Consider the following 57671-nt stretch of genomic DNA (forward strand, 5'->3'; position numbering starts at 1 on the left):
ATCACAGCCTCCATATGAAAAAGAATGGTTTACTTTGTCATATCCTTTACCGGGTATATACACTAATGTATCCCTAGCTATAGATGTAAGCTTTAAAGCTTTATTTTTATTGTCTATAGTTAGAATAATCATAGTGTCAGCTCTAGAAGTTTTGCATCCTATACCATCTTTTCCTATTAATAATATATTATAAATTTCTTTTTCTGTGTAAGAATCTATATCTTTAGCAAAAACACTATTATTTAATATCATGGGAAAAATTATTATAAGTATTATGCTTATTAGAGTCTTTTTTTTCATTTTGTCATCCCCTTTACTTTTTTCAATATTTTCCCCAGTAATTTTAAAATTAAACTCCATAATTATGTATATTATTTTTAGTTTTGAACATAAAAAAACTACCTATTAAAGGTAGTCTTTTTATTAGAATTCGTCGTCGTTAAGCCCTTCTTCGTCCATTAATGTATTGTAAACATCAACAACTATTTCATATTCTTTATCATCTTCTAAAGGAACTAACATCTCTCCTTCTTCATCTTGGTCTATTCTAAATACTAAAGCCTCATCACTATCTTCGTCATCAACAGGCATTAATATCGCATATTCCTTATCATTAGCTTCTAAAGTTAATATTACTTCAAATTCACTCTCTACTCCATTTTCATCGATTAAACTTATTATATTATCTTGCATCTAGATCACCTCAATTTCTTTCTTCTTTTTTATATTATATATTATACTAAGATAATTTCAAATATATTATTAAAATATTATTAGAAATTTCTTTGTAAGTCTAAATAACCTTGTAATATTATTACTGCTGCCAGCATATCTATTACTTTTTTTCTATTTTCTCTTCTAACATTACCTTCAATTAAAGACCTTTCAGCAGCCACTGTCGATAATCTTTCATCCCAAAATTCTATTGATAAATCTGTTTCTTGCTTTAATAGTTCACAGAATTTTTGAACTTTTTCTCCTTGTGGTCCTACAGTACCATTCATATTCTTAGGTAGTCCTGATACTACTTTATTTACTTGTTTTTCTGAAATTATCTTTTTAATTTCTTCTATGTCTTTTTTCTTGCCAACTCTTTTAATAGTTGTTACACCTTGAGCAGTTATTCCCATTAAATCACTTACTGCAACTCCTATAGTTTTATCTCCTATATCAAGGCCCATTATTCTTCCATCAAGCATGTTTCTTCTCCTTTTATGTAGCCATCATCATCCTTCTTAATTTTTACATAAATATAATTAATAGGGACTTCTATTATTTTATTTTATCTTATTTTATTTTTCTCATACCTTATTTTATATTATATTTAAAAAATTAGCCAGAATTAAATTCTGACTAATTTCAATTGATATTCTATTTATCATTAAAAATTATCATGTTAATACTAATAATTAATATTGGTATTAATATATATATGGATGCTGTAGCTGCTGCTACTATTCCAGAATCATTAACTAATAATGCTATTAAGCATCCTACCATAGATGCAATAAACCCTTTAAATATCATAGGATATTTATTAGATATATTTTTCATATGTCTTGACGGTCTAAATATAAATATACCTATAACAGCTATTCCCGTTAATAAAATATTAACCCAAACAGTGGATCTTGCTAGTTTTAAATTCATTGAAATTTTTCTAGAGAAGGTTAATATTATGGCACTTGGCCCTTCTCGAAGTATTTCCATTACAAAGGCTCCTAAATGAGATTCTGTTCCCATTAGTAAATCTAATCCAGCAAATCCTAACACTAATAAAAATGCTGCCAATCCTACCATTATTATTTTCTTTAAATCTAGCTTAACACCATATATCAACATCATAAATATTAAGAATGCAACACATTCAGATATAGCTGCTCCAACATTAGCTCCCATAAATGGTGATGCAGTTGTTATTAATATTACAACAAACAATGCTCCGACTAACCATTTATGTATTCTTTTGTTATCCAATAAAACTGCTAGTCCAAATATAGCGCTTCCTATAATAACACCTTGGTATTCATTCCCTACTCCATAGTATCTAGCACCTACTATAGCATCATAACTCATCACACTATATTTCATGAAAAATGTTCCAATTATTGAGTCAAATACTACCAGTCCTATTGTTAGTAAAGCATAATATGACATTTGTTTTATATCACTATGTTTAAATAATAATCGTCCAGATAAATATATTAAAATAGTCATCGCTATCACACTTATTATTATACCCATCTGAGTTTTAGCATTAAATATTGGTGCAGATAGTAAAGCAAGAGGCATTATTATACCTAATTTAATAAATTCTTTTAAGACTATAAATACTTTATCTTTATAAGGTAATTTATCTTTAAAGAGTAGAGCTAGCATTGCCATTACTCCTGATACAGATACAATTCCTACAAAAATATTAACTAAAGTAGATCTTATATTATTAATTGAAACTATTTTTTCATATTGATTCGATAAATACTTTATATTATCATCTTTTTCAATATAATCAAATGTTCTACCTATCATAATATCATTTGATAGTCCAAATTCGTTTAGTATGTCCACACCTAAATCTAAATTTGCTATTATACCATCTCTTCTTGTGGTAGCACTCGACAACAGACCCTTTTTATAATCACTAAACTTAATTACTGGAGATAAACGTCTTTTATTATTATAATCTAGGTCACTTTGAGATTCACTTACAATATATACTACATCATTTTTACCTATCATATTGAAGACTTCACTTAAGTAAGTATTTACATTAGTATATATATTTTTTTTAATTTTGTTATAAGTTTTTTCATTTAAATTAGATTTATATTTATCTAATCTATATGTATCACCTAGTTCTATAAATAACGCATCATTATCTTTATAATATGATTTAGTTTCTTTGATTAATTTTTCATAGTCTGTTCTTATTCCATAAGGCATCGATAAATCTTTTGTGTTTATATTATCTACATTTCCTGAATAAACTCTACCAGAGGTGTCCATACATATTAACCCAGCATTTCTTATTTTTACTAAATTATTATTTTCTACTATATCGCTATTTCCTAACAGCGCCATTTTCTTATTATGGTCTGATAATGTTTGGCCTAGCACTCCTAATGTAGAACCATAACTACCTTGTTCAACATTAATATTAATCGATGCATTAATGTCCAAATTATTTATTTCCTTAGGATTTTCTCCTGTAGCAGACTTATATATTAATCCACTCTCTTCAGTTAAGTTCACAAAAGAAATAGGACCATTACTAATAACATTAGCTCTGCTTCCTGCACCTATACTGGCATATGACCTTGCATCGTCATTTCCTTGATCTCCTCTAGTATTCATTAAACCAATATATCCACTCTTATTTAACTTTTCATTTAAAACAGGTATTCTTTGTAAATCATTTATATTAGATCTATTCATACTTATATAAATGACTTTACCTTCTTCAGTTGCTGCAAAGGAATATTCAGGAATAAATCCAATACATATCATGATTAATAATAGTAATGATATTACTTTTTTCTTCATTATAATTGACCTACTTTCTATTTTGATAGATAACACTTAAGAATTTCTTCTAGCAATTCCTCTCTTTCGCATTTTCTTATTACTGTTCTAGCGTCCTTTTCCCCTTCTAACATTACCTTAAATTAAAGATCTTTCAGCAACCACTGTTGATAATCTTTCATACCAAAATTCTATAGATAAATTTGTTTCTTGTTTTAATAGTTCACAGAATTTTCGAACTTTTTTCCTTTTATGTGGCATCATCATCCTTCTTAATTTTTACATAAATATAATTAATAGGGACTTCTATTATTTTAAAAAATTAGCCAGAATTAAATTCTGGCTAATTTAAATTACTATTCTATTTCATCATTAAAAATTATCATGTTAATACTAATAACTAATATTGGTATTAATATATATATAGATGCTGTAGCTGCTGCAACTATACCTGAATCATTAACTAATAATGTTATTAAACATCCTACCATCGATGCAATAAATCCTTTAAATATCATAGGGTATTTATTAGATATATTTTTCATATGTTTAGAAGGTCTAAATATAAATATACCAATTACAGCTATTCCTACTAGTAATATATTTACCCATACAGATGATTTAGCAAGTTTTAAGTTCATAGATATTTTTCTACCAAATGTATTAAATATAGCTTGCGGTCCTTCTTGTAATATTTGTTGAGTAAATACTCCTAAGTGAGACTCCATTCCTAACATTAAATCTAAACCTGCAAATATTAAAACCAATACAACTGCTGATAAACCTAATATTATGATTTTTTTGAAGTCTAACTTAACATCAAATATTAACATAATAAATAATAAATATGCTATACATTCAGATATGGCACCTCCAACATTTGCACCCATTGAAGGGAATGCACTTGTTATAAGTATTACAAGTGATAAAACAATGGTGAACCACTTTGGCATTTTTTTGTAATTAAGAAGTACTGATAATGCAAATACTGCACTTGCTATTGTTACACCTTCATACTCATTACCAACTCCATAGTATCTAGCTCCAACTATTGCATCATAACTCATTATACAGTTTTTCATAAGAGGTGTTCCTATAACTGAGTCAAGAACGATTAAAGCTATGGTAAGAAATGCATAATATCCCATTTGTTTAATATCATTGTCTTTAAACAGTAATCGTCCTGATAAATAAAGTAAAATTGTCATTATAACAACACCGCTTACTAAGCCTAACTGACTCTTAAAGTTAAATATAGGTGATAGTAATAAGGTTAAAGGCATTATCAATCCTAATTTAATTAACTCTTTTAATATTACAAATATTTTTTCTTTGTGAGGTAGTTTATCTTTACATAGTAAAGCTAGCATTGCTATTACCCATGATGCAGATACAATTCCTACAAAAGTATTTACAACGGTAGATCTTATATCATTTATTGAAACTATTTTTTCATATTGTGAAGATAAGTAATTTATATTATCATCTTTTTCAATATTATTTAATGTTCTTCCTATCATAGCTTCATTTTTTAGGCCAAATTCATTTAAAATATCAACACCTAAATCTAAGTTAGCTATTATTCCATCTCTTCTTGTTGTTGCACTTTCTAATAATCCTTTTTTATTATCAGAAAATTTAATTACAGGAGCTAAACGTCTTTTATTATTATAGTCTAGAGTACTTGGAAACTCACTTACAATATATACAACATCATTTTCGTCTATCATATTAAATACTTCTTTTAAGTATGTATTTATATAAGAGTAAATTTGCTTTCTTGTTTTGTTATATGTATTTTCATTTAAGTTTAATTTGTACTCATCTAGCCTATACGTGTCGCCAAGCTCTACAAATAAAGCATCGCTGCTTTCATAATATGTTTTTGTATCAGCAGTTAATTTGTCGTAGTCTGTTCTTAGTCCATATGGCATATTTAAATCTTTTACAGTAATATCATCCACATTTCCAGAATCTACACGACCTAAAGTGTCCATACATATTAATCCTGCATTTCTTATTTTTATTAATTGATTATTTTCTACAATATCACTGTTACCTAATAATGCTACTTTTTTGTTATTATCAGATAATGTTTGACCAAGTAGTCCTAATGTAGAACCATAACTTCCACTTTCAATATTGTTATTAATAGATTTATTAACAAATAGGTTATTTATACCTTTTGGATCTTCTCCTGTAGAGGCTTTATATATTTTTCCATTCTCATCAGTTAAATTTTCAAAAGATATAACTTCATTATCAACTACATTAGCCCTACATCCAGCACCTATACTAGCATATGACCTTGCATCGTCATTTCCTTGATCGCCTCTTGTATTCATTAAACCAATATATCCACTCTTGCTTAACTTTTCTTTTAAAACAGGTATTCTTTGTAAATCATTTACATTAGCTCTATTCATACTTATATAAATGACTTTACCTTTTTCTGCCGCAAAGGAATAATTCGGAATAAATCCAATACATATCATGATTAATAATAATGATATTATTTTTTTCCTCATTATAATTGACCCACTTTCTATTTTGATAGATAACACTTAAGAATTTCTTCTAGCAATTCATCTCTTTCGTATTTTCTTATTACTGTTCTAGCATCTTTGTAGCTTGTTATATAACTAGAGTCACCAGATAGGATGTATCCTATCATTTGATTGATAGGATCATATCCTTTTTCTTGCAGAGCTTGATAAACATAATTTATTGTTTCTCCTACACTCATACTTTTATTTTCTGTAACTCCTTCGAATTTCACTGTATAATCGAAATTATTATCCAAAATAATTCCCCCTTTCAGTTATTTAATTTGGCTTTTTATAACCTCACTTGCATAACTTAAAGCTTCGTCTACTTTTGATATATCAGTTGCTCCAGCTTGTGCCATGTTTGGTCTACCGCCACCTTTACCATTAGCTATTTTTGCAACTTCTCTTACAATATTTCCTGAGTGTATACCTTTTTCTATTACATCATTTGTTGCAGTAACAACAAAGTTTACTTTATTATCTACTACATTTGAAAGAACTACTACACCACTTCCAACTTTGTCTCTTAGAGAGTCTGCTGTTTCTTTTAAAGAGTTCATGTCTATTCCTTCAAATTTAGCACACAGTAGACTTACTCCAGATACATCAACTTTTGAATCTAATAAAGCATCAACTGATTGTAAATTTAATTTAGTTTTTGCATCTTGTAATTCCTTAGTTAGAGATTTGTTTTCTTCTACTAAAGTATGAGCTCTTTGAACTAAATTATCTTCTTTTGTTTTTAAAGCTACACATATGTCATTTATTACTGTATCTCTATTTGTTAGGTATTCATAAACAGCTTTACCAGTTATAGCTTCTATTCTTCTAACACCAGCTGCTACTCCTCCTTCAGATAATATTTTGAATAATCCAACTTGAGAAGTATTATTAAGGTGAGTTCCTCCACAAAGCTCTACTGAGTAGTCTCCCATAGATACAACTCTTACCTCATTACCATACTTTTCGCCAAAGAGTGCCATAGCTCCTTTTTCTTTTGCGTCTTTTATGTTCATAATTTCACTATTTATGTCTAATGCGTCTAAAATAGCAGTATTTACTTTTTCTTCTACTAATTTTAACTCTTCTTTTGATATTGGTTCAAAATGAGTTACGTCAAATCTTAGTCTTTCTGGAGTTACTAATGATCCAGCTTGGTTAACATGATCACCTAAAACTTCTTTTAATGCTTCATGTAATAAATGAGTTGCAGTATGGTTTCTTGCAGAAGCCATTCTTATTTCTTTGTCAACTTTTGATTCTAATTTATCATTTACACTTATTTTGCCTTTTTTAACAAATCCTATGTGTTTTATAGTGTTATTTGCACCTTTTTTAGTGTCAACAACTTCAAATATAGTTTCTTCATTTTCTAATGTACCTATATCTCCAGCTTGTCCTCCACCTTCTGCATAGAAAGCAGTTTCATTTAGTACTACTACAGCTTTTTCACCTTCACATATAGTATTTACTACTTCATCACCTTTAACTATAGCAGTAACATTACCACAAACATTTAAGTTTTTGTATCCATCAAATGTTGAAGCTATACTTTCATCTAATGTCGATAGCGGATCTTCTTTCCAACCTTCGTCTTCCATAGCACCTCTATCAGCTCTAGCTCTTTGTCTTTGTGCTTCCATTTCTTCTTGGAATCCATCTTCATCTATTTCGTAACCTTGTTCTTCAAGAATTTCCTGAGTTAAGTCCATAGGGAATCCATAAGTATCATATAATTTAAATGATTTTTGTCCACTTAAAACTTTTTCATTGTTTTCTTTTAACTCAGCTATATAAGAATTTAATATTTCAACACCTTGGTCTAAAGTTTCGTTGAATTTTTCTTCTTCTATCTTAATTACTTTTTTAACGTAGCTTTCTTTTTCTACTAATTCTGGATATGCCTCTCCACTTACTTTTTTAACTCTATCAAATAGTGTATATAGGAAGTCTTCTTTAATTCCTAATAATTTGCCGTGACGAGCAGCTCTTCTAAGTAGTCTTCTAAGAACATATCCTCTTCCTTCATTTGATGGTAATACTCCATCAGCTATTAAGAAACTCATAGCTCTCATATGGTCAGTTATTATTCTTATAGATACATCATTTTTAGCATCTTCTCCATATTTAACATTTGTTGATTCTTCTATTTCTTCAATAATATATTTTATAGTATCTATTTCAAATATATTATCTACGTCTTGCATTATACAAGCCATTCTTTCAAGTCCCATACCAGTATCTATGTTTTTGTTAGCTAGTTCTGGATAAGTTCCATCTTCTTGTCTATCAAATTGAGTGAAAACTAAGTTCCAGAATTCTAAGTATCTATCGCAATCACAACCTGGCTTACAATCTGGATTATCACATCCAAATTTTTCACCTCTATCAAAGTATATTTCTGAACAAGGTCCACATGGTCCTAGACCTATTTCCCAGAAGTTATCGTCTTTTCCAAGTCTAACCATTCTTTCTTCTGGCACACCTATTTCTTTAACCCAGTAATCGTAAGCTTCATCATCATCTAGGTATACAGTTACCCATAATTTATCTTCTGGTATATGTAAATGTTGTGTTATAAATTCCCATGCCCATGTTATAGCTTCTGTTTTAAAGTAATCTCCAAATGAGAAGTTACCCATCATTTCAAAGAAAGTACCATGTCTAGCTGTTTTACCAACATTTTCTATGTCACCTGTTCTTATACATTTTTGACAAGTAGACATTCTTTTACTCGGTGGTACTTCCACTCCTGAAAAATAATTTTTAAGTGGTGCCATACCTGAGTTTATAAGTAATAAACTTTTATCATTGTTTGGTATTAAAGATGCACTTTTACCTACATAATGTCCTTTTGATTCAAAGAACTCTAAAAATTTTTTTCTAATCTCATTAGCTCCTAAGTTTTGCATTAGTTTTACCTCCTATAATTTATATCTTTTACTTTACAAATAAAATTTCCTATTTTTTTCTATTGTTTAAGTAATAATACATACTTACCCGAAATTAGCAAGTATATTTTAAAATTTACTTTACTTAAAATAAATTAAAAAACCTCGCACCTATATAAAACTATATAGGGGCGAGGTATATTCGCGGTACCACCCTAATTATCATAATAAATATGATATCTTCGGAAAACCTTAGCTATAACGTAACTACCGTCAATCTATACTTAATTTCCAGATTGATACTCCAAGACTGCTTCAAATATTCTATTCTAGGAGTTCTCACCACTTCTCCTTCTCTGTGAAGACTTCAAATACTTTACTACTTCTTTTCACTGTATTTAAATTATTTGTAAAATTATATTTTCTTATAGTAATTCTACTAAATTTTCAATTTATAATCAAGTATATTATAAACTTTTATCTATAATTCCTCCGCCAACTACTTTGTCTCCTTGATATATTACAACAGATTGACCTTTAGTAATAGCTCTCTGAGGTTCGTCAAATACTATTCTTATGGAATCTTTTCCGTTATTGTATACTGTAGCTGGTGATAGCTTTGCAGAGTATCTTATTTTTGCTTCTACTCTAATAGGTTCAGTAATCTGGTCTACAGTAATTAAATTAACATCTTTTGCTATTAATTCATTGCTGAATAAATCGTCATTTGACCCTAATATGACAGTGTTAGTTTCTGGGTCTATATCAAGAACAAACATAGGTTTACCAAAAGCAATACCTAGTCCTTTTCTTTGTCCTATTGTGTAATATATTATTCCTTTATGTTTTCCTAAAATATTACCTTTAGTATCTACAAAGTTTCCTTCTTTGATACGCTTATTTGAATGTCTTTTTACATAGTTTGCATAATCATTATCTTTAACAAAACAAATTTCTTGACTATCTGGTTTATTATGGACATCCATCCCCATTTCTTTTGCTATTTCTCTTACTTTATCTTTTTCATAGTATCCTATTGGAAGTAAAGTATGCTCTAATTGGTCTTGTGTCATATTGTATAGTGCGTAAGTTTGATCTTTCTTATCAGTTACTGACTTTACAAGTAAGTATCTACCTGTTTCTTCGTCTTTTTCAATCTTAGCATAATGACCAGTTGCAACATAATCACAACCTAGTGCCATAGCTCTTCTATATAAGTCATCGAATTTTATATGTTTATTACATGCTATACAAGGGTTTGGTGTTCTTCCTTGTAAATATTCATCAATAAAATAATCTATTACTTTTTCTTTAAATACATCTTTAAAATTTAATACGTAAAATGGTATACCAATTTTGTCTGCAACAGCCCTTGCATCTTCTACTGCTGCCAATGAACAACATCCACCATCATTTTCTATTAAATCGTATTCTTCATCGTCTTGCCATAATTTCATAGTAACGCCGATTACTTCGTATCCTTGTTTTTTAAGTAAGTATGCAGCAACAGAACTGTCTACCCCGCCACTCATACCTATCATTACTCTTTTGCTCATTTTCTAAATCACCTCATTCTCTATATTATATATACTTTAAAAGAATTTTAAAAGTATATTTTTAAATTCTCCAAATTTCTTGCTTCGTTGACAAAAAAAATCTTTGAGATAAGTTACCCCAAAGATTTTTTTATTTTATATTAGTCTTCTTCTATATCATGGTGATGATCATGATCATCGTCTATAACCACATCATCTAATTTTAAATTATTTGTAAAATTATATTTTCTTATAGTAATTCTACTAAATTTTCAATTTATAATCAAGTATATTATAAACTTTTATCTATAATTCCTCCGCCAACTACTTTGTCTCCTTGATATATTACAACAGATTGACCTTTAGTAATAGCTCTCTGAGGTTCGTCAAATACTATTCTTATGGAATCTTTTCCGTTATTGTATACTGTAGCTGGTGATAGCTTTGCAGAGTATCTTATTTTTGCTTCTACTCTAATAGGTTCAGTAATCTGGTCTACAGTAATTAAATTAACATCTTTTGCTATTAATTCATTGCTGAATAAATCGTCATTTGACCCTAATATGACAGTGTTAGTTTCTGGGTCTATATCAAGAACAAACATAGGTTTACCAAAAGCAATACCTAGTCCTTTTCTTTGTCCTATTGTGTAATATATTATTCCTTTATGTTTTCCTAAAATATTACCTTTAGTATCTACAAAGTTTCCTTCTTTGATACGCTTATTTGAATGTCTTTTTACATAGTTTGCATAATCATTATCTTTAACAAAACAAATTTCTTGACTATCTGGTTTATTATGGACATCCATCCCCATTTCTTTTGCTATTTCTCTTACTTTATCTTTTTCATAGTATCCTATTGGAAGTAAAGTATGCTCTAATTGGTCTTGTGTCATATTGTATAGTGCGTAAGTTTGATCTTTCTTATCAGTTACTGACTTTACAAGTAAGTATCTACCTGTTTCTTCGTCTTTTTCAATCTTAGCATAATGACCAGTTGCAACATAATCACAACCTAGTGCCATAGCTCTTCTATATAAGTCATCGAATTTTATATGTTTATTACATGCTATACAAGGGTTTGGTGTTCTTCCTTGTAAATATTCATCAATAAAATAATCTATTACTTTTTCTTTAAATACATCTTTAAAATTTAATACGTAAAATGGTATACCAATTTTGTCTGCAACAGCCCTTGCATCTTCTACTGCTGCCAATGAACAACATCCACCATCATTTTCTATTAAATCGTATTCTTCATCGTCTTGCCATAATTTCATAGTAACGCCGATTACTTCGTATCCTTGTTTTTTAAGTAAGTATGCAGCAACAGAACTGTCTACCCCGCCACTCATACCTATCATTACTCTTTTGCTCATTTTCTAAATCACCTCATTCTCTATATTATATATACTTTAAAAGAATTTTAAAAGTATATTTTTAAATTCTCCAAATTTCTTGCTTCGTTGACAAAAAAAATCTTTGAGATAAGTTACCCCAAAGATTTTTTTATTTTATATTAGTCTTCTTCTATATCATGGTGATGATCATGATCATCGTCTATAACCACATCATCTAATTCTGCTATGTGTATATTATTTTTTTCTGCGTAATCTATTAATGCTGCTTTTATAGCTTGTTCTGCTAAAACTGAACAGTGCATTTTAACTGGTGGTAAACCATCTAGGGCTTCAGCTACAGCCTTATTAGTAATTGCTAAAGCTTCATGTATACTTTTACCTTTTACCATTTCTGTAGCCATTGATGAAGAAGCTATAGCTGAACCACATCCAAATGTTTGGAATTTACAGTCTTTTATTATTTCATCTTCTATATCAAGAAATATTTTCATTATATCTCCACATTTAGCATTTCCAACTTCACCTATTCCACTTGCATCTTCTATTTGTCCAACATTTCTTGGGTTTAAGAAATGATCCATTACTTTATCACTATATTGCATAATCTTTTCCTCCTAATATTTTCTAATCTGTCTATTTTAATTTATTATTTATTTTGTTCTTTTAAATAAGTTTGATATAAAGGTGATAATCCTCTAAGTCTTTCAATTATTTTTGGTAGATTTTCTAATATATAATCTATATCATCTTCAGTAGTAAAATCTCCAACAGTAAGTCTTAAAGATCCATGTGCCCATTCATGAGTTAATCCTATTGCCATTAGTACGTGAGATGGATCTAGAGAACCAGATGTACAAGCAGAACCACTTGAACCAGCTATTCCCACTTGATCTAATAATAATAATATTCCTTCACCTTCTATGAATTCAAATGAGAAGTTTGTATTACCTGGTAATCTATCAGTTCTATGACCATTTAGTATTGTATGAGGTATTTTCTCTAATACGCCTTCTATAAGTTTCTCTCTAAGTCTTGTTAATTCTGATATATGATGTTCCATATTTTCTTTAGCTATCTCTGCTGCTTTTCCATATCCTACTATTGAAGGTATATTTTCTGTACCAGCTCTTTTTCTCTTTTCTTGAGCTCCACCATGTATAAGATTGTGTATTCTTACACCTTTTTTCATATATAAAGAACCGATTCCTTTTGGTCCATATATTTTATGAGAAGACATGCTCATTAAATCAACATCTATATCTTTAACATCTACTGGTATATTACCAGCTGCTTGAACTGCATCTGTGTGCATTAAAGCGCCATGTTCATGAGCTATTTTAGCTATTTCTTTTATAGGTTGTATAGTCCCTATTTCATTGTTTGCATACATTATACTTACAAGTATAGTAGTATCTTTTATTTCTCTTTTCAATTGTTCTAAATCTACTTTTCCGTTCTCATCAACATCTAGATAAGTAACTTCAAATCCATGTACTTTTTGTAAGTATTCACAAGTATGAAGTATAGCATGATGTTCTATTTTACTTGTTATAATGTGATTTCCTTTATTTTTTCTAGCAAAAGCCGTTCCTTCTATTGCCCAGTTATCACTTTCACTTCCACCATTTGTGAAGTATATTTCACTTGGGTCTGCATTAACAAGTGAAGCTACTTGTTTTCTAGATTTATCTAAAGCCGTTTTTGCTTCTCTTCCAAATAAGTGGAAACTTGAAGCATTTCCAAAGTAATCAGTTAAGTATGGCATCATTTCATCTAATACTTCTTTTTTTACTGGAGTAGTAGCTGAATAATCCATGTATAATCTTCTTTTTTCCATCGTAAATTCATCTCCTATTTTTTATTATTCATTAACTCTGTTATATCAAATTCTTTTATATTATTCTTCTTATTGTAGTCATCAACCATATCTTGTAGTGTAATGGAATTTAGTACGTCTTCAATTCCCTTTTTTAACTTTTCCCATACTAATTTAGTAGAGCAATCATTTGAGTTTTCACATACTCCTTCATCTATAATACATTGAGAAAGTGCCACAGGCCCCTCAAGTATAGCAAGTACATCACCTACAGTAACCTCATCAGGTGCTTTATTAAGAAGGTATCCGCCTTGCGCTCCTCTTACACTAGTTATTAATTTTGACTTCTTCAATGTAGAAAATATCTGTTCTAAATACTGCTCTGGTATTTTTTGTTTACTGGCAATCATGTTTAAAGGCATAGGCCCTTCATTAACATGCAAAGATAATTCAAATATTGCCTTCAGTCCATATTTACCTTTAGTTGATAATTTCATTTTTTATCACCTTCTGTGTTCAATACAATTCATAGTAAACTTGTATGAATTACTTTGATATTATTGTATTATTTCCTACTATTTTTGTCAAGATTATTTCTGACTATTTTTATCAGAATTAATTACTTAACATTTAGTGATAATTAATTTATACCCACAAATAAAAAAAGATAACTTGAAAAACCAAATTATCTTCTTACAATTTTTTCTATTTTCGATATATACTCCAGTATCCAATTTGTTCAAACCCCAACATTTTATAAATCGCACCTGCTGCTTCATTATCACAAAATAAACAAGGGATTCTATTTTCTTCTAGCAATTCATTACAAATCTTTATTAGGCATTTGGTAGCATAGCTTCTATTTCTATATTTAGGATGAGTTCCTACCCCTATAATCATAGCGTTATGTCTGTTTTCTGAAGTTGTTTTAGCCATAGAAACTACTTTTCCTTCTCTTTCTATACAGTAACCTCTTCCAGTTTTCAAACTAGACTTAATATTATCTACTGTTGTATCTTCAAATTCATCTATTTCTTCATATAATTTTACTATTTTATTCAAATTGCCAAACCTTATCTTTCTAAGTTTAATATTATCTTCTATGTACGGAGGTAGTAGGTTTTTATTAATTAATTTAAAAATATTAACTTTTCTATATCTTCTTAAGTAAATCTTCGCCTCTAGTTTTTCCAATGATTGTGATTTTCCACAGACTTCTTCACAATTACTATCGTTTATAAATTCTGCAAAATCATCTACATCAAACTTATCATAAGCATAAAATATAATAAATTCAAAACATTTTAGTAAAATTCCTTCAATTTCTCCTTTTTCATTTATTCCACCGTAAATGCTAAAAAAATAACTATCATATCCATATCTTTCAATATCACTTAATAAAAATATATTCTCTTCTTTTTCTTTATGCAAATATTCAATAACTTTCTTATGATAAGTACTATTTAGTCTTTGAATCATTAACATTCCCCCTGATATATAACCATCATTTATTAAAATTACTAAAAACTCCTCAATATTAATCATAAGTTTATTTAATCTCACTTGCAATTAAAAATTGTACTTACTAATATATATAGTTAAATAATTAATTTTTTATGATTTTTATTGGTAATCTTTTATAAGAATTTTAAATTATATAAAACAAATAATAATCTTAAAATATATAACAAGGATGTGTAAAAATGACCGATAAAAAAAGACCTAGTACTAAAAAAATGAAAGATTATGAAAATGAAAAATTAGAAATAGCCAGTGAATTAGGAACAATTAATATGAATGATGTTCAAGTAAATGTTAAAATAGCTGCCCAAGATGAAGCAAAATATAGCAGTAAAACTACTACAAAGCAACACAACTTAAATAATCAAATGAAGACTACACCTCACGAAAAAGTATAGTTAAATATTGCTGACAAAATAAAAAAACAAATATACCATTGGTATATTTGTTTTTTTATTTTGATTTATTTTTAATTAATTTCCAATAATTTTCGAAAGAACTTTCATTTTTATTTTTACCATGCACATAATATTTTTTATCCTTTATTGCATTTGGTAAATACTGCTGCTCTACGTAGTGATTTTCAAAATTATGAGGATATTTATATTCAACACCTCTACCTAATTTTTTTGCGCCAGCATAATGAGCATCTTTTAAATGATCTGGAATTTCTCCTGTTTCAATATTATCCAAATCATACAAAGCCATATCTATGGCGTTGATTGCCGAATTAGACTTAGGACATTGTGCCAAATATATAGTTGCTTGTGCAAGAGGTATGCGTGCTTCTGGAAAACCTAATTGAAGAGCCGCTGAAACACAAGCCTCAGTTGTAGTTATCGCCTGAGGCACTGCCAAACCAATATCTTCACTTGCAACACATAATAATCTTCTTGTTATAGATTGAAGGTCTCCTGCTTTTATTAACCTTGCCAAATAATGAATTGCTCCGTCAGCATCGGAACCTCTTAATGACTTATGAAAAGCTGACAATATGGAATATCCATCATCCCCACCTTTGTCATAGTTTAACATTTTTACAGAAGAGCAATTTATAACATCATCTAACGTTACTTTCACTGAATTATTGAGAATGTCTATTCCCACATTAAAAACTAATTCCAGTTTATTTAAAGCACTTCTCATATCACCATTACAAGTATCTGAAATATACTCTAAAGCCTTGTCTTCTATTTTAATACTCTCATACGAGTATAAACTTTTCATTTTATTTACAGCCCTATTTAGACCTTCTAATATATCATTTTTTACAATAGGCTTAAATTCAAATATTGTACTTCTACTTAAAATAGCTTTATATACTACAAAATATGGATTATCTGCAGTACTAGCTATTAATGTTACTGATCCATCTTCTATTACTTCTAATAAAGATTGTTGCTGTTTACGATTTAATGCTTGTATCTCATCAAGCATTAAAAGTATGCCATTATAAGAAAATAAATCTTGCTTATTTGCATCAATTACTTCTTTTATTTCTTTTACTCCACAATTTACAGCATTTAGCTTTACATATTTTTTATTTGTACAATTTGCTATAATATTTGCAAGTGTTGTTTTACCCGTACCTGGAGGGCCATATAATATCATATTTGGAATAGTATTATTATCTAATAATTTATTTACAATTTTCCCTTTACCAATTATATGAGATTGTCCCACCATATCTTCTAAGCTTTTAGGACGTAATTTATCTGCCAAAGGTTGCACATCTTTCACTCCTTTATATGTAAAAAAGGTATCTTATAAAGATACCTTTTTTATTAATAATTACTTCTTACTTTTTTAAGTTCTGGTATTAACTTATCATTAAGAATTTTTATATGAGTCCCCTTCATCCCTAGAGATCTAGACTCAATTACCCCTGCACTTTCAAATTTTCTAAGAGCATTTACAATTACTGATCTTGTTATTCCTACTCTATCTGCTATTCTACTTGCAACAAGTAAACCTTCATTTCCTTCTAACTCTTTGAAGATATGCTCTACTGCTTCTAATTCTGAATAAGACAATGTTCCTATAGCCATTTGAACTACTGCAGTTTTTCTCATTTCTTCTTCCATTTCTTCACTTAGGCCCCTTAGAATTTCCATACCTATTACTGTAGCACTATACTCAGATATGACTAAGTCATCATCTGTAAATATATCATTATATCTTGATACTACTAGTGTACCAAGTCTTTGTCCACTTCCTAGTATAGGAACAATTGTATGATATTTTTCTAATCTTCCTTGTTCATCTGGAAATACTTCTAATACTTTCTCTCCCGTTAGGTTTTCATGTGTTTCATCAATTTTTAAAACTCTATCTGCATAAGCTTTAGGGAAAACTTGTAACTTAGTTTCTTCATCTTCTATAACAGAACTATCTTGAATATCTGTTAAATAAAGTCCTATTACTTTTCCTTTTGCACTTATCACATATATATTAGCATCTAGTACTTCCCCTAATGTTTCTGCTAATAAATCAAATGATACACTACTACCTCCGCTTGTTTGAAGAGTTTTATTGATTCTTCTTGTCTTTTTTAATACTTCACTTGCCATTTAATCATCTCCTTAACGAAGTTTAAGGTTTCAAGAATTTAATATTCTCTAGCTTCCTAGTCGTTTACTTATTTTACCTATTTCATTCTAACACAAAAATGTACACTAAACAATAAATTGTTTGTATTTTTGCCAATATTCTGTCATCTCAGTAATTTTATTCTAAAATTCTTCCTTCAGCCTTACATTCTTTATTAGAACATACCTCTTTTGTCTCACTTTTTGTTTGTTTTTCTATCATGTAAGAACCACATTCTTTGCAAACTTCTCCTGTAGGTTTGTACCAACTTATGAAATCACACTCTGGATAATTTGAGCATCCATAAAAAGCCTTACCTTTTTTAGATTTTCTAAGAATAATCTCTCCTTCTTTACACTTAGGACATTTTACTCCTACCTTATTAACCAATGGCTTTGTGTTTTTACAATCCGGATAATTTTTACATGCCATAAATTTGCCAAATCTACCGTATTTAATAACCATGTTTGAACCACATAGTTCACATATTTCATCAGTTTCTTCATCCATATTAATTTTTTCTATTTTTTCGTTAGCTTCTTCTATAGCTTCCTTTAAAGGCTCATAGAACTCACCAACAACACTCTTCCACTTGATATCGCCTTCTTCTATTTCATCTAATTTACTTTCCATCTGAACAGTAAAGTCAACATCAATAAATTTTTGGAAGTTTATATTTAAAATGTCCGTTACTATCATGCCTAATTCCGTTGGATGTAAACTAGTCCCTTGTTTTTCAACATAACCTCTATTTAGGATAGTCGTTATTGTAGGAGCATAAGTACTAGGTCTACCTATACCAAGTTCTTCTAAAGTTTTAACTAAACTAGCCTCAGTAAATCTTGCTGGTGGCTGAGTAAAGTGTTGAGAAGGCATAAATTGATTAACTTCTAACTCATCGCTTTCTTTTATTGGAGGTAAAATTTTATCTTCTCTTTCTGTAAAATTATAAATCTTAGTGTATCCATCAAATTTCATTACTGAACCCGTCGCTCTAAATAATGCATTGCCTATTTTGCAATCTACATTTAGTACATCGAATACAGAGTCTTCCATCTGACTAGCTACAAATCTTCTCCAAATCAAATTGTAAAGCTTAAATTGATCTTTACTTAATGAACTTTTTACACTATTTGGTGTTCTAAGCACTGAGGTTGGTCTAATAGCTTCATGGGCATCTTGTACTTTTTTCTTTTCTTTATTATTTTCTTTTTTATCAGTATTTACTTTATAGTAGTTTTCTCCTAATTCTTCTAAGATATATGACTTTGACTTTTCCTTAGCCTCTTCGGATATTCTCTTTGAATCTGTTCTTATGTATGATATAAGACCTACTGTTCCTTCTCCTTCAATATCCACACCTTCATATAATTCTTGCGCTATTATCATTGTCTTTTTAGTTGTAAAAGATAATTTATTAGCTCCATCTTGTTGAAGCGCACTAGTTGTAAATGGTTTTGGAGCAGACTTTCTTCTTGTTTTTGATTCAATTTTTTCTACTATTAATTTTCCATTTTTTATATCATCTAAAATTTTATTTACTTCTTCTTCATTATTTAAATCTATTTTTTCATTATTAAATGATACAAATTTAAATAATACAATTTCTCCATCTTGAGTTTTTCCTTCAATTTCTAAATTCCAATATTCTTTAGGTACAAATTCATTAATTTCTCTTTCTTTTTCACATATTAATTTTGTTGTTACTGATTGTACCCTACCTGCACTAAGGCCTTTTCTTACTTTTGCCCAAAGAATAGGACTTATTTGATATCCTAAAAGTCTATCTAATACCCTTCTTGCTTGTTGAGCATCTACAAGTTTTAAATCTATGTTCCTAGGACTTTTTATAGCTTTTTTAATAGCATCTTTTGTTATCTCATTAAATTCTATTCTACATTCATCATTTTCGTCAATGCCAAGTATATATGATAAATGCCAAGAGATTGCCTCTCCTTCTCTATCGGGGTCAGTTGCCAGATATACTTTCTTAGATTTTTTAGCTTCTTTTTTTAATTCTTTTATTAAATCACCTTTACCTCTGATATTAATATATCTTGGTTCAAAATCGTTATCTATATCAACACCTAAAGTACTTTTAGGTAAATCTCTAACATGACCAACTGAAGCCTTTACTGTATAATGGCTTTTTCCTAAGAATTTTTCTATGGTTTTAGCTTTTGCAGGCGATTCCACAATTACCAATGTTTTCGCCATTTTTACACCCCCACCCTTAAATTATTTTAGTTTATGCTAAACATTTTATTATTCATTTCAACAACTAAGTCTCTTAGTAATAATTCATTTATTATAGTATTCACATTTTTTATATCAATACCAGTATTATCACAAATTTCATTAATTTGCAACATACCTTGCCTTTTTATAACCTCAATTATTTTTAATGCTTCATTACTTAAATCCTTAATATCATATTCTATACTATTTTTATTATTATTAAAACCACTATTATTATATTCATTTAAAATATCATCAATATTTTCTGTTAGTTTTGCACCTTCTTTAATTATTTTATGACAACCTTTGCTCAAATCTGAATCTATATCACCAGGAACTGCAAATATATTTTTACCCTGGTCTAATCCTAAATCAGCAGTAATTAAAGCACCACTTTTTTCTCCTGCTTCAACAACAATAATACCATCACTTATTCCACTAATAATTCTATTTCTACATGGAAAGTTCCCTCGAGTTGTAATATGACCTACATTATACTCAGATAAAATTAATCCTCCATCTTCTAAAATTTCATTAGCGAGCACTTCATTAGTAGATGGCCTAATATTATCTAGAGATGATGCTAAGACTGCTATAGTCTTACCTTTTCCCTTTATACACCCTCTATGACAACAAGAATCTATTCCTAATGCAAGTCCACTTATTATATTAATATTACGCTCAGATAATTCATAGCTCATACGATGTGCACAATTTATTCCATAGGGAGTAGGTTTTCTAGAACCAACCATCGCTATATTCAAGTTATTATTTATTATGGACAAATCTCCTTTATAAAATAATAATAAAGGAGGACTATAAATATTTCTAAGTTTTTCTGGATATTCTTCATCTTCTATACAAATATATTCAATAGAGTTTTCATATAGCTTTTCCTTAATTTCATCTAAATTGAAACGACTAATATATTTTACTAGATTTTCTTTAATATTTAAACTTATATTTTTCAAATTATATATATCTTTTTCACTAAGACTTATAATTTCCTCTACGCTTCCAACTTCTTCAATTAATTTACCAAGGGTTATAGTACTTAATCCTTTTATAGATTCTATGCATAAATAAATATCTCTTTTATTCATAATTCACTCCAATCTAGACTTAAAAATATGTATAATAAGCCTTTCTAAATGAGTAAGATTCTAATATATGACTTGAGTTTATATCTTCTTTACCTTCTAAATCCGCTATTGTTCTGGCAACCTTTATTAATTTTGTATAACTTCTATTACTTAAATCATGCTTATTATAAATTTCATCTAAAATATTTTTTGTATTATTATCTAATTTACAATACTTGTCTATCATAGATGTAGACATTTCATTATTTGTACTTATTAATTCATCTTTAAATCTTTGTCTTTGTATTTCTCTTGCTTTTTCAACCCTAACTCTTATTTGTGAAGATGTTTCTTCATGAGATTGTTCATTAAGTTTTTTAAAAGGTATTTGAGTCATTTCTACAAATATATCAAATCTATCTAAAAGTGGTCCTGATAATTTATTTCTATATCGAATAATATCAAAACTTTGACAACGACATTTTGTTTTTGATAAATATAAACCACATGGACAAGGATTCATAGCTCCAATAACTAACATATTACAAGGATATTTTACATTGTGTCTTACTCTAGCTATATTCACATATTTATCTTCCATAGGTTGTCTTAAACACTCGAGTATTCTTCTATCAAATTCTGCTATTTCATCTAAAAACAATACTCCTCTATGGGATAAAGTAATTTCTCCTGGTTTGGAGTTAAAACCTCCTCCTACTAAAGATTGCATGGTTGTACTATGATGTGGAGATCTGAAAGGTCGCTCTTTAATTATTCCATATTCTTCATCAATTAGCCCTGCAATACTATAAATCTTGCTTATTTCAATCATTTCAACTTTATCCAATTTAGGTAATATAGTCCTAATACTTTTTGCTATCATGGTTTTACCTGATCCAGGAGGACCTACCATAATAAGATTATGATTTCCTGCAGCACATATTTCAGCAGCTCTTTTTGCAAAGTAATTACCCTTCACATCTTTAAAATCTTCTGTGTAACTACACTTTACATTCTCTACTTCTAAGTCTTTATATCTTAAAGGTCTGCTTTTATTTTCATTGAGATAATTAATACATTCTTTCAATGTTTTTACAGGTATAATTTCTATTCCATCAATAAAATTACTTTCTCTTAGGTTGTCATATGGTATGAAAATTCTTTTAAAGTTTTCTTTTTTAGCTCCAATTACTAAAGATAAAATTCCCTTTACTTTTCTCAGATGTCCATCTAAAGATAACTCTCCAACAAAGACGCATTCATTTAAATGAGAATCCTCTTTATTTAAATATTTTCTTAATATACCAATGGAAATAGGTAGATCTAAAAATGAGCCTTCTTTTTTAATATCTGCCGGTGATAAATTAACCACTATCCTTGAATTTGGAAAATCATATCCACTATTGATTATTGCGGATTTTACTCTTTCCCTTGCTTCCCTTACTTCCGTACTAGGTAACCCCACCACATTAAATGATGGGATTCCTCTACTTATATCCGTCTCCACCTTTACTAAAAAACTGTCTATTCCTATCAAATTATTAGAATTTATTATACTTAACATATTTACCCTTTCCTAAAAAGCATTTACAATATGATTTATTTTCTTTTCATTAAAATAAATTTCAATTACATCAAACCTAATAGATAGGTTTTCTAAAGAATTATCTAAAATATAATATTTTGCCACATTAGTTATTTTTCTTTTTTTCTTATAGTTCACTGATTCTGATGGATATCCATAATTTATGTTGCTTCTACTTTTTACTTCAACAAAAACTAATTCTCCATTTAATTTTGCTATTATATCAACTTCTCCCATTTTCGTTCTATAATTTTTTTCTATTACTTTTCCGCCTTTTGAAATAATGTATTTTAATGCAATTTCCTCTCCTAGTTTACCTTTTTCAATATTATTCATATTTTCACCTTATTATTTTTATTATGTGATTATTGTCAAGGTAATTATCATATATACAAATTTTTTTATAATTGATAAATTATTCAAATAAATATATGATTATTAAGAAGGGGTTGGTGAAATTAATTATTAAAAGGGGGATAATTAATGTCTAGAAAAAAATCTAGAAAGAAAAGAAAAAATAATAGCAAATTATTTTGGATTATAATAATTGTTATTTGCATTATGGGAGTTTTTTTCATCTATAAGGGCGTAAACAATGATACAAACGAAAGCAAGAAAAATAATACTATTCCTATATTTAACGAAAACGTTGAGACTTATGAGGCTTCCATATTAGCTGCTGGAGATGTTATGGTCCATACTCCTCAGCTTCAGGCACAATATGATTATTCCAATGGTACTTATAACTTTGATAATAACTTTAAGTACGTTAAAAAATATATTGAAAATGCTGATTATAGTTTGGCTAATTTGGAGACAACCTTAGCTGGCAATGATGTATATCAATATAGTTCCTATCCCACATTTAACTCTCCTAACGAGTTAGCTGATGCACTAAAAAATGCTGGTTTTGATTTATTGTCAACAATAAATAATCATAGCTTTGACAAAAGTGATTTAGGGGTTAATAGAACTTTATCAACTTTAAAAGAAAAAGGATTTGATACGGTTGGTACAAGAAAAAATTCTTCTAGCAACGAATATATAATAAAAGATATAAATAATATTAAAGTTGGTATCACATCTTATTCTTATGGAGATGTCAAAAATAATAATAAATATTTAAATGGTATTAAAATATCTGAAGAATGTGAAGATAAAATGAATATTTTCGATTCCTCAGATGTAAATAAAGCATTTGAAACTATTTCTTCTACAACAGATAAAATGAAAGATTCAGATCTACAGGTGGTTATTCTACATTGGGGTAAAGAATATGCAAGAAAAGAAACAGATTTCCAAAAACAATTGTCTCAAAAGCTTTGTGATAATGGAGTTGATATTATAATAGGTTCTCATCCTCATGTGGTGGAACCTGTAGAAACAATTACATCTACAGATGGCAAAAACGAAACACTTGTAATTTACTCTTTGGGAAATTATATCTCTAATCAAAGAAGGGAAACTGTGGGAGCATATAGTGAAGATGGCTTAATGGTTAATATTAATATAAGCAAAAAAGCCAATGAACAAGAAGCTAAAGTGAAAAAAGTCACTTGTATACCTACTTGGGTAAATAAATATAGTAATGGTTATAAAAATGTTTATGAAATTGTGCCCATAGAAGATGAAAGTGATTTAAATTCAATTACTTCTTTAAATAAATATAATGTAAAACAATCATATAATAATACAGCGTCATTGATAGATGATTCTGATATAATCACTGTAGTAGATAGTCCTTTCAAGTAAATTCTACACTTATTTAATAAAACAAAACCCAGTCTTGTTTTTAAGACTGGGTTTTGTTTTATTCATTTTTACCTAATTTAAATCCACTTGTTGGTGTTATTTGCATATTAATTATTCTTTTAATATTATTCTTATCTAAGTTAACTTTTTCTTGCATACTTGCGTTTAATGGATATTTATTATTTTCATATTATAAGTAAAGAATAAAATCCTTCGTACACTCCTCCGCCTGTTCCACTGTAGTTGTCTCCCCATAGAAAAACGATTATCTCATCTTTTTTATCATCATTTAAGTCTTCATGAGAATATATGTATCTATCATTGCTATCATTTTTAATATTATCATTATTTATTATAATCTTCTCTAATTTTTTATTTGATTTATTATTATGGATTTCTTTATGTTTACTATTGAAACCTACTGTTAAAATACTACTTATTTATCATTAAAATTAAAGTAAATTTTTTCATAATGCCTCCTTGTAAATATATAAAAAAAGAAACTAATAATAGCTTCTCCTTTTATTTTTTATATATTATTGTATTTTGTTTAATTTAGTTATTTCCAAAAAAACTCTTAAATATACAAAATAAAACTTTTAATTGATAATATACTAATTTATAGATAATATAAAGTTATATGAATATTTTATATTTTTAAGAAAGGGGGGCTAAAAATGTATAACTATAACAATCGTAATACTAAGAAATTTCTTATTTGTTTTTGCTTAAGTATATTAATTATAGGAGTATTTTCCTTTGCTACTATTAACAAAACATCCATTTTTTCTAAAAATAAATCACAAGAAGCATCTATATTTACACCTAAAAAAGAAGACGTTAATAAAGCCTCTTTATTAGCTGTAGGCGATACTATGGTATATAATGCTCAATTAACTTCACAGTACGATGTATCTAGTGCAAAATATAACTTCAATAATAACTTTGAGTATGTAAAAAAATATGTTGAAGAAGCTGATTATTCCATGGTTAATTTGGAAACAACATTAACTGGTAATAAAATTTATAGATATAGCTCTTACCCAAAATTTAATTCACCCGATGAGCTTGCTGATGGTTTAAAATATGCTGGTTTTGATTTAATTTCCACAGCAAACAATCATGCTTATGATAAAGGGTACTTAAGTATTAAAAATACTCTTGCTACCTTAAAAGATAAAAGCCTTGATGTAGTTGGAACTAGAGAAAAAAACGACAAAAGATTTATAGTAAAAGAAATCAATGGCATTAATGTAGGTGTTACTTCTTATTCTTACGGAAGAATTATTGGAGATAACAAATATTTAAATGATGTTAAAATACCTGATGAATACAAAAATAGCATTAATATTTTTGATTCTACAAGTGTAGATAGGGCATTTGATAATATAAACTATACTCTTAAAGAAATGAAAGATACTGATTTACAGGTAGTATATCTTCATTGGGGAGATAAATATTCTCTTAAAGAGAATTTTTTCCAGCAAAAACTTGCTCAAAAACTTTGTGATGCTGGTGTAGACGTTATAATAGGTTCTCACCCTCATGTGGTTCAACCTGTAACTACAATAAAGTCTAGCGATAATAAGCATGAAACTGTAATTGCTTATTCTCTTGGAAACTTCTTATCTAACCAAACTAGAGATCAATTTAGTCAATATACAGAAGATGGTCTAATGATAAATATAGATATTAGTAAAAGTAGCACTGATGAAGAAGCTAAGGTTGAAAAAGTCACTTGTATACCTACTTGGCAAAATAAATATTACAATAGCACAACTGCTAAGTATGTTTATGAAATAATACCTATTGCAAACAAATCAGATTTAGATAAAATAGACAACTTATCAAAAAATAAAGTAGAAAAATCTTATAAAAATACTTCGACACAGGTTGAAACATCAGATTTAATAAATATAGTTGAAAATCCATTTAAATAAAAAAAGATAGCTCTTAAGAGCTATCTTTTTTTATATTATATTTAATTGGCTATTATTATTCCTATTAATAGTATGGATACTACTAACATTATTAAGAAACTGCAAATAGCAATTATTTTTTTCACTTTCTCTTCATCTTTGAATACAAATATAAATACATTATAAGTAAATATACCTATTGCTCCACCAATAGTATTTGTTATAATATCTGTCACATCAGTGGCACCTATACCAAATATATATTGGCACGACTCAAACACAAGACTTATTATCATTATACTTAATATATTTTTAAAGATTTTTTTATTTTTTAAAAATATACTTATATAAATACCTAAAGGTATAAATAGTATTATATTCCCGAATAAGTCTAATTTATTATAATTTCCTTGAATTATATCATTAAATGGTATTAAATTTATTGTTCTAGAACAATACCTATCTCCACTAAATACTTCAAGAGGTGACACATATTTAAAAAGAATATTCCATAGAAGAAATCCTATATAAAATACAAATGGTGTAATCAGTAGGATATTAATTGTTTTTTTCTTCATTTCAAATCACCACCTTACTTACAGGTAAATAAACTATATGCTTTCTTGCCTAATATTTTCAATTATATTTTCTTTATTTATTTTCTTCATTGGGAAGTATGATGAAATAAATGTGATTACAAATATACCTATTATGGCTATAATAATTGCACTCCACGGAAGCACTAATCCAAACTGAATAACATCGCCTAGAATTACATTCATAAGAGCTACAAGACCAATTCCTAAAGGGATACCATAAACAAGTGATAAGGCTCCATATAGTAAGCTTTCTAGGTATATCATCTTATTAAATCCTCCAGGCGTAACTCCTATGGATTTAATTATAGCCAATTCTCTTTTTCTTAAGTTTATATTTGTGCTAATTGTATTTACTATATTAGTTATACTTACTAAAGAAATTACTGTAACAAACCCATATACAAATATTTGCATTACTATAAGTGTGTCTTCCATCTCTTTTACTTCTTCCATTTTGTCAGTTACATCATATCCATATTTTTCTGCTACATCTTTTACTGCATTTCTTGTACTTTCTTCTTTATTTGTAGAAATATGAATATTATTAGTACTTACGTCAAATCCAAGTTTTTTTCCTACTTCATCATATGTTATAAGATCTAATCCCATGTAATTGTACGATGAGCTGCCTGTTGGTATATCATCAGTTGTGGCCATTATTTTAAATTTAATTTCTTTTCTTATTTCCTTATCTCCGTCATATTCCAAAGTATAACCTGTAGCTGTATCTCCTACTTTATAATCTGTTAAATTTAATTCATATTTTTTACCAGGTTCTTCGTAATAACTTTTTCTTACAAGTATTACTCCTTTTTCTTTTATTGCCTCTTTCTTATCAAAACTACCTTCTTTAAGATTTATTTTACTTATTTCAAAATCTCCAGGCATTTTTGTTATACAATTTTGTATATTATATACAGTTTTATCGTCTACTTTTTCTGTTGAAAAATTTTCATCTATTACATCTTTATTGTCTTTAACCATTTTATTTTCTGGTACATAAATTCCCATTCCATAATCATTAGCTGCAGCAATTCTTTCCACACCATCTATATCTTTTAATTCTTCTAATGAATCCTTATCCATAGTGCTATTTGAAGATAAATATAAATCATAATTTACCGCTCCGAACTGTATTTTATTAGCATTAATAAATAAAGTCATAAATCCACTAAAAGATATAAATATAACCACACTTATAATAAGAGAAAATAAAGTTATTCTAAATTTCTTTTTATTTCTTCTTAAATTTTTATAAGCAAGCACACCTTCTGCTTTAAATAAAGATCTTACTATTTTTGAATCTTTTACTTTTCCAATTTTTAAATTAGAGCTATTTTTTATAGCTTCTAGTGGCGATATTTTCGCTGCTTGTCTTGCTGGAAGTATAGCTGAAATTAATATAGTTATTATTACAATTATTGCACTCAATATAATAACTACTGGGCTATATACCACCCTTAGTCCCAGTTCTCCTATCATAGAACTTTCATAAAATTTGCCTATTAGTTTAAATACCAGATCTATGGCAACTGTTCCTGCAAGTAACCCTATTGGTATACCTATAATACTTACTAAAAAAGCTTCCATTAGCACAAGTTTTGTAGTTTGACTTTTTGTTGCTCCTACGGAATTTAAAATTCCAAATTGTTTTTTACGTTCACTAATAGATATGGAAAAAGCATTGTATACTGTTGCTATAGTACAAATAATTACTAAAGAAGTAACAAGGATTATAATTTTATCAATACCTCCATTAATATTGTCATAAGTACTAGAACCTAATAATCTTAATAAATGTTCATTGAACTGTAAGTTTTCATAATATACTCCATTGTCATTATTATAATAAGAAGATTCTTCTTCTCCATCTACATTTTTTGCTTTTAAACCTAAGTTATTAGCAATAACTCCTGCTATGTCATAAACTTCTTTTGGATTATTAGCACTAATAGCTACATTTACATCTTGATTGTTATTAATACTATTTATATCTAAATAAGTTATGGCTGTTGTAACTTGTTTTCCAAATTCAAAACCAGGTTTATTTATGATACCTACTATTTTGTATTCTTCCTTCTTGGTATCTATAAGTTTTTCATCATCACTTACCCAATAACCTGTTAAATCCTCACCATCTTTAGTCACTCTTTTTCCTACACTAAGAGTAATGGTGTCGCCTATTTTCTTTTCTTTTAGTATTCGTGAATCTTCACTAATTACTATTTCTTTGTTGTTCGCTGGCATCTTACCTTCTTTTAAAGATATTTGATATCCATCAAAGGCTTCTTTGTCGTAAGACTTTAACTCTAATAAATCATTTTCATCATTATATTTTCCAAAATCTAAGTTTTTGCTATAAGCATATTTAGATATTCCTGCACTTTTCATTATTTTACTTAAATCTTTCTTTTTTACATTATAAAATGTGGCATGGAAATCTCCTTCTCTTTCTACAGTTTTTCTAACTTGATAATCCATCAAACTGTTATAAATAGTTCCTATACCACAAATCAATGCAGTAGATAATATAATTCCTATAATTGTAACTATAGTTCTTTTTTTATTTTCTTTTAAATATCTAAGTGTAAGAGACGTGTATAAATTCATTTATATCACCTCGTCACTTTTTATTGTTCCATCTTCTATTGTTATAACTCTATCTGCTTGAAGTGCTATGTTTGGATCATGAGTTATCATTATAAGAGTTTGCTTATATTTTTTCACTGATAACTTTAGTAACTCTATAACTTCTTTTGAATTTTTACTATCTAGATTTCCTGTAGGTTCATCAGCTAAAACTATGGCAGGTCTATTTACTAAAGCCCTACCTATGGAAGTCCTTTGTTGTTGACCACCACTTAGCTCGTTTGGAAGATGATTTTCTCTTTCTTTAAGTCCTAAAGTTTTTAATAAATCATCTAAGTACTCTTGATCTATCTTTCTATTATCTAGTTCTGCAGGAAGAAGTATATTTTCCTTAACAGAAAGTACTGGTATTAAGTTATAAAACTGATATATTAGCCCCACATTTCTTCTTCTAAATATGGATAAACCTTTTTCTTTTAAGTTATATATATCAACATCATTTATATAAACGTTACCTTCACTTGGCTTGTCCACGCCTCCTATTAGATGTAATAAAGTACTTTTACCACTTCCACTAGGACCAACTATGGCAACAAACTCCCCTTTATTTATTGATAAGTTTATGTTTTTTAAAGCATCTACTTTAGCTTCATTTTTACCATAGGTCTTGCACAAATTTTCAATTCTTAAAATCTCCATATTACCCTCCATAATTTCTCACTAACTTTTGTAAGTTTTAATTTATATTTTCATTGTAGGTTTTTATACTTACATCTCGGTGAATGTAAAATTACAAATTAGTCACCATAAGTTTTATGAAAAATTATATGGAACTCAGTTCCTTCGTTTTTTTCACTGTTTACGTAAATATCTCCATTTTGACTTTCTATAATAGACTTAGACATGGCAAGGCCTATACCCACACTGTCTTCCTTTGAAGTTTTACCTTTATAAAATCTTTTGAAAATATGAGGCAAGTCTTTCTTGTCTATTCCTTCTCCGCTATCTTTTATTACAACTTCACAGTATAGAGGATTTTGATCATAACTAATACTTATTTTTCCGCCCTGCGGAGTGTGTTCTATACAGTTTTTTATTATATTTACAAAAGCTTCACTGGACCAATTTATATCACCAGTATAACTTGTATTTTCATATCCATTTATGCATAGTTCTATATTTTTAATTTCCATAGTAATTAAACTTGGTGCAACTGCCCTTTTAATTAATTCATTAATTTTAACTTCTTTATTCTCAAAGTCTATTACCTTGGCTTCCACTTTAGAAAGCTTCAACATACTTTTTACTAGCCATTCCATACGATTTAGTTGAGATTTTATCTTATCTAGAAATTCTATTTTTGTTTCTTTTGGTAAGTCCTCATACATTAAATCATTCAATATTACTAAAGAGGTCATAGGTGTTTTTAACTGATGAGATATATCTGAAATAGTGTTATTTAAAAATAGCTTTTCATTATTTAAAAGCTCTACTTTTTCTTTTAATATATTAGTCATTTTAATTAACTCAGTTTTTAAAAGACCTATTTGACCCTCTTGATTTCTATTTTTCATTTCAAATTTTCGTCCTTCAGAACTATTATAAACATAGTCTGTCATGTCTTTTATATCCGCATAAATTTTTCTAAAATAACTTAAAGCAAGGATAATAAATAATATTAAAATAATGCATATAAACACCCAGTTAATATTGAAAATGTATTTTATACTTTCATTTATAATAGGCTCATTTTTCAAACTTATATAGCTATTATAATTATATTTACTTAGTATTTCTTTTCCCAAATCTACATTCTCTTTTGAATTTCCCTGTGTAACTATATCTATAATGTCTTCTTCCAGTTCAGGTCTTTCTGATAGAATATTTCCTATAATTGCTTGATTATTTTCAACTACTTTTTCTTTTATAATACTTAAATTAAGTAATGTTACTCCACCACACATAACAATAGCAATTAGAAATAAAACACTAAATCTCCTTAGAAAACTTTTTATCTCAACATTATATCTAGTCATTTGCTTCACTTCCACTCCACTTGTATCCCATACCCCTAACTGTAATTATTAACTTTGGATTACTTGAATCATCCTCAATTTTTTCCCTAAGGCGTTTTATATACACAGTTAAGGTATTATCATTAATAAAATCATAAGTTACGTCCCATAATTTCTCTAAGATTTGATTTCTACTTAAAATTATATTTTCATTTTGAATTAAAATTAATAATAACTTGTACTCAGCAGAAGTTAAAAATACCTCTTCGCTACCTTTATAAACCCTAGCCTCTAAAGTATGAATACTTAAATCTCCATATTTTAAAATTTTCTTTCCCTTATCTTCGCCTTTATTTCTCCTAACTACTGCCTTTATTCTAGATATAAGCTCTCTTACTCTAAAAGGCTTTGTCATATAATCATCTCCGCCAATATCAAGTCCCATGACTATATTCACCTCGTCATCACATGCTGTTAAAAAAATTATAGGTATATCTTTCATCTCTCTTATTTCTTTACAAAAATCATAACCATTACCATCTGGCAACATTACATCTAAAAGAATTATGTCATAAGATTTTTCGTTTATATTAAGTCTTGCACTTTCTAAATCTTTGCATATATCTATTTCAAAACCCTCTTGTTCTAGAGCATATTTTACTCCAAAAGCTATTGTAGAGTCGTCCTCTACCATAAGAATCTTTATCATAATAACCTCCAAATTTTTCATCATTTATAATTATTATACAATAAGTTAAAAAATATAATAAGACCGCTTGATGTGACATTCTAGTCATAATACAAAAGAGTACTTATGAATTTATTTTTACTCAAATTCATAAGTACTCTTTTTCTTGATTTTATTATTTAGGCAATATTATTATTAACTCTGTACCTTTATTTATTTTACTTTTTACATATATATGTCCATTATGAGCATCGACTATGCTTTTTACTATTGATAAACCTATTCCTATGCCTCCAGTTTCTTTATCTCTTGATTTATCCACTCTGTAAAATCGCTCAAAAATAAAGTTAATATCATTTTGAGGAATTCCAATTCCATTATCTTTAATAGATATGACAATATTATCATCATCTTCATATGCTTTTATATGTATTTTCCCATGAACATTTGTATATTTAATAGCATTGGATAGTAAGTTTGCCAATACTTGCGAAAATTGTTCCTTATCAATATTTATATATATTTCTTTCAAATCATAAGTTATCTTAATATTTTTTGACAATGCATCTCCTTCATAATTGTAAATAAAGTGTTGTATAAATTCTTTTAAATTAACCTTACTTTTATTCAACACATCATTTTCGCTATCGTATTTTGACAATATTCTAAGCTGTCCTATTAAGTTGCTGAGTCTTAGTGCTTCTTCTCTTATACTATTAAGCCTATCTGGTGTAGCCTCCCATATTCCATCTATCATGCAATCTAAGTGACCTTGAATACTTGTTAAAGGTGTTCTCAGCTCATGAGCCACATCTGTCGTTATTCTTTTTCTAAGTAACTCTTGTTCATTTAATTTGTAAGATAATTTATTAATTGATTGAACCAATTCTTTTACTTCTTTTATCTTGCTATTATATTCTAGCTTGTCATTATATTTTCCATCGCTCATATTTTTAGCTTTAGAAGATACATTTTCTATAGAACTTGAAATTGAGTTTGATATAATTAAGGCAATTATTAGTGCACTTCCTATGGATATAAGACTTATTACTTTCATAAAACCATTTATTATATTTAAAAACATAATATCATTTTCCATATAATACAATGACTCATAATATGAAATTTGTGCGTATCCTACTTTATTGTTCTTTTCACTATGTATGGCAACTCTGTATTCCTCCAATTTAGGAATCCAGTTTTCTTCTATGCTTTCCATATTTTTTTTTATATTATTTAATATTTCATTAGATTCATTTTTTTCATCTTCTAAAATTCCATATATTAACTTATTGTTTTTATCATAGACTCCCAACACTATACCTTTTTCTATGGAATCTTCAGCCAATTTTTTTATTAAATGTGTATCCCATGTTTTATCTTTATATATATTGTTTAAATCAAAATTTATTAAGTGATTTACCTCTGACTTATTGCTATCATCTACATATTTACCAAATTCTGATTCAAAAGCCTTTGTTACAAATATTGTTATTGATAATATAGTTAATGCTATTATTGTTAAGAAAGATATTATTATTGTATTCCTAAGGGATATACTTTTATTTTTTAAGTCCAAATTTATAGCCTATCCCATAAACCGTTTGTATTATTTTGCAATCTTTAGGATTTTCTTCTATTTTTTGTCTTAGATTTTTTATGTGGTTATCAACAGCACGATCATCTTTTTCATAATATCCTTCTTCCAATTGCTCTAATATCTCAATTCTTGTAAATACTTTGTGTGGATTTGAAATTAACATTAATAATATTTTATATTCTGTATTAGTCAATGAAACTAGTTTATTTCTTATTCTTACATCATAAGATAAAGTATCTATTTCTACTTCATTTCCAAATTTTATAATATTATTATCACTTAATTTGTTATTTCTTTTTAAAATAGCTTTTACTCTAAGCACCAGTTCTCTGACATTAAATGGTTTACATAAATAGTCATCACAACCTAAGGTAAAGCCTTCTATTCTATCTTCGTCCTCTATTTTAGCTGTAAGCATTATTATAGGTATTTCAGATTTTTGCCTAATCTGCTTACATACTTTTTCTCCGCTTATATCTGGCAACATTCTGTCTAAAATAATTAAATCATAATCTGCATCTTCAAAGCTCTCAATTGCACTTTTTCCATTATAGACAACTGTAACTTCATATCCTTCTCTATCTAAATATGCTTTTACAAACTCACAAATTTTTTGTTCATCATCAACTACTAATATTTTTATCATATAATTTCTCCTATAAAAGTTATATATTATAGTATTTCTTTAATACTTCTTTATATTATAAAAGACCTGTTATAACAGGTCTTTTATTGTATTTTTATATTCTAAGTAATAATTTTGCTAAGGTAAAGTATACCATAAGTGCAAATGTATCTACAATTGTAGTAATTAATGGGCTAGCCATTATCGCTGGGTCTAATTTTAGTTTTTTAGCTATTATAGGTAATAACCCCCCTACTACTTTAGCAATTATAACTGTAAAAAATAAACTTAAACATACGGTTAAAGATATAAATAAATCCGTTTTTTCTAAGAAATATATTCTAAGAAAGTTCACACTTGCTAAAATAGTTGCAACTATTAAACTTACCCTAAACTCTTTAAACATTACTTTTAAATAATCTTTCAACTCAATATCTCCAAGGGCTAATCCCCTTATTACTAAAGTTGAAGATTGTGAACCTGCATTACCACCTGTATCCATCAACATAGGAATAAATGCAGCAAGTATTACTACTGATTGCAATACATCATCAAATTTCTTTATTATGGAACCAGTAAATGTGGCAGATATCATTAACACTAATAACCATACAACTCTATTTTTTGCCAAGTCTATTACTGGAGTTTTTAAATAAGACTCTTCATTTGGTTTTATAGCTGCCATCTTTTGAAAATCCTCTGTATTTTCTTTATCTACTATATCCATAACATCATCTACCGTTATAATACCAACTAATCTATCTTCTTTGTCTACTACTGGCATACATGTTAAGTCGTATTTCTTAAACTCTGAGGCTACAATCTCTTGATCTTCCATTGTACTTGTACTTATAACATTTCTGTCCATTATATCTTCTATAGAAGTCTTTTCATCATTTAGTATTAGTTCTTTTAAATGTAGTGTTCCTTTTAATTTTCTATTGTTATCAATTATAAAGCAAGTATCCACATCTTCTTTGTCTAAAGTATCACGTCTAATGAATTTTATAGCATCTTTTACTGTCATACTTTCTTTTAAGTCTAAAAATTCTATAGTCATCATTGACCCTGCTGTATTTTCATCATATTTTAAAAATTGATTAATAAGTTCTCTTTTTTCTTTTGAAGTATTTTTTAATACTTTTTTTACCATATGAGATGGTAGTTCTTCTATAATATCCACTGTATCATCTAAAAATAATTTGTCTACTATATCTTTTAATTCACTATCTGTTATAGACTGTATTATATATTCTTGCATATCCGATTCTAAATATGAAAATACTTCAACTGCTATATCCTTTGGCAGTATTCTAAAAGCTAATACTATTTCCTCTTCTCTTAAATCCACCATATCTTTTGCTATGTCTACTGAATTTAGGTCAGCAAAGTATTCGCTCAACTCTAAAATTTTTCTTTTTTTAATTAAATTGCTTACTACTTCTACCATAATAATCCCTCCATAATAAAGAGTTCATATTATCTATAAAGAGATTGTAATAAATATGAACCCTTCTTCTTTTTGCTTTTGCTTTTTTCAAACTAGGATCACCGTCCATATAAATCACATCCTTTACTTTCATTTGTTTTTATTATATTAAACAAATATGTAGAACTTATGTAGTTTTATAAATTTTAAAATTATATATTGTGCTTCATATATAATAAAATTATAATTTACATAATATATAAAATAATTAATAAGAAAGGATTTTAATATGAAAATAACATATATTCATCATAGTAGCTTTGTTGTAGAACTTAAGAATTGCATATTACTTTTCGACTATTTCCAAGGAAATCTTCCAGAATTTAATAATGATAAAAAACTGTATGTATTTTCTAGTCACTCTCATCACGACCATTTTAATAAAAACATTTTTAAACTAAAAAGAATACATCCTGACGTAACTTATATATTATCAAATGATATAAATGCTACAGAATCTAAAAATATAAGACTTATAGATGCAAATGAAAAACTAGTAATTGATAATTTAGAAATAGAAACTCTACAATCTAGCGACTTAGGTGTTGCCTTTATTGTAAAAATCGAAAACAAAACGATTTATCATGCCGGGGATTTAAACTGGTGGCACTGGGAAGGAGAAAACTCTCCTGAAGAAAATACTTATGCTGAAAATTTATTTAAGAATTCTATAGACAAAATAAAAGGAATAAACATAGATGTAGCCTTCTTACCTTTAGATTCTCGACAAGGGAATCAATATTATTTAGGTTTTGATTATTTTATGAGAAATACTAATACTAAAATAGCATTTCCTATGCATTTTTGGAGCAACCACTCTTTGGTTAAAACATTTAAAGCTTCTAACCATGCTTTAAATTATAAAGATAAAATCTTAGAAATAAATCATAATAATGAGGAATTTCAACTTTAAAATAAAAGGTCAACTTATAAAAGTTGACCTTTCTTATTATTTATCTTCCAAAAGATAGCTTTTCATTATATTTTTAACTTTAGGTACTAAATATTTTGATGTGGATTTGTCTTTCATATTTTCCATAACCATGGATATGGCTAACTTAGAGTCATCCAAGTCAACTGCAACAAACCAACTATTTTCATCTCCACTTTTGTCTTCTTTAGTGGATTTTATTTCTGCTGTTCCCGTTTTACCTGCCAATTTAATTCCATCTATTTTACATAAATATCCACTTCCATTAGGGTCATCTATAACACCAGTAAAATCCTTTTGTAATTCTTTTAAATCTTCTTTTCTTATTGCTTTATTATATACTTTTTCTTCCTTATTTTCGCTTATTACAAGCCTTGGAGTCATAATTTCACCTTCATTTGCTAAGGCTGAGTATGCCATAGTTACTTGCAGAGGGGTTGTCAGAGCTTCTCCTTGTCCGTAACCTGTATCGCCTAGTAAAATTTCATTTTCTATTTTACCACTGTTTGAAATTTGAGATTTTGTCATAGGGTATTCAAAGTTTATATCTGATCCTAAACCAAACTTCTTGGCTCCTTCTATAAAGTTCTTACTACCTACTTTAATAGACTTATCTGCAAAATAAATATTGTCAGAGTTTACAACAGCATCATATAAATTTACAGAGCTTATATTTTTTACTCTAGTAACTTTATAATTTCCCCAAGAAGATGATTTTTGCCAATTTAGTCCTTCTATTTTCATTTTTTCATTAGGATTTATTATTTTATTTTCCAATCCTATAGATGCTGTTATAAGTTTCATAGTAGAGCCTGGTGAGTATAAATTGTTTGCTCTATTATCAAAACATGCATTTTTATTTTCTTCCCACTCTTTTGCTATTTCTTTAGTTTTATAAGTTACCATTGTGTTAGAGTCATAAGAAGGCGAACTTACCATAGCCAATACTTCTCCATTACTTGAATCCATAGCTATGGATGCTCCTTTTTCTTTATCAATTTGAGCATATATTTCTTTTTGTAGCTTAGAATCTATTGCTAGCTTTATATCATCTCCATCACTGGGTTTTGTCTTAGCTACGGTTACATTACTGTCTCCTCTTTCAATATATATATGAGCTCCATCTGTAGCTCTTAATTTATCTTCATAAACTTGCTCCAATCCATTTTTGCCTATTTGACTACTACTTATATAGTTTTTATCGGATTTTTTCTCCATCTCTTCTGCTGTTATATCACCTATATAACCTATAAGACTTCCAAAGGCCTCACCTTTTGCATAAACCCTAGATGTTACCTGTTGTATAGTTATTCCTTCTATTTTTGAAACTTTATCTAACTTATCATTTTCATATTTTGAAAGCTTTACAATGTTCACGGCATATTCTGGATTAGTGTTACTTTCAAATTTTTTTTCTATATATTCTTCACTTATATCAAGCGCTTTAGCTAAATCTTTTATACTCTCTTTTTTAAATACTTCACTGTCTATGTTAACATAATTTGCCTCTCCATTGCATGCTAGCAAGTTTCCATCTCTCTCTAGTATTTTGCCTCTATTCCCCTTAGTTATCTCAGCTTTTATCTTATCTCCTTTAATCATCTCAGGTAGAATTAAGCTTTCATCCCAACATATCTTATATTTGTTATCTTCTTTTTTTAGCTTAATTGTTGCATCATCACATTTTAGTTTTCCTCCAATAGTATTCATAGAAACAGTAATTGGTATTTCTGATTTATTTTTAATCTCTCCAACATCTATTTTTATGTTACTTACATTCATAGCAGAATAAATTGCTGAATATTTTTTTACAAATTCTTCTTTTCCACCAAACTCTTCTTTTATGTAGTTTTTAGAATCTGTTGTTAAAGTTTCATATACTTCACCGTAATTTTCTTCATTTAACAACTTGTTGTAGTTTTTCACAGTATTTTTTATTTCATCCTTATTACTACAACCACTTAATACAAATACCGTTGTTATTATCATGATAATAAATATTAGTTTACTTAATTTCTTTTTTCTAATCATTATAAATATTCTCCCCTCATAAATTATTTAATTGACTCCCTATTTTTATTTTACTCTTTGTTTATTAGACCTTTATATTTTACAAAAGGTTTTAACTTATTTATATTTTTTAAATTGCAACTATATATACTCTGTTATATAATAAGTTTTTACTAGAAATTTAAAGGAGGTATTGATTTGAATTTAATTGATATATATAGCAAGGATTTTCCTGTTTTCATAAAGGAATTAATAAATACGACTGAATTTAAAAGACTTAGCAATGTGGGTATGAACTGTGGATGTGAATATACTAGTTTTCCCATATTTTCAAAGGGTAAGAATTATACTAGATATAATCATAGTATAGGAGTTTCGCTTATAATTTGGCATTTTACAAAGGATATAAAACAATCTATAGCAGGTCTTTTGCACGATATTAGCTCTCCTGTATTTGCTCATGTAATTGACTTTTTAAATGGAGATCATGAAACACAAGAATCTACAGAAGAAAAAACGGAAGAAATTATAGAAAACTCCATAGAAATTCAAGAAATATTAAAGAAATATAATTTAAGCACTAAAGATGTGTATGACTATCACATGTATCCCATTGCAGACAATAATTCTCCTCTTCTTTCTGCAGACAGATTGGAATACACCTTAGGTAATGCTTTTTACTATGGTTTTAAATCTATGGAAGAAATAAGAGATATGTATGATGATTTAGTAGTAAGTATAAATGAATTTGGACAGAGTGAAATTTCATTTAGTACTTTAGATAAAGCTATAGAGTTCACATCTGTATCTATTGAAAACTCTAAAGTATATACTTGTAATACAGATAGATTCTCTATGCAATACTTAGCTGATTTATTAAAATTGGCAATAAAAAAAAGAGTTATAAGCATGAAGGATTTATATACTGTAGAAGACGAGGTTATTGCTAAATTAAAAAAAGATAAAGAATTAAAATCTAAGTGGAATGATTTTACAAATCTTTCTCAAATATTTACTAGCAAAGAAAAACCTGAATGTGGATATTGGGTTAACATTCCTGCAAAAAAAAGATATATAAACCCTCAAGTAGTTTCTAAAGGAAGAGTTTCAATTTTGTCTGAAAATTTATCAAAAGAAATAGATAATTTCTTAAATGTTGATTTTAATATTTGGTTAAGTGGAAAATAAAATTTTTAAGGTGGTAACATTTTTGTTACCACCTTTTAATAAAAACAAAGAAGTTTTAATTTTAAATATACTATTTTATAATACATAATTATAATTAAAAATTATTGCGTAGAATGTTTATTTAAATATCCACCTTTAAAATGCGCCAATTCAAAGGATATTATAAAGGCTTCTGGCTCTAATTGTTCAGTTATTTTAATAACTTCTTTCTCTCTTATTCTATGAGTCATAACTTCTAATCTATATCTTGTTTCATTATTTCTACCTTTTCCTTCAAGTTTTGTTACTCCAAATTTATGACCTCTTAATATATTTATTAAATCATCATTTTCCTTCGTTAAATTAATTTGCACTACTCTATATCCTATAGCAAGTTTCTTTTCTAATTTTCCTCCTAAGTATACCCCTATAGCATAACCGAAAACATAAGCCACAATATTATATATGTTAGTTAAATCAGAAAATACAATTCCTAAACTTACAATATAAATTATTCCTTCTACAAATGCTGCGAAAGGAGCTTTTTTGTCTTCACCTTTTACAACAAGCACCGTTCTAAGAGATAAAACAGGTACATATATTAGCTGTAAAACAAATATTAGTATAACTTTAGTAATCATAAGGCCTCCATAAATTCCCATCTAGTTATTAATATAATTTAAAATTATATAAAATGTCTCAACCATATCATTATTTTTTAATTTTTCTTTATTTTCACAAAATTTCAGTTAGAATACATTTCTATAATTATCATTCCCCCCTTCTCTTCATATCCTGTATTCCATAATTCTTTAAATGAAATCCAGTTATAGCCACCATAAGTAGCTATTTTTATTGATAATTCATTGTCAGTTTTTTCATATCCAACAATTAAAAACCAATGCCACACAAGTTCTTTTAACTGTGCATTTTTATGCTTTAATAAAAGAAAGGGTATTGGTATGTCTTTATTTATTTGATTTATAATTACTTTTTCTCCGTCAAATAATGAGTTATCTCCAGAAAACGCTGTCATCTTTATTTCTTTGTCATTAACATCTTCTAGATATTTTCCAAACCCATCTATATATAATTGTAAAGTATTAATTCCTGTCATTCTTGGACGAAGATATGGTTTCATAATATGTGAGAATTTTATATAATCTGCTTTTTTTAAGTAACTTACATCAAATGGATATAAGTGCTCACTATTTTTAAGTATGTTTAAATAAACACATAAATCGCAGGCTGTAACGGCTGCACAACCTCCTAATTTCATCATGGGATCTATAAACCAATTTTGATTTCCACCATAATGATCATCTATATTAAAATATGTTAATTCTTTTTTCATAGTTAGTATTTCCTTTCAAATATCATCCCCTCAAGTACATATTAGCACCTTTAATATTATATTAAAACTAAAAGTGTATATTAAAATTCCTACATATTTATACAGTATAATTAAAAAAGCCTTAGAGGTTGTTAAATTACCAACTTCTAAGGCTTTTTATTTATATTTTAATGATGGAATAACCTGATTCCTGTAAATGCCATAATCATATTATATTTATCACAACATTCTATAACAAGATCATCTCTTAATGATCCTCCTGGTTGTGCTATATATTTAACTCCACTTTTGTATGCTCTTTCAATATTATCTGAGAAAGGGAAAAATGCATATGAACCTAAAGTTACATTTTCATTTTTTTCAATCCATGTTCTTTTTTCTTCTCTAGTAAATACTTTTGGCTTTGTTTTAAATATATTTTGCCATTTTCCTTCAGCAAGAACATCCTCATACTCATCACATATATATACATCAATGGCGTTATCTCTTTCCGCGCGACTAAGTGTGTCAATAAACTCAAGGTCAAAAACTTGTGGTGATTGACGAAGATACCAATTATCAGCTTTCTGTCCTGCCAATCTTGTACAATGAACTCTTGATTGTTGACCGGCTCCAACACCTATAGTTTGACCATTTTTCACATAGCAAACTGAATTAGACTGTGTATATTTAAGTGTAATAAGAGCTATTTTCATGTCCATAAGCGCTGACTTTGCAATTTGATTATTTTTAGTTACAACATTTGATAAAAGCTCATCATTAATGCTAAGTTCATTTCTACCTTGTTCAAAAGTAATTCCATATACTTGCTTTTTCTCAATAGGATTTGGAACATAAGATGAATCTATTTGTATAATATTATACTTACCCTTCTTTTTACTTTTAAGTATTTCTAAAGCTTCTTTAGAATAAGCTGGAGCTATAACTCCAGCTGAAACTTCTCTTTGGATAATCCTAGCAGTGTGAATATCACACTCATCTGACAATGCAATAAAATCACCATAAGAGGACATTCTATCAGCTCCCCTGGCTCTAGCATAAGCACTGGCAAGGGGTGATAATTTTCCCAGACCATCTATCCAGTATATTTTAGAAAGTGTGTCATCTAGTGGTAGTCCAACTGCTGCACCCGCTGGTGACACATGTTTAAAAGAAGCGGCGGCAGGAAGTTCTGTAGCTTCTTTTAATTCCTTTACTAACTGCCAACCATTAAGTGCATCAAGAAAGTTAATATACCCTGGATTGCCGTTTAATACAGTGACAGGTAAATCCTTGTTTTCTTCTGTAAATATTCTTGATGGTTTTTGATTTGGATTGCATCCATATTTTAATGATATTTCCTTCATAGTAATACCTCCCTATATTTTACTTGCATCCATGGTAAGTTTTACTGCATAAAAAACGCCTGGACGCATTTATTAATGCTGCCCAGACGGTCGACTAATCCTTATTAATACACTCCCTGTAGGTAATCCTACTCAGGTAACACCTGTTTCCGTCAGTTGTGTATCTAATAATAATGATAGTTGAAATATTTTTATACTGAAATATAAAACATTAGTTCTATTTATAAATTACTATATTTAATTTTCTTTAATATTATAAATAACCGGTTTATGTAGTATTATATATCTTTCAATTATATTCATTACTTCGTATATCCATTGTAGTTCATTAGTTTTTTCTTCATTTTCTAATATCATCTTTTTAATTAAATCTGTTTTATACAATTTGCCCCAAATAACATTTTTTACTCTTTCATTTATATTTAATTCTTCCATTAAATATTTATTATCTAATATTAATCCTTCACCATCTTCTTCAATATATTTATCATCGTATAATAATTTATCAAAATATACATCATATGAATCTACTTGTATTGCATCTGATTTGTATTTTTCTTGTTTTTCTACCATAAGGCTTATCATATTTTTGTCTAACCAGCTATCCTTACTATCAACATATAACATATATTGGCCTGTTGCATATTCTGTTGCATAATTTATGGCCTCACAAAGTTTGCTCCTTTCCATATTAAGCAATCTAATTCTTTTATCAAATCGAACATAACCTATAGCAATTTTCTTTGAATTATCCGTACTACCACTATCAACTAGTATTATTTCCATATTTGTATATGTTTGATTTCTAATACTATCTAAACACCTATTTAAATTTTCTTCTGCATTATATATTGGTACTATCACACTAACTTTGTACATATTCTCTCCCCCCATAGATTACCTTGTACATTTTTCATTTGTTGCATATTAAAAATATTAACTCCCCATAATTAATATTTTTAATACTATCATATAATAATACTATCTATAGATAGTTTCATATTATACAAAAGTATTATTTTTGCTTATCATATGTAAATTTACATTTTTGTCTACTTATAATAAATTCTTTATTTTACTTTGCATACCTTGTTATTTTAATTATATTTTTCCTCTGAAATTCTTCATAAAGCGATAAACTACCTTATAATAATAAGCATTTATAGTTTATAACCAAAATTAAAATAAGAGAGCTTATTTATTAACAAGCTCTCTTATTTACGCAAATAAATGCGCAATATTTTTATATTTTTCAATTAGCTTTTCATTATATACTAAGCAACATTACCATCTTTTATAGTTATAACCTTGTCTGCCATTTGGGCTATCTCATTATTATGAGTTATCATAATCAAAGTTTGTCCAAATTCACTTACACATTTTTTTAGCAAGTCCATAACTTCATTAGTAGTTTTTGTGTCTAAATTTCCTGTAGGCTCATCTGCAAATATAATTTCCGGTTTATTTGCAAGAGCTCTAGCAATGGCAACTCTTTGTTGTTGCCCTCCACTTAGCTCATTTGGAAATTTATTTATCTTGTCTTTTAATCCTAGAATACTAATAAGACTATCTATATATTTTTTATCTATTTTTTTATTATCTATATTTATAGGAAGTACTATGTTTTCATAAATATTAACTACTGGTATTAAGTTAAAACTTTGAAAAATAAATCCAAACTTTTCTATTCTTAATTTTGATAATTTATCTTCTGACAACTTGGATATATCTTGATCATTAAGAAGTACTTTTCCACTTGTAATACTATCTAACCCGGCCATACAGTGAAGTAATGTACTTTTTCCACTTCCACTTGGACCTATTATTGTGGTAAACTTTCCTTTTTCAAAAGACAAATTAATATTATTTAAAGCCTGTACTTTATTCTCACCTTTTCCATATGTTTTGCTTAAATTTATTACATCTAATATACTCATATCATCATCTCCCTTAGTCATTTATTCTCAGTCCTTCTACTATACTTAGCTTAATTATTTTATTTCTTGATAAATAAGTTGCCAATAAGCACATTACTATTGTAGATATTCCAAATTGAAGTATTTCATTTATTGGTATATTATATGACATGCTATTTTCTATACCTAGGCCTTCAGCTCTTATACTATTTACCATATAAATAAATTTAGAATAACTTAAGGTAGCTACTACAGATGATACTAATATGCTAAATAAGGCATATATCATACTTTCCTTTACTATCATTTTCTTAATATTTTTCATGCTCATACCAATCGCCCTAAGTGTTGCTAATTCTTTTATTCTCAACATAATATTAGTTTTAATTATACATATTATATTTATGGAAGATATTATAAGTGTAAGAATTACAGATACTAACACTTCCTTTTTATTTTCTTCTGATTGCTCTTTAAAGCTACTTTCATATTTATATTTACTTTCTATTTCCTTAAAAGAAGAACCCTTTGTTAATTTATCTAGAGCTTTATTTACTTCCTCATCTTTTCCATCTTCTAACTTTATTGATATTTTGTTGTAGTCTTTTATATTAGTTATATTTTTCAAATCATCTTCATTTATAATCACTTGAGCTAAATAACCTAAGCCTCCATCTTGAGTTATAACATAATCTTTATCTAACAAGCCACTAACTTTAACTTTTATATTTTTATATTCCAATTTACCATTACTCTTTACAGGTACTTTTATATCAATTACGTCACCCACTTTAACTTTCTTTAAAGCCTTTGCATTATTTGTACTTTGCATAGGCGAGTAAAAATAATTTGAAACTAGAGCCCTTGGATAGTCTTCTTTTTTTTTCTCATAAATATTGCTACCTTCTTCTATATATTTATCTAAACTCCTTATAAAGCTTTTGTTATATCCTTTTACACCAGTAATAATTTCTAGATTATTTTGATTATCTTTAGAAGACAGAAAAGGTTTAACATCGTCACTAATGTTGTTTAAGCTAGTTTTTAAATATGCTGTTAAATTCATACTAGGATAAACTTCTCTTATATTATCAATCTTAGATATCTTATAAATAAGGTTACTGTCATAATTACAATAAGCTTCTTCAGTATTATAAAAATTATGTCTTAAAATTACATCAGTATCTCCCATGGCCATAACAGACAGACTACTACTTCCAGAGTTCTCTTCATCATTATTAAAAATTGCCATCTTACTTATAAATAGTGATCCTGCTAGACTTATGGAAAGTATGGATAATATAGTTCTACTTTTATTTCTCCACACATTCTTAAATGCCATTTCACCAGTTAATCCAAATATTTTTCTAATTAATTTATGATAAAACTTATCTTTTCCTTTTTTTGTGTTGTTACTTATATCTCTAATAGCCTCCATAGGACTTATTTTTGAGCCTTTGTATGTGGAGAAAATACAGGAAATTAAAACTGCAAAAGATGCTAATTCTAATGGTTCCATTATACTTTCTTTGCTTATATAAATATTTTGCTGACTTCCATAAATACTACTTATTCCTATTAAAGAAATTACATACCCCAAAGCAAATCCTAGGACTAAACCTAAAATAAGAACAATTAAACTTTGAATAAGTATCATAAGTTTAATATTTTTCATTCCTATAGCTCTTAATATACCAATTTGCTTTGTCATATCAATTAATATTATATTAAATATGTTGAATATAACTAAAGCTGCTGATAACATTGGTATTAGCTTATTTTTTATGCTAAATGTTGTGTTTTTTGACATTTCATAATCATCTAGTGCATTGCTAAGCTGTGTATTTATAATTAAATCCCCATCATTTAGTTTATACTTTCCTATAATTTCATTAGCCTTAGACATACTAGGAGTTTTTGTATTAAACTTTAAAATACCGCTATGAGTTACAAGTTCTTTTGGAATAATGTTTTGATTACTTGAAAAATAAGTAAATCCTCTAACATTGTAATATTCATTTCCTTTATAGTAACCTTTATAGTAAGCTTCAGGCTTTTGAACTATTCCAACTAATTTAAATTTCTTTTTCTTACTATAAATTTGATTTTCATCTTTATTATCCACATAATGTTTTACAACAGTAAAGTCAATTTCTTCATTTAATTTATTGTCTAAGTGCATTTCTTTCAATGCTCTTTCCTCTAAAACTATTTCATTTTCATTTTTTGGATAAGTACCATTTATCAATTTATATCCGTAATTATTAATAAAATCTTCATTGTAAGAATCTAGCTGAATGGATACTCCATTTTTATCTACAATACTTCCTAAATTAATTACATCATGGATTTCTTTTACTTCTTTGTCTTTTTCTAATTGATTTGACACACTATCGCTTAAATTCTTGTATTCAGCATGATAATCACCGAAATTTTTATAAGCTTCTTTAATATTTATCTCACTCTTAGTCTCTGGTATAACGTTTAATGTAAAAATTAGCATTACTGCTAAAGAAATACTTGTTATAAGAGCTAAGCTTTTGCCTTTTGGGCTTTTTAAATATGACACTGCTAATTTAAAGCTAACTTTCATCTTTGCCTCCCAGTTGCTATTTATATAGTTAAAGGGTATTACCTTTTACATATAAAAAGATAACACCCTTTGATTTTTTGCTCAATATCTATAGCACAACTGGTATTTTTATTGTTCCAACTGTCATATTCTAATTTTTATAAGGAAAAATTTATTGTTTTAATGGTATATAAATTGTACTTATAAATTTATTTTCTTCATTTTCAATTTCCAATTCTCCATCATACTTTTTAAGTGATGATTTAATACTCTCAATTCCAATACCATGAAAATATTTATCTTTTTTACTGCTTATTATTTTATTATTTTTTATTATTACTTTATTTACCTTACTATTTTCACACTTTATAATATAGTAAGACTTTACAATTGTACCTCTTATACTTATATATTTTTTATTTTCATTATTTTCAATCTTGTCACATGCTTCTATTGCATTATCTAGCAAATTTGAAAATATACTTGATACGTCTATCATGTGTAAAAAATCACATTCTGAAAAATCCATATTACACAAGAAGTCTATGTTTTTCATATTACATAGCTTGCTTTTTTCACTTAGTATAATATCTAATATAACATTTCCTGTATTATATATATTTTCAAAATCCTTAATTTCATTATTAATACTATTTATATATTCATCAACATTAGAACTTTTGTTTTGAATAAGTTTTATATTTGTCATATGATTATTTATATCATGATAAAGTCTTTTTACTTTTTCTTGTGATTCTTTTATATTTAAATAATAATTATATTCCATGTCATGCTTTTTATTAAGTAACTCTAGCTTTGCTTTTTCCTCAGTAGATTTTAAAAGCTTAATAAGAGCAAGTACAAAAACTATATTACTTGCAACAACTATATAAGGTAAACCGAAGTCAGCAAAATTTACAAATGGCATAATTTCAACTGATTGATGGAATTTCAATTTATTAGCGGTTACTATATCATAAAGATCATAAATACTATTAGATGCCTTATTCAAAAATAATATTATTAGCATATTTGCAACAATTGTAAATCCTATATACAAATAGTATTTTTTATTAAGAGATAAATTTTTTAACTTATCAAAGGAAAATGCAATTGAGATAATCAATAATGAACTTATCATAAATCGTGAAACATCGAATACCATATTAAATTCAAGATTTAATTTATCTTTTATAAGTAAATAAATATACAATATAATATACTCAAGACTAATCTCTATGCCTCTATATATTGATGTATATAAAATAGAATATAAAAAAGCCTTTTTAAAATCAAAAGAATATGAAATTTTACAAATTATAAATAATAAAACAACTGAAATTACTATACCTTTGTCAAGTCCATATGTCACCATTTGTACTCTAATAACCAAAAACATTAATAATAAGTTTATTATTTTCAATAACATATTTTTAGGCTTGTATTCATATCCTATTTTTTTCATAATAATCAAAAATGATAATATAAATAATAAACCATCTATTATATTTTCAAACTGATAAAATTGAATATTTAACATAATTTTTCTCCCATTGAATGAAGAAACTTACTTTTAAAATCCTTAAATCTATGCCTACTAACAGGCACTTCTTCTTTATTATCCATAATAGCCACATACTGCTTTATACAGTCTACATACTCCATATTTACTAAAAAACTTTTATGGCACCTATAAAAATTACTATTATTAATTTCTTTTTCTATCTTATCCAAAGCGCTTTTAACTTGATGATTTTTATCTTTTGTGTGTATAGTCATATCTCTTTTTTGTATTTCTATATAAGTTATGTCACTTACTTTCATCTTTAAAGTATCACTTTTTTCATCTATAATTATATATTTACTATTTTTATTAATTTCATTTATGCAGCTTATAATATGCTTTTTTAGATCTTCATATTTTAATGGCTTTAACAAATATCTATAAGCTCTTACTTCATATCCTTCTTGAATATAATCTACTATTGATGTAGTAAATATTATCTCAGCATTTCTATTATCTATTTTTCTAATTTTTCTTGCCGTATCCATACCATTTAATTTATCCATTAGAATATCTAATAAGAATATATCTGCATCTTGTGGATAATTGTTGAAAAGATCTTCCCCTGAGATAAATGTAAGTATTTCATATGATAAGTCTGCTTCATCTAAGATTTGAGTTAAGTAGTTTTTTATTAATTCTCTTTGTTCTTTTTCGTCTTCGCATACTGCTATTTTTAACATTTACATCCTCCAAATTACTCCCTTACTAACTTCTAGTTTTAATTAGATATTTTTATCTTTACTATTTTTAAATATTTTATATCTACATACAATTATGTGTAGAGTAAGTTCTTAACATAAATCTTTTATAATATTTAATATAGTTTTATCTTATTGGGCCATGGATTATTTCGTGCTATGCTCCATGTCTTATCAATATATTGCAGAGTATAAATTTGCTCTACTTTATGAAAATAATAAGAACCTTTTGTAGTAACTTTATATCCTACCTCATCTTCTTTCAATAGCCTCATTGCTTTGGCTATACTAAGTTCAAGTCTGTAATCTTTATTTAAATCACTATTAAACATCTTTTTATAAAGCTCTTTATCTAAATTCATATTGTAAACATTCCAAAATAACCAATAAGATTTTCTTGAAAATTTAGTAAAGTTTAATACTAATGCACAGGCAAATTCATTATTATTTATTGCATTTATATATTCATCCACTGAGAAAGTATTTAATCTAAACTTGTCATCAAATAATGAGGCAGCTCCTGGCCCTAATCCTATAAAATTCTCTCTCGTTATGGATGAATATTTTTCTGTATTTGCCTTAGCAAAAGTCCATACAGAAGTTCTATCTAAACCTATTTCTTTTGATAAATTTACAAGTTCAAAAAGCATTTTTTTCTTTTCATTGGAAGATAGAGGTTTTCTTTTGTTATTAGCATAAGAAAAATCAATAAATGGATAAGTAGAAATTTGAGTTGCTCCAAGTTCAAAGGCCAAAACCATGTCTTCCTTTAGCTCCTCTATACTTTGACCCGGTATTCCAAATATTAAATCTACGTCTATTGTTTCAAATCCAACTTCTTTGATTAGCTTTATTTTTTCAACTTCATTATTTGCTTTTCTACCTAGGTTTTCTAAGCAGTTTTTATTAAAGGACTGAATTCCAACACTTATCATATTAAATCCTAAGGCCTTTAACTTATTCAACAGATTTAAATTAATATTACTTGGATGTAATTCTATGGCTAAACTGCCTTTCAAATTGAAGTTTTCTTTTACAACATCTATAATTTCTTCAATATAGTCTATAAGTAAAGCTGGCGTTCCTCCTCCAAAATATAAAGATGTTATGTCCTGCTTTTTATATCTTACATTAGCTAATTTTATCTCTTTTAATAAAGCTTCCTTATATTCAAAAGCCTTTTTTTCATCATATAACTCTTTATTGTAAGGACAAAAAGAACATATACTTTTACAAAATGGTATATGTATATATAACCCTAAATTGTCTTTATTATTTAAATCAACATAATTTAAATCACCATTATCATTGCACTTTACAAACTCAAATGGCTTAAAACTTCTGTTTAACACTGGTCTTAAAATATTCGTCAGCATATTCTCTCCCCTATACAAATTTCAAATATGTTTTCAAAGTTTCATAGATTATCTTAGGATTTCCACCAAACAATAAGGCAAATTCTGCGGCAAATAAATATCCACATTCATTGCATAATCCGTCTATTTCCACACATCTTCCACACACAAATCTCTTTTTATTTTCTACTACCAAACATTGCTTGCAAGGTCTGTTCCAATTGTTATCCAAATAATAATCTAGAGCTGAGTATAAATTAAATATAGGATAACCTTCCTTCATAAGTTGTTTTATAGTATTTACCACTTCAATTTTTTGCTCTCTGCTCAAACTTAGATCCTCTGTACCCTCATAAGGTGTGTGAAAATTAAAGGAAATACTCTTTATATTTTTAGTATTTTTAACTAATTCGCAAAGTTCCTTTACATCCTTATAATTTCTATTATTAATGGCCATATATACACAAATATTGCTGTCATTGGCTTTTTCCACATTTTCTAATATGGTGTCAAATGTATTGCCTCTTATGTAATTGTGATTTTCTTTAGTTCCATCAATACTTAAAAATATAATATCTGCTTCTTTAATATCTAAATCTATAGTTCCGTTGGTAACTATATTAACTAATTCAAAGCCTATTTCTTTAGCTTCTGCAATTAAGTCCTTGGCATTTTTCCCACTGTCATTCCAAAGAAGTGTTTCTCCACCACAAAAGAATAAAATTCTAACACCTTCATTATAAAGCTTAAGCATTTCCTCTTTTATGTCTTCATAAGGGTGAATTATTTTATCTATGTTGTTCACTGCACAATGCTTACAAGTAAGATTACAGTAATCTGTAAGTATTATAGTTGCAAGTATTGGATTAGTATTTTTGAAAAATATTGTTTTTAATCCATAAATTGAAAATTCTATAAATGATTTTAGCTTCATAATTCACCTACCCCCAAATTTAAATATATTAATAAATTTTTCTGTCGTTTTATTCCAATTTTATAATAACATAAAAGGAACTGCTAAACTATAAGCTTAGCAGTTCTCTTATATATGCTTTCGTATATTTGAGTGTCGAAAATCGTGTATTTCGACAAATTTCAAGGGAGCACTTCAATAATGTGCTCCAACTTTTATGAATTAAAAACCACCCTCAGTCCAATAAGGGTGGTAAGTATAAAACACATTTTAATTTTTATTTGTAAATTTATCTTTACTTCTATTATTTTTGTTGTTACTTCTATTAGGTCTTCTACTGCTCCTATTATTTCTTTTAGCTACTACAGTTACATCCTCTGCACTAGAAACAAAACTATGATTTTCTACAACTTCAATCTTTTTATTTATAAGTTTTTCTATAGCCTTATAAAGATCTCTTTCTTCCATTGAACAAAACGCTGTTGCTCTACCACTTCTTCCCGCTCTTCCTGTTCTTCCAATTCTATGAACATAAGTCTCTGCAACTTCTGGCAAATCATAATTTATTACAAATGGTAGTTCATCAATATCAATTCCTCTTGCTGCTATATCAGTTGCTACCAATACTCTAATTTTACCTTCTTTAAATTCATTTAATGCTAGTTGTCTTGCATTTTGAGATTTATTACCATGTATAGCAGCTGCACTTATCGATGATGATATTAGATCTTTTGTTATTTTATTTGCTCCATGTTTTGTTCTGGAAAATACAAGTACAGATTCTTCTGGATTATTTTTTAATAGCTCTATAAGTAACTTGGCCTTTTGTTTTTTACTTACAAAATAAATATTTTGTTCAACCATCTCAGTTGTTGATGAAACTGGTGCAACTTCTACCTTGACTGGATTTTTAAATATTGAATCTGCTAATTTTGATATTTCTTTTGGCATAGTAGCAGAGAAGAATATGTTTTGCCTAACCTTTGGAAGGTGGCTAATTATTCTTTTTACATCATGTATCATACCCATATCTAACATACTATCAGCTTCATCTAAGACAAAGTGCTTAACATCATTTAATTTTAAGAATTTTTGATTGTATAAATCAAGCATTCTACCTGGAGTAGCTATTAGTATGTCTACACCTTCTTTTAATGCTTTAACTTGAGGATTTTGAGATACTCCTCCAAATATTACTAAACTTTTTATATTTGTATGTCTTGCATAAGCCACAAAATTTTCTTCTATTTGTATTGCCAATTCTCTCGTAGGCGCTAGTATTACCGCTTTTATAGTTCTTTTGCCTTTTAGTGATTTTTTATCATTATATATTTGTTGTATTATGGGAATTGCAAACGCTGCTGTTTTACCCGTACCAGTCTGTGCGCATCCTAACAAATCTCTACCTTCTAATAATGGTGTTATTGATTTTGATTGTATTGGTGTTGGTTTTATATATCCTTCTTCTTTTAGTGCCTTTTGTATTGGCCTAATTATGTCTAAGTCTGTAAATTGCATTTATTTCTCCTTTTTATTTCCTTTTATATTAATCTAAATTGTTTACAAAATAAAAATAAACACTTTCAATGCTAGTTAATATCTAAACATAAAAAGTGTTTATCTTTTATATTATACATCATATCTTTTAAAATAACGATACATTTATTATTTACTACTTAATTCTTTAATTATCTTAGTTTATTTTCTAAGTTCTTTCTTCTATTATCTAATGGATTTAAGTTTATATGATGAACTCTTTCTTCTTCACTAGGTTTCATTATTACATCTTCCATATATATCTTACCACTTGGAGTATGGGCTATTACCCTAGGCTGATTATAACCTTTTGAATATACCCATGTATACCTCTTATTTATTACTCTATCTAAATCTTTAACTGATACTAATGCCTTTGCTTGTGGATTTCCATATCGATCTTTTAGTATTATAGCTATTGTTTCATCGTCTATATTTTCATATTCATTTTTTTCTCTTTGGTCAGCAAGCTCTAAATTAGATTTTCTGTTATCTAGCGTATCTCCATTTATATGTCTAATTGGAGCTGATGACCCCGTATCTAGTATTACTGATTGAATATTTCTTTTAGTGCTTTTAACTTTTTTATTTTCCTTAGTTGTAGTTATATTTTGAACTAAATAACTATTGAAGTCTTTATGCCATTCAGCAAACCAAACTCCCATTTCTTGTACCTTTTCTAAATCTTCTGTATCTATTTTAGCTATAAACTCAGAACCATTCTTTTTAAGTATTGTTATGTTAGTAACTGAACCTTGAATCTCATAATTATTCTTTGTTGTTTTATAATTATTTATGGTAATCACCTCTATATTTAAATTGTATTATTTAAGTGTAACAGAATTTGTTAATAAAAGCTAATAAGTTTTATTATTATCACTTCTAGTTTGTAAATATTAAAATGAATTAAATCTTTACTACTTAAAATCATAATAAAACAAATTGAATAACTTGTTCTCATATTATCTATACTCAATATAATGGAACATATAAGAACTAAAAAATCAACTAATAATACTACAAATCTTGTTCCAATCTGTTTGGAACAAGATTTGGAACATACATTGGAACAGCTACACATATTTTAAATACTATAGTTGGGACTTATTGTTCTGATTGCTCTAATATAGAAACCCTGTTATTTATTAAATATAAAAATATAAGTACTTATGTGCATGCGCGCGTATAGGGTTTTGGGGTCATAGGAACAGCATATTGGAATAAAGTAAATATTGATTAGAAATTCTTAATAAAATCACTCCATATTATTGTATGCCTGTTTATTTAAACAGATATTTTGATAATATATATTTTTTATCATATTTAAATTACATTTTTTGACATGTTTTTACTAAATTTTATGTTATATTTCTAGTAGGTTAAGTTTTAACGTGGAGGGAAAAATTTTTATGAAGAAATTATTAGCAATACTAAGTTCTTTTATAATTTGCTTATCAATGGTAGCTTGTTCTAGTTCTGATGAATCAAAATCACAAGATAATGCATTTATAAAAGATATTAAGAAATCTTTTGAGGCTAGATCAAATTATCTGGATGATGTTGAATCTGGTAAAGTCACATCAAGTGAAAATGAATATCTTAAGGAAGCTGTAAAAAAAGAAAAAGAAATTATAGAAAAGTATAATGATGCTGAGTTTGATAGCCCAGAATTAGCTAAACTTTCAAAAGATTATATTAATGCATTAAATACTCAGGAGGAATCACTTAAATATTATTCCAGTGATTACACTAAATTTGATAAGCTTTGGACTGAAGGATATGACCAAAGAAGTACAATTTTAACTACTTTAATAGATAAATTTGGTTTAGTTATTAGTGATGATGCAATAGAAGAGCTAAAAACAAATGCTCAAGTAGTCGCAGAAAAAAACGATACTAAAGAAAAAGTAGATAAAATGCTAAAAAACATAAAGTTCAAAAAAGTTAAAGATGAATATGGCTGGAAATATTATGAAGCTGTAGTAGAAAATACTACCGGTTTAGATTTAGAGTACTTCTATTTAGATGTAAAACTAATAGATTCAGATGATGTTATAATCGAGTCTATTCCATCGCCTGTTGATGGTACTTGGGCTAATGGTAAAAAGGTTAAGTTAACATTCTCTACAGACAAAAAATTCAAAAAGTTAGAATGGACTGCAGATTATTCTATTAAAGAATAAAATTTCTTACAATATATAAAAGAGTACGTATGAAAATAATTATAATTATTTTCATACGTACTCTTTTATATTTACATAATTCCTAATAATTCAAGTGGTGGAGACGAGTCGTATTGAACCCCTCTCCAAATAATTATTATCTATATATAACCTTCCCATCAATATCCTTAACAGTCTGACATCCAGTAAGCCTCATAGTAGCCTCAAACTCACCAACAATCTTCTTAACATACATCTCAACACCTTCTCTACCGCCACCAAAAGATGCAGTAACAAAAGGTCTTCCAATAAGCACACCATCAGCCCCAAGACCAATCAACTTAAGAACATCAACACCAGTTCTAACAGCACCATCAACTAAAATAGTTAACTTACCTTTAACAGCCTCAGCAATAGCAGGTAGCACATCAGCAGCACCTGGAGTGCAATCTAAAACTCTACCACCATGATTAGAAACAACTATAGCATCCACACCAGCTTCCACAGCAAGCATAGCATCTTCCACAGTCATTATACCCTTCACTATAAATGGTAGCTTAGTAGCAGCTTTTAGCTCTTTTAAAGCTTCCACATCCTTTGGTACAACAGTTTTCCCATGCATTGATAAAGTCACAAGACCACATGCATCCACGTCTACACCAACAGCAAAAGCTCCAGCTTCTTCAGCTAATTTTATTTTCTTTATTATATCGTGGTTTTCCCAAGGTTTTATAAATACTATACCTTGTCCATTGTTTTCTTTTAATACATCTAAGTTATCCATTAAGAAAGAGTCTACAGCAGTATCTCCAACCATTGGGAAAATTCCACTTTCTATACATCCTTCTACAACTGGAGTTATGTATTCTCTTTCACTTATTTTTCCACCCATATTTAATGTAGTTCCTGTTATAGGAGCTGCAAATATTGGTGCTTTCATTTTCTTCCCAAATAATTCTACTGATGTATCTGGATTTGATACGTTATGTATAACTCTCATATTTATTTTAATATTTTGTAAACTTTTGAAGTTTTCTACAAATGCAGATCCAGTATCTTTTCCACCCATTCCTGGAACTTCTCCTGCACAAACTACTCCATTACAAGCTTTACAAACTCTACAACTTCCATTTAAGTTTTCTCTTGCTTCTTTTAGCATGTCTTTATAATTCATTATTATGATCCCCTCCAACAATAATTTATCTTAATAATTCTTCCATTTATAATTATAGTCTATAAAACATTTTTAAGGAAACTTTTTCTATGTATTGGTGTTATACCATGTTTTTCTATTGCTTCATAGTGTTCCTTTGTACCATATCCTTTGTTTGATTTAAATCCATACTCTGGGTATATTTCATCATAGTCACACATCATTCTATCTCTTGTAACCTTAGCTAATATGCTGGCAGCTCCTATAGATATGGATTTTGAATCACCTTTTATTATTGGATTTTGTTTTATATCCACACCTGGTATAGTTACAGCATCTACCAATAAATAATCTGGTTGTTTTTTCATTGAATTTATTGCTTTTTTCATTGCCATGAATGTGGCATTTAAAATATTGTAGTCGTCTATTTCTTCATGGTCCACAATTCCTATTCCATAATCTAGTGCATGTTCTTTTATTATTTCGTATAACTCTTCTCTTTTGCTTTCTTTTATTTTTTTAGAGTCGTCTACTCCTTCTATTTTTGTGTTTGGTGGTAAAACAACTACAGCTGCAACTACTGGTCCTGCTAATGGCCCTCTACCAACTTCGTCTATTCCACCTATGTATAAATACCCTTTTGAGTATCCGTCATTTTCGTATGTATTTATAAGTTCTAATCTTTCATCTTCTTTTCTTATGGCATCTAGTTTTTTTGCCAAAGATACAGCTAACTTTTGCACTGACTTTCTTTCATCACCTTTTAAAATATTTATATATTCTAAGTATTGTTCAACTTTTAAATTATCTACTATTTCTTTTATCTCTTTTACACTTTTGTTATTCATGGTAATCTCCTTAATGTTTATTCAGTTTTATTATGTACTTACCTTTTATATTTTATCATATAATTCACTACCTTCATATGACCAAGGATTTACCCTCGTAAAAAAGCCAACAGAACTATTTATCTGTTGGCTTCATATATATATTTAATTTAATAACTAATTTGCTTTTTCACACA

Annotated in this window: 51 protein-coding genes, 1 riboswitch and 1 other annotated feature (2 of these 53 cut by a window edge); of the genes, 6 read left to right on the forward strand and 45 right to left on the reverse strand. The window is 27.9% G+C overall.

Features of this window, described 5'->3' with window-relative positions; translation table 11 throughout:
- The 15 genes from K0039_RS03125 to K0039_RS03190 all read right to left on the reverse strand — a co-directional run.
- A protein-coding gene (locus K0039_RS03125; RefSeq protein WP_228103590.1) for an LCP family protein crosses the window boundary here: on the reverse strand, nt 1–300 show its 5' end (the start). Its footprint begins 591 nt before the window's first position; the window shows 300 of its 891 coding nt (coding positions 1–300); its start codon is at nt 298–300; its stop codon lies off the left edge, out of view.
- A gap of 123 nt (nt 301–423) precedes the next feature.
- Nucleotides 424–693 (reverse strand): DUF1292 domain-containing protein, encoded by a 270-nt coding sequence (locus K0039_RS03130; RefSeq protein ID WP_074915529.1) that lies wholly within the window; start codon nt 691–693, stop codon nt 424–426.
- A gap of 80 nt (nt 694–773) precedes the next feature.
- Nucleotides 774–1199 (reverse strand): Holliday junction resolvase RuvX, encoded by a 426-nt coding sequence (gene ruvX, locus K0039_RS03135; protein ID WP_228103591.1) that lies wholly within the window; start codon nt 1197–1199, stop codon nt 774–776.
- Between the two features lie 172 nt (nt 1200–1371).
- Nucleotides 1372–3543 carry a hypothetical protein gene (locus tag K0039_RS03140; protein ID WP_228103592.1) on the reverse strand — a complete coding sequence of 724 codons (2172 nt, stop codon included), beginning with the start codon at nt 3541–3543 and terminating at the stop codon, nt 1372–1374.
- Between the two features lie 17 nt (nt 3544–3560).
- Entirely contained in the window at nt 3561–3656 is a 96-nt protein-coding gene (locus K0039_RS23820; protein ID WP_228103593.1) for an IreB family regulatory phosphoprotein, read from the reverse strand.
- 4 nt (nt 3657–3660) lie between these two features.
- Nucleotides 3661–3783: a Holliday junction resolvase RuvX gene (ruvX, locus tag K0039_RS21910; protein ID WP_265589396.1), complete on the reverse strand. Its 123-nt coding sequence runs from the start codon at nt 3781–3783 to the stop codon at nt 3661–3663.
- A 95-nt stretch (nt 3784–3878) separates the two neighbouring features.
- Nucleotides 3879–6050, reverse strand: a complete 2172-nt coding sequence (locus K0039_RS03150; protein WP_228103594.1) for a hypothetical protein — start codon at nt 6048–6050, stop codon at nt 3879–3881.
- Nucleotides 6051–6067: 17 nt separating this feature from the next.
- Entirely contained in the window at nt 6068–6325 is a 258-nt protein-coding gene (locus K0039_RS03155) for an IreB family regulatory phosphoprotein (RefSeq protein ID WP_228103595.1), read from the reverse strand.
- Nucleotides 6326–6343: 18 nt separating this feature from the next.
- On the reverse strand, nt 6344–8983 hold the full coding sequence (gene alaS, locus K0039_RS03160; protein WP_228103596.1) for an alanine--tRNA ligase: 2640 nt from the start codon (nt 8981–8983) through the stop codon (nt 6344–6346).
- 163 nt (nt 8984–9146) lie between these two features.
- Nucleotides 9147–9364 (reverse strand) — a binding site (T-box leader).
- Nucleotides 9365–9429: 65 nt separating this feature from the next.
- Nucleotides 9430–10518, reverse strand: coding sequence for a tRNA 2-thiouridine(34) synthase MnmA (gene mnmA, locus K0039_RS03165; protein WP_228103597.1), 1089 nt, complete (start codon nt 10516–10518; stop codon nt 9430–9432).
- Between the two features lie 271 nt (nt 10519–10789).
- Nucleotides 10790–11878 carry a tRNA 2-thiouridine(34) synthase MnmA gene (gene mnmA, locus K0039_RS03170; RefSeq protein WP_228103597.1) on the reverse strand — a complete coding sequence of 363 codons (1089 nt, stop codon included), beginning with the start codon at nt 11876–11878 and terminating at the stop codon, nt 10790–10792.
- 140 nt (nt 11879–12018) lie between these two features.
- Nucleotides 12019–12462, reverse strand: coding sequence for a Fe-S cluster assembly scaffold protein NifU (gene nifU / locus K0039_RS03175; protein WP_228103598.1), 444 nt, complete (start codon nt 12460–12462; stop codon nt 12019–12021).
- A gap of 44 nt (nt 12463–12506) precedes the next feature.
- Complete coding sequence (nifS, locus tag K0039_RS03180; protein WP_228103599.1) at nt 12507–13697, reverse strand: cysteine desulfurase NifS; 1191 nt, start codon at nt 13695–13697, stop codon at nt 12507–12509.
- Between the two features lie 14 nt (nt 13698–13711).
- The gene (locus tag K0039_RS03185; protein ID WP_228103600.1) at nt 13712–14173 is read right to left on the reverse strand and encodes an RrF2 family transcriptional regulator; all 462 of its coding nucleotides are present in this window, start codon (nt 14171–14173) and stop codon (nt 13712–13714) included.
- Between the two features lie 208 nt (nt 14174–14381).
- A complete protein-coding gene (locus tag K0039_RS03190; protein ID WP_228103601.1) occupies nt 14382–15221 on the reverse strand; it encodes a GNAT family N-acetyltransferase in 840 nt (279 codons plus the stop codon).
- Between the two features lie 158 nt (nt 15222–15379).
- Here K0039_RS03190 and K0039_RS03195 point away from each other — a divergent pair, with 158 nt between their 5' ends.
- Nucleotides 15380–15595 (forward strand): hypothetical protein, encoded by a 216-nt coding sequence (locus K0039_RS03195; protein WP_018589677.1) that lies wholly within the window; start codon nt 15380–15382, stop codon nt 15593–15595.
- A 55-nt stretch (nt 15596–15650) separates the two neighbouring features.
- Here K0039_RS03195 and K0039_RS03200 read toward each other — a convergent pair whose 3' ends face one another.
- From K0039_RS03200 to K0039_RS03225, 6 genes are all read right to left on the reverse strand, one after another.
- Complete coding sequence (locus tag K0039_RS03200) at nt 15651–16928, reverse strand: replication-associated recombination protein A (protein WP_228103602.1); 1278 nt, start codon at nt 16926–16928, stop codon at nt 15651–15653.
- 53 nt (nt 16929–16981) lie between these two features.
- Nucleotides 16982–17767, reverse strand: coding sequence for a GTP-sensing pleiotropic transcriptional regulator CodY (gene codY / locus K0039_RS03205; protein WP_228103603.1), 786 nt, complete (start codon nt 17765–17767; stop codon nt 16982–16984).
- Nucleotides 17768–17924: 157 nt separating this feature from the next.
- Complete coding sequence (gene topA, locus K0039_RS03210; RefSeq protein WP_228103604.1) at nt 17925–20003, reverse strand: type I DNA topoisomerase; 2079 nt, start codon at nt 20001–20003, stop codon at nt 17925–17927.
- Between the two features lie 26 nt (nt 20004–20029).
- Nucleotides 20030–21127 (reverse strand): DNA-processing protein DprA, encoded by a 1098-nt coding sequence (dprA, locus tag K0039_RS03215; RefSeq protein ID WP_228103605.1) that lies wholly within the window; start codon nt 21125–21127, stop codon nt 20030–20032.
- 19 nt (nt 21128–21146) lie between these two features.
- Nucleotides 21147–22670 (reverse strand): YifB family Mg chelatase-like AAA ATPase, encoded by a 1524-nt coding sequence (locus K0039_RS03220; RefSeq protein ID WP_228103606.1) that lies wholly within the window; start codon nt 22668–22670, stop codon nt 21147–21149.
- Nucleotides 22671–22682: 12 nt separating this feature from the next.
- The gene (locus K0039_RS03225; protein ID WP_228103607.1) at nt 22683–23027 is read right to left on the reverse strand and encodes a YraN family protein; all 345 of its coding nucleotides are present in this window, start codon (nt 23025–23027) and stop codon (nt 22683–22685) included.
- Between the two features lie 147 nt (nt 23028–23174).
- Here K0039_RS03225 and K0039_RS03230 point away from each other — a divergent pair, with 147 nt between their 5' ends.
- Together K0039_RS03230 and K0039_RS03235 are read left to right on the forward strand one after the other, a co-directional pair.
- Nucleotides 23175–24443 carry a CapA family protein gene (locus K0039_RS03230; protein ID WP_228103608.1) on the forward strand — a complete coding sequence of 423 codons (1269 nt, stop codon included), beginning with the start codon at nt 23175–23177 and terminating at the stop codon, nt 24441–24443.
- A gap of 677 nt (nt 24444–25120) precedes the next feature.
- Nucleotides 25121–26383, forward strand: a complete 1263-nt coding sequence (locus K0039_RS03235) for a CapA family protein (RefSeq protein WP_228103609.1) — start codon at nt 25121–25123, stop codon at nt 26381–26383.
- Nucleotides 26384–26424: 41 nt separating this feature from the next.
- On the opposite strand, the gene K0039_RS03240 is transcribed toward K0039_RS03235, so the two are convergent.
- The 8 genes from K0039_RS03240 to mgtE form a co-directional block, all read right to left on the reverse strand.
- Complete coding sequence (locus tag K0039_RS03240) at nt 26425–26940, reverse strand: VanZ family protein (RefSeq protein ID WP_228103610.1); 516 nt, start codon at nt 26938–26940, stop codon at nt 26425–26427.
- A gap of 33 nt (nt 26941–26973) precedes the next feature.
- Nucleotides 26974–29571: an ABC transporter permease gene (locus tag K0039_RS03245; RefSeq protein ID WP_228103611.1), complete on the reverse strand. Its 2598-nt coding sequence runs from the start codon at nt 29569–29571 to the stop codon at nt 26974–26976.
- Nucleotides 29572–30249 carry an ABC transporter ATP-binding protein gene (locus tag K0039_RS03250; RefSeq protein ID WP_228103612.1) on the reverse strand — a complete coding sequence of 226 codons (678 nt, stop codon included), beginning with the start codon at nt 30247–30249 and terminating at the stop codon, nt 29572–29574.
- A 98-nt stretch (nt 30250–30347) separates the two neighbouring features.
- Entirely contained in the window at nt 30348–31586 is a 1239-nt protein-coding gene (locus K0039_RS03255) for a sensor histidine kinase (RefSeq protein WP_228103613.1), read from the reverse strand.
- On the reverse strand, nt 31579–32274 hold the full coding sequence (locus tag K0039_RS03260; RefSeq protein ID WP_228103614.1) for a response regulator transcription factor: 696 nt from the start codon (nt 32272–32274) through the stop codon (nt 31579–31581). Before K0039_RS03260 ends, K0039_RS03255 begins: the two co-directional genes overlap by 8 nt.
- A 154-nt stretch (nt 32275–32428) precedes the next feature.
- Entirely contained in the window at nt 32429–33832 is a 1404-nt protein-coding gene (locus tag K0039_RS03265) for a HAMP domain-containing sensor histidine kinase (RefSeq protein ID WP_228103615.1), read from the reverse strand.
- A complete protein-coding gene (locus tag K0039_RS03270) occupies nt 33816–34499 on the reverse strand; it encodes a response regulator transcription factor (RefSeq protein ID WP_228103616.1) in 684 nt (227 codons plus the stop codon). Before K0039_RS03270 ends, K0039_RS03265 begins: the two co-directional genes overlap by 17 nt.
- 94 nt (nt 34500–34593) lie before the next feature.
- Complete coding sequence (mgtE, locus tag K0039_RS03275) at nt 34594–35928, reverse strand: magnesium transporter (protein ID WP_228103617.1); 1335 nt, start codon at nt 35926–35928, stop codon at nt 34594–34596.
- Nucleotides 35929–36196: 268 nt separating this feature from the next.
- Between mgtE and K0039_RS03280 the strand changes: the two genes are divergently transcribed.
- Nucleotides 36197–36880, forward strand: a complete 684-nt coding sequence (locus tag K0039_RS03280; protein ID WP_228103618.1) for an MBL fold metallo-hydrolase — start codon at nt 36197–36199, stop codon at nt 36878–36880.
- Nucleotides 36881–36916: 36 nt separating this feature from the next.
- Here K0039_RS03280 and K0039_RS03285 read toward each other — a convergent pair whose 3' ends face one another.
- A complete protein-coding gene (locus K0039_RS03285; protein ID WP_228103619.1) occupies nt 36917–38929 on the reverse strand; it encodes a penicillin-binding transpeptidase domain-containing protein in 2013 nt (670 codons plus the stop codon).
- A 177-nt stretch (nt 38930–39106) separates the two neighbouring features.
- On the opposite strand from K0039_RS03285, the gene K0039_RS03290 reads away from it, so the two are divergent.
- The gene (locus tag K0039_RS03290; RefSeq protein ID WP_228103620.1) at nt 39107–40096 is read left to right on the forward strand and encodes an HD domain-containing protein; all 990 of its coding nucleotides are present in this window, start codon (nt 39107–39109) and stop codon (nt 40094–40096) included.
- Nucleotides 40097–40197: 101 nt separating this feature from the next.
- Here the strand turns inward: K0039_RS03290 and K0039_RS03295 are convergent, their stop codons facing one another.
- From K0039_RS03295 to K0039_RS03350, 12 genes are all read right to left on the reverse strand, one after another.
- The gene (locus K0039_RS03295) at nt 40198–40716 is read right to left on the reverse strand and encodes a DUF2179 domain-containing protein (protein WP_228103621.1); all 519 of its coding nucleotides are present in this window, start codon (nt 40714–40716) and stop codon (nt 40198–40200) included.
- 104 nt (nt 40717–40820) lie between these two features.
- Nucleotides 40821–41429, reverse strand: a complete 609-nt coding sequence (locus tag K0039_RS03300; protein WP_228103622.1) for a hypothetical protein — start codon at nt 41427–41429, stop codon at nt 40821–40823.
- Nucleotides 41430–41596: 167 nt separating this feature from the next.
- Nucleotides 41597–42775, reverse strand: a complete 1179-nt coding sequence (locus tag K0039_RS03305; protein WP_228103623.1) for a phosphoribosylaminoimidazolecarboxamide formyltransferase — start codon at nt 42773–42775, stop codon at nt 41597–41599.
- 73 nt (nt 42776–42848) lie between these two features.
- Nucleotides 42849–42945: riboswitch (ZMP/ZTP riboswitch) on the reverse strand.
- 67 nt (nt 42946–43012) lie between these two features.
- Nucleotides 43013–43654 carry a glycosyltransferase family 2 protein gene (locus K0039_RS03310; protein WP_228103624.1) on the reverse strand — a complete coding sequence of 214 codons (642 nt, stop codon included), beginning with the start codon at nt 43652–43654 and terminating at the stop codon, nt 43013–43015.
- 395 nt (nt 43655–44049) lie between these two features.
- Nucleotides 44050–44712 carry an ABC transporter ATP-binding protein gene (locus K0039_RS03315; RefSeq protein ID WP_228103625.1) on the reverse strand — a complete coding sequence of 221 codons (663 nt, stop codon included), beginning with the start codon at nt 44710–44712 and terminating at the stop codon, nt 44050–44052.
- Between the two features lie 13 nt (nt 44713–44725).
- A complete protein-coding gene (locus K0039_RS03320) occupies nt 44726–47284 on the reverse strand; it encodes an ABC transporter permease (RefSeq protein WP_228103626.1) in 2559 nt (852 codons plus the stop codon).
- Nucleotides 47285–47435: 151 nt separating this feature from the next.
- Nucleotides 47436–48803, reverse strand: coding sequence for a sensor histidine kinase (locus K0039_RS03325; RefSeq protein WP_228103627.1), 1368 nt, complete (start codon nt 48801–48803; stop codon nt 47436–47438).
- On the reverse strand, nt 48797–49510 hold the full coding sequence (locus tag K0039_RS03330; RefSeq protein ID WP_228103628.1) for a LytR/AlgR family response regulator transcription factor: 714 nt from the start codon (nt 49508–49510) through the stop codon (nt 48797–48799). Before K0039_RS03330 ends, K0039_RS03325 begins: the two co-directional genes overlap by 7 nt.
- Before the next feature lie 134 nt (nt 49511–49644).
- Nucleotides 49645–50904 (reverse strand): coproporphyrinogen-III oxidase family protein, encoded by a 1260-nt coding sequence (locus K0039_RS03335; RefSeq protein WP_228103629.1) that lies wholly within the window; start codon nt 50902–50904, stop codon nt 49645–49647.
- Nucleotides 50905–50914: 10 nt separating this feature from the next.
- Nucleotides 50915–51817 (reverse strand): radical SAM protein, encoded by a 903-nt coding sequence (locus K0039_RS03340; RefSeq protein ID WP_228103630.1) that lies wholly within the window; start codon nt 51815–51817, stop codon nt 50915–50917.
- Nucleotides 51818–52066: 249 nt separating this feature from the next.
- A complete protein-coding gene (locus K0039_RS03345) occupies nt 52067–53314 on the reverse strand; it encodes a DEAD/DEAH box helicase (protein ID WP_228103631.1) in 1248 nt (415 codons plus the stop codon).
- A 170-nt stretch (nt 53315–53484) separates the two neighbouring features.
- Nucleotides 53485–54138, reverse strand: a complete 654-nt coding sequence (locus K0039_RS03350) for a hypothetical protein (protein ID WP_228103632.1) — start codon at nt 54136–54138, stop codon at nt 53485–53487.
- Nucleotides 54139–54741: 603 nt separating this feature from the next.
- Between K0039_RS03350 and K0039_RS03355 the strand changes: the two genes are divergently transcribed.
- Nucleotides 54742–55515 carry a hypothetical protein gene (locus K0039_RS03355; RefSeq protein ID WP_228103633.1) on the forward strand — a complete coding sequence of 258 codons (774 nt, stop codon included), beginning with the start codon at nt 54742–54744 and terminating at the stop codon, nt 55513–55515.
- Between the two features lie 136 nt (nt 55516–55651).
- Here K0039_RS03355 and K0039_RS03360 read toward each other — a convergent pair whose 3' ends face one another.
- From K0039_RS03360 to nhaC, 3 genes are all read right to left on the reverse strand, one after another.
- Entirely contained in the window at nt 55652–56668 is a 1017-nt protein-coding gene (locus tag K0039_RS03360; protein WP_228103634.1) for an alpha-hydroxy-acid oxidizing protein, read from the reverse strand.
- Between the two features lie 59 nt (nt 56669–56727).
- Nucleotides 56728–57495, reverse strand: a complete 768-nt coding sequence (gene rnhB / locus K0039_RS03365; protein WP_228103635.1) for a ribonuclease HII — start codon at nt 57493–57495, stop codon at nt 56728–56730.
- Between the two features lie 156 nt (nt 57496–57651).
- Nucleotides 57652–57671, reverse strand: partial view of a Na+/H+ antiporter NhaC gene (gene nhaC / locus K0039_RS03370; RefSeq protein ID WP_228103636.1) — the final stretch only. 1411 nt of this gene lie beyond the right edge of the window; the window shows 20 of its 1431 coding nt (coding positions 1412–1431); the start codon falls outside the window, past its right edge; its stop codon occupies nt 57652–57654.

It is taken from the genome of Terrisporobacter mayombei, assembly GCF_020748465.1.
Lineage (GTDB): Bacteria > Bacillota > Clostridia > Peptostreptococcales > Peptostreptococcaceae > Terrisporobacter > Terrisporobacter mayombei.

Bases quoted from the DNA above. Each gene is read 5' to 3' on its own strand.
- K0039_RS03130 (WP_074915529.1), bottom strand. From the start codon at position 693: ATGCAAGATAATATAATAAGTTTAATCGATGAAAATGGAGTAGAGAGT.
- ruvX (WP_228103591.1), bottom strand. From the start codon at position 1,199: ATGCTTGATGGAAGAATAATGGGCCTTGATATAGGAGATAAAACTATA.
- K0039_RS03140 (WP_228103592.1), bottom strand. From the start codon at position 3,543: ATGAAGAAAAAAGTAATATCATTACTATTATTAATCATGATATGTATT.
- K0039_RS23820 (WP_228103593.1), bottom strand. From the start codon at position 3,656: ATGTTAGAAGGGGAAAAGGACGCTAGAACAGTAATAAGAAAATGCGAA.
- ruvX (WP_265589396.1), bottom strand. From the start codon at position 3,783: ATGCCACATAAAAGGAAAAAAGTTCGAAAATTCTGTGAACTATTAAAA.
- K0039_RS03150 (WP_228103594.1), bottom strand. From the start codon at position 6,050: ATGAGGAAAAAAATAATATCATTATTATTAATCATGATATGTATTGGA.
- alaS (WP_228103596.1), bottom strand. From the start codon at position 8,983: ATGCAAAACTTAGGAGCTAATGAGATTAGAAAAAAATTTTTAGAGTTC.
- mnmA (WP_228103597.1), bottom strand. From the start codon at position 10,518: ATGAGCAAAAGAGTAATGATAGGTATGAGTGGCGGGGTAGACAGTTCT.
- mnmA (WP_228103597.1), bottom strand. From the start codon at position 11,878: ATGAGCAAAAGAGTAATGATAGGTATGAGTGGCGGGGTAGACAGTTCT.
- nifU (WP_228103598.1), bottom strand. From the start codon at position 12,462: ATGCAATATAGTGATAAAGTAATGGATCATTTCTTAAACCCAAGAAAT.
- nifS (WP_228103599.1), bottom strand. From the start codon at position 13,697: ATGGAAAAAAGAAGATTATACATGGATTATTCAGCTACTACTCCAGTA.
- K0039_RS03185 (WP_228103600.1), bottom strand. From the start codon at position 14,173: ATGAAATTATCAACTAAAGGTAAATATGGACTGAAGGCAATATTTGAA.
- K0039_RS03190 (WP_228103601.1), bottom strand. From the start codon at position 15,221: ATGATTAATATTGAGGAGTTTTTAGTAATTTTAATAAATGATGGTTAT.
- K0039_RS03195 (WP_018589677.1), top strand. From the start codon at position 15,380: ATGACCGATAAAAAAAGACCTAGTACTAAAAAAATGAAAGATTATGAA.
- codY (WP_228103603.1), bottom strand. From the start codon at position 17,767: ATGGCAAGTGAAGTATTAAAAAAGACAAGAAGAATCAATAAAACTCTT.
- topA (WP_228103604.1), bottom strand. From the start codon at position 20,003: ATGGCGAAAACATTGGTAATTGTGGAATCGCCTGCAAAAGCTAAAACC.
- dprA (WP_228103605.1), bottom strand. From the start codon at position 21,127: ATGAATAAAAGAGATATTTATTTATGCATAGAATCTATAAAAGGATTA.
- K0039_RS03220 (WP_228103606.1), bottom strand. From the start codon at position 22,670: ATGTTAAGTATAATAAATTCTAATAATTTGATAGGAATAGACAGTTTT.
- K0039_RS03225 (WP_228103607.1), bottom strand. From the start codon at position 23,027: ATGAATAATATTGAAAAAGGTAAACTAGGAGAGGAAATTGCATTAAAA.
- K0039_RS03230 (WP_228103608.1), top strand. From the start codon at position 23,175: ATGTCTAGAAAAAAATCTAGAAAGAAAAGAAAAAATAATAGCAAATTA.
- K0039_RS03235 (WP_228103609.1), top strand. From the start codon at position 25,121: ATGTATAACTATAACAATCGTAATACTAAGAAATTTCTTATTTGTTTT.
- K0039_RS03240 (WP_228103610.1), bottom strand. From the start codon at position 26,940: ATGAAGAAAAAAACAATTAATATCCTACTGATTACACCATTTGTATTT.
- K0039_RS03245 (WP_228103611.1), bottom strand. From the start codon at position 29,571: ATGAATTTATACACGTCTCTTACACTTAGATATTTAAAAGAAAATAAA.
- K0039_RS03250 (WP_228103612.1), bottom strand. From the start codon at position 30,249: ATGGAGATTTTAAGAATTGAAAATTTGTGCAAGACCTATGGTAAAAAT.
- K0039_RS03255 (WP_228103613.1), bottom strand. From the start codon at position 31,586: ATGACTAGATATAATGTTGAGATAAAAAGTTTTCTAAGGAGATTTAGT.
- K0039_RS03260 (WP_228103614.1), bottom strand. From the start codon at position 32,274: ATGATAAAGATTCTTATGGTAGAGGACGACTCTACAATAGCTTTTGGA.
- K0039_RS03270 (WP_228103616.1), bottom strand. From the start codon at position 34,499: ATGATAAAAATATTAGTAGTTGATGATGAACAAAAAATTTGTGAGTTT.
- mgtE (WP_228103617.1), bottom strand. From the start codon at position 35,928: ATGGTAGAAGTAGTAAGCAATTTAATTAAAAAAAGAAAAATTTTAGAG.
- K0039_RS03280 (WP_228103618.1), top strand. From the start codon at position 36,197: ATGAAAATAACATATATTCATCATAGTAGCTTTGTTGTAGAACTTAAG.
- K0039_RS03285 (WP_228103619.1), bottom strand. From the start codon at position 38,929: ATGATTAGAAAAAAGAAATTAAGTAAACTAATATTTATTATCATGATA.
- K0039_RS03295 (WP_228103621.1), bottom strand. From the start codon at position 40,716: ATGATTACTAAAGTTATACTAATATTTGTTTTACAGCTAATATATGTA.
- K0039_RS03300 (WP_228103622.1), bottom strand. From the start codon at position 41,429: ATGAAAAAAGAATTAACATATTTTAATATAGATGATCATTATGGTGGA.
- K0039_RS03305 (WP_228103623.1), bottom strand. From the start codon at position 42,775: ATGAAGGAAATATCATTAAAATATGGATGCAATCCAAATCAAAAACCA.
- K0039_RS03310 (WP_228103624.1), bottom strand. From the start codon at position 43,654: ATGTACAAAGTTAGTGTGATAGTACCAATATATAATGCAGAAGAAAAT.
- K0039_RS03315 (WP_228103625.1), bottom strand. From the start codon at position 44,712: ATGAGTATATTAGATGTAATAAATTTAAGCAAAACATATGGAAAAGGT.
- K0039_RS03320 (WP_228103626.1), bottom strand. From the start codon at position 47,284: ATGAAAGTTAGCTTTAAATTAGCAGTGTCATATTTAAAAAGCCCAAAA.
- K0039_RS03325 (WP_228103627.1), bottom strand. From the start codon at position 48,803: ATGTTAAATATTCAATTTTATCAGTTTGAAAATATAATAGATGGTTTA.
- K0039_RS03330 (WP_228103628.1), bottom strand. From the start codon at position 49,510: ATGTTAAAAATAGCAGTATGCGAAGACGAAAAAGAACAAAGAGAATTA.
- K0039_RS03335 (WP_228103629.1), bottom strand. From the start codon at position 50,904: ATGCTGACGAATATTTTAAGACCAGTGTTAAACAGAAGTTTTAAGCCA.
- K0039_RS03340 (WP_228103630.1), bottom strand. From the start codon at position 51,817: ATGAAGCTAAAATCATTTATAGAATTTTCAATTTATGGATTAAAAACA.
- K0039_RS03345 (WP_228103631.1), bottom strand. From the start codon at position 53,314: ATGCAATTTACAGACTTAGACATAATTAGGCCAATACAAAAGGCACTA.
- K0039_RS03355 (WP_228103633.1), top strand. From the start codon at position 54,742: ATGAAGAAATTATTAGCAATACTAAGTTCTTTTATAATTTGCTTATCA.
- K0039_RS03360 (WP_228103634.1), bottom strand. From the start codon at position 56,668: ATGAATTATAAAGACATGCTAAAAGAAGCAAGAGAAAACTTAAATGGA.
- rnhB (WP_228103635.1), bottom strand. From the start codon at position 57,495: ATGAATAACAAAAGTGTAAAAGAGATAAAAGAAATAGTAGATAATTTA.